The sequence below is a fragment of the Aquidulcibacter paucihalophilus genome (assembly GCF_002105465.1).
In the GTDB taxonomy this organism is placed as follows: Bacteria; Pseudomonadota; Alphaproteobacteria; order Caulobacterales; family Aquidulcibacteraceae; genus Aquidulcibacter; species Aquidulcibacter paucihalophilus.
Window position 1 is genome coordinate 1 of sequence record NZ_NCSQ01000148.1, and the last position, 57,671, is coordinate 57,671.

47 protein-coding genes and 1 tRNA gene (1 of these 48 running past the window's edge) are annotated in these 57,671 nt (G+C 56.4%); 8 read left to right on the forward strand and 40 right to left on the reverse strand.

The genetic code is table 11. The annotated features are described in order from the left end of the window. Positions 1–673: 673 nt before the first annotated feature. From ppdK to B7364_RS09840, 5 genes are all read right to left on the reverse strand, one after another. Complete coding sequence (ppdK, locus tag B7364_RS09820; protein WP_085339834.1) at positions 674–3,331, reverse strand: pyruvate, phosphate dikinase; 2,658 nt, start codon at positions 3,329–3,331, stop codon at positions 674–676. Between the two features lie 270 nt (positions 3,332–3,601). Then, positions 3,602–5,815, reverse strand: a complete 2,214-nt coding sequence (glyS, locus tag B7364_RS09825) for a glycine--tRNA ligase subunit beta (protein WP_085339835.1) — start codon at positions 5,813–5,815, stop codon at positions 3,602–3,604. A 3-nt stretch (positions 5,816–5,818) separates the two neighbouring features. Beyond that, positions 5,819–6,703, reverse strand: coding sequence for a glycine--tRNA ligase subunit alpha (locus tag B7364_RS09830; RefSeq protein ID WP_408606337.1), 885 nt, complete (start codon positions 6,701–6,703; stop codon positions 5,819–5,821). 139 nt (positions 6,704–6,842) lie between these two features. Further along, positions 6,843–8,780 (reverse strand): hypothetical protein, encoded by a 1,938-nt coding sequence (locus B7364_RS09835; protein ID WP_085339837.1) that lies wholly within the window; start codon positions 8,778–8,780, stop codon positions 6,843–6,845. A gap of 307 nt (positions 8,781–9,087) precedes the next feature. Then, the gene (locus B7364_RS09840; RefSeq protein ID WP_232780869.1) at positions 9,088–9,879 is read right to left on the reverse strand and encodes an SDR family NAD(P)-dependent oxidoreductase; all 792 of its coding nucleotides are present in this window, start codon (positions 9,877–9,879) and stop codon (positions 9,088–9,090) included. A 95-nt stretch (positions 9,880–9,974) separates the two neighbouring features. Between B7364_RS09840 and B7364_RS09845 the strand changes: the two genes are divergently transcribed. Genes B7364_RS09845 through B7364_RS09860 form a run of 4 tightly spaced genes read left to right on the forward strand, consistent with a single transcriptional unit; the run spans position 9,975 to position 13,388 of the window. Continuing rightward, on the forward strand, positions 9,975–11,279 hold the full coding sequence (locus B7364_RS09845) for a diguanylate cyclase domain-containing protein (protein WP_157893631.1): 1,305 nt from the start codon (positions 9,975–9,977) through the stop codon (positions 11,277–11,279). Further along, on the forward strand, positions 11,276–11,980 hold the full coding sequence (locus tag B7364_RS09850) for a DsbA family oxidoreductase (RefSeq protein ID WP_085339839.1): 705 nt from the start codon (positions 11,276–11,278) through the stop codon (positions 11,978–11,980). Before B7364_RS09845 ends, B7364_RS09850 begins: the two co-directional genes overlap by 4 nt. After that, entirely contained in the window at positions 11,980–12,465 is a 486-nt protein-coding gene (gene ruvX / locus B7364_RS09855) for a Holliday junction resolvase RuvX (protein WP_085339841.1), read from the forward strand. Before B7364_RS09850 ends, ruvX begins: the two co-directional genes overlap by 1 nt. After that, positions 12,462–13,388 (forward strand): AEC family transporter, encoded by a 927-nt coding sequence (locus B7364_RS09860; protein WP_085339843.1) that lies wholly within the window; start codon positions 12,462–12,464, stop codon positions 13,386–13,388. Before ruvX ends, B7364_RS09860 begins: the two co-directional genes overlap by 4 nt. 17 nt (positions 13,389–13,405) lie before the next feature. Here the strand turns inward: B7364_RS09860 and B7364_RS09865 are convergent, their stop codons facing one another. Continuing rightward, complete coding sequence (locus tag B7364_RS09865) at positions 13,406–14,005, reverse strand: fasciclin domain-containing protein (RefSeq protein WP_232780870.1); 600 nt, start codon at positions 14,003–14,005, stop codon at positions 13,406–13,408. Between the two features lie 187 nt (positions 14,006–14,192). Here B7364_RS09865 and xseA point away from each other — a divergent pair, with 187 nt between their 5' ends. After that, on the forward strand, positions 14,193–15,653 hold the full coding sequence (gene xseA / locus B7364_RS09870) for an exodeoxyribonuclease VII large subunit (protein WP_085339845.1): 1,461 nt from the start codon (positions 14,193–14,195) through the stop codon (positions 15,651–15,653). Here xseA and B7364_RS09875 read toward each other — a convergent pair. From B7364_RS09875 to mfd, 16 genes are all read right to left on the reverse strand, one after another. Next, positions 15,650–16,801, reverse strand: coding sequence for a lipid-A-disaccharide synthase (locus tag B7364_RS09875; RefSeq protein WP_085339846.1), 1,152 nt, complete (start codon positions 16,799–16,801; stop codon positions 15,650–15,652). The genes xseA and B7364_RS09875 overlap by 4 nt on opposite strands. Then, the gene (locus B7364_RS09880) at positions 16,798–17,649 is read right to left on the reverse strand and encodes an LpxI family protein (RefSeq protein WP_085339848.1); all 852 of its coding nucleotides are present in this window, start codon (positions 17,647–17,649) and stop codon (positions 16,798–16,800) included. Before B7364_RS09880 ends, B7364_RS09875 begins: the two co-directional genes overlap by 4 nt. Before the next feature lie 39 nt (positions 17,650–17,688). Continuing rightward, a complete protein-coding gene (gene lpxA / locus B7364_RS09885; protein ID WP_157893632.1) occupies positions 17,689–18,483 on the reverse strand; it encodes an acyl-ACP--UDP-N-acetylglucosamine O-acyltransferase in 795 nt (264 codons plus the stop codon). After that, positions 18,480–18,926, reverse strand: coding sequence for a 3-hydroxyacyl-ACP dehydratase FabZ (gene fabZ / locus B7364_RS09890; protein ID WP_085339851.1), 447 nt, complete (start codon positions 18,924–18,926; stop codon positions 18,480–18,482). The genes lpxA and fabZ overlap by 4 nt, the downstream gene beginning before the upstream one ends. Continuing rightward, positions 18,923–19,963: a UDP-3-O-(3-hydroxymyristoyl)glucosamine N-acyltransferase gene (gene lpxD / locus B7364_RS09895; protein ID WP_085339852.1), complete on the reverse strand. Its 1,041-nt coding sequence runs from the start codon at positions 19,961–19,963 to the stop codon at positions 18,923–18,925. Before lpxD ends, fabZ begins: the two co-directional genes overlap by 4 nt. A gap of 163 nt (positions 19,964–20,126) precedes the next feature. After that, positions 20,127–20,852, reverse strand: coding sequence for an OmpH family outer membrane protein (locus B7364_RS09900; RefSeq protein WP_085339854.1), 726 nt, complete (start codon positions 20,850–20,852; stop codon positions 20,127–20,129). 35 nt (positions 20,853–20,887) lie between these two features. Continuing rightward, the gene (gene bamA, locus B7364_RS09905) at positions 20,888–23,356 is read right to left on the reverse strand and encodes an outer membrane protein assembly factor BamA (RefSeq protein WP_198534178.1); all 2,469 of its coding nucleotides are present in this window, start codon (positions 23,354–23,356) and stop codon (positions 20,888–20,890) included. 54 nt (positions 23,357–23,410) lie between these two features. Beyond that, on the reverse strand, positions 23,411–24,610 hold the full coding sequence (locus B7364_RS09910; protein WP_085339855.1) for a M50 family metallopeptidase: 1,200 nt from the start codon (positions 24,608–24,610) through the stop codon (positions 23,411–23,413). A gap of 41 nt (positions 24,611–24,651) precedes the next feature. Continuing rightward, a complete protein-coding gene (gene dxr, locus B7364_RS09915; protein WP_085339856.1) occupies positions 24,652–25,860 on the reverse strand; it encodes a 1-deoxy-D-xylulose-5-phosphate reductoisomerase in 1,209 nt (402 codons plus the stop codon). Further along, on the reverse strand, positions 25,857–26,708 hold the full coding sequence (locus B7364_RS09920) for a phosphatidate cytidylyltransferase (RefSeq protein WP_157893633.1): 852 nt from the start codon (positions 26,706–26,708) through the stop codon (positions 25,857–25,859). The genes dxr and B7364_RS09920 overlap by 4 nt, the downstream gene beginning before the upstream one ends. A 2-nt stretch (positions 26,709–26,710) precedes the next feature. After that, positions 26,711–27,481, reverse strand: coding sequence for an isoprenyl transferase (locus tag B7364_RS09925; protein WP_085339859.1), 771 nt, complete (start codon positions 27,479–27,481; stop codon positions 26,711–26,713). Between the two features lies 1 nt (position 27,482). Next, the gene (gene frr, locus B7364_RS09930) at positions 27,483–28,040 is read right to left on the reverse strand and encodes a ribosome recycling factor (protein WP_085339860.1); all 558 of its coding nucleotides are present in this window, start codon (positions 28,038–28,040) and stop codon (positions 27,483–27,485) included. Positions 28,041–28,043: 3 nt separating this feature from the next. Continuing rightward, positions 28,044–28,781 carry a UMP kinase gene (gene pyrH / locus B7364_RS09935; RefSeq protein ID WP_085339861.1) on the reverse strand — a complete coding sequence of 246 codons (738 nt, stop codon included), beginning with the start codon at positions 28,779–28,781 and terminating at the stop codon, positions 28,044–28,046. A 190-nt stretch (positions 28,782–28,971) separates the two neighbouring features. Next, the gene (gene tsf, locus B7364_RS09940) at positions 28,972–29,895 is read right to left on the reverse strand and encodes a translation elongation factor Ts (protein ID WP_085339898.1); all 924 of its coding nucleotides are present in this window, start codon (positions 29,893–29,895) and stop codon (positions 28,972–28,974) included. Between the two features lie 72 nt (positions 29,896–29,967). Beyond that, positions 29,968–30,783, reverse strand: coding sequence for a 30S ribosomal protein S2 (rpsB, locus tag B7364_RS09945; RefSeq protein ID WP_085339863.1), 816 nt, complete (start codon positions 30,781–30,783; stop codon positions 29,968–29,970). Between the two features lie 234 nt (positions 30,784–31,017). Next, positions 31,018–34,485 (reverse strand): transcription-repair coupling factor, encoded by a 3,468-nt coding sequence (mfd, locus tag B7364_RS09950; RefSeq protein WP_106407607.1) that lies wholly within the window; start codon positions 34,483–34,485, stop codon positions 31,018–31,020. Between the two features lie 222 nt (positions 34,486–34,707). Between mfd and B7364_RS09955 the strand changes: the two genes are divergently transcribed. After that, positions 34,708–36,189, forward strand: a complete 1,482-nt coding sequence (locus B7364_RS09955) for a methyl-accepting chemotaxis protein (RefSeq protein WP_085339864.1) — start codon at positions 34,708–34,710, stop codon at positions 36,187–36,189. Between the two features lie 7 nt (positions 36,190–36,196). Here the strand turns inward: B7364_RS09955 and B7364_RS09960 are convergent, their stop codons facing one another. The 4 genes from B7364_RS09960 to B7364_RS09975 all read right to left on the reverse strand — a co-directional run bounded on the left by B7364_RS09960 (position 36,197) and on the right by B7364_RS09975 (position 38,305). Continuing rightward, positions 36,197–36,574 (reverse strand): VOC family protein, encoded by a 378-nt coding sequence (locus B7364_RS09960; protein ID WP_085339866.1) that lies wholly within the window; start codon positions 36,572–36,574, stop codon positions 36,197–36,199. Positions 36,575–36,703: 129 nt separating this feature from the next. Beyond that, positions 36,704–37,156 carry a hypothetical protein gene (locus tag B7364_RS09965; protein WP_085339868.1) on the reverse strand — a complete coding sequence of 151 codons (453 nt, stop codon included), beginning with the start codon at positions 37,154–37,156 and terminating at the stop codon, positions 36,704–36,706. 153 nt (positions 37,157–37,309) lie between these two features. Next, complete coding sequence (gene trhA / locus B7364_RS09970) at positions 37,310–37,966, reverse strand: PAQR family membrane homeostasis protein TrhA (protein ID WP_085339870.1); 657 nt, start codon at positions 37,964–37,966, stop codon at positions 37,310–37,312. A 57-nt stretch (positions 37,967–38,023) separates the two neighbouring features. After that, entirely contained in the window at positions 38,024–38,305 is a 282-nt protein-coding gene (locus tag B7364_RS09975) for a succinate dehydrogenase assembly factor 2 (RefSeq protein ID WP_085339872.1), read from the reverse strand. A 152-nt stretch (positions 38,306–38,457) separates the two neighbouring features. Here B7364_RS09975 and B7364_RS09980 point away from each other — a divergent pair, with 152 nt between their 5' ends. Then, positions 38,458–39,258, forward strand: coding sequence for an SDR family oxidoreductase (locus B7364_RS09980; RefSeq protein ID WP_085339874.1), 801 nt, complete (start codon positions 38,458–38,460; stop codon positions 39,256–39,258). A 76-nt stretch (positions 39,259–39,334) separates the two neighbouring features. Here the strand turns inward: B7364_RS09980 and B7364_RS09985 are convergent, their stop codons facing one another. The 14 genes from B7364_RS09985 to B7364_RS10050 form a co-directional block, all read right to left on the reverse strand. After that, a complete protein-coding gene (locus B7364_RS09985) occupies positions 39,335–39,922 on the reverse strand; it encodes a cell wall hydrolase (protein WP_085339877.1) in 588 nt (195 codons plus the stop codon). A 268-nt stretch (positions 39,923–40,190) separates the two neighbouring features. Further along, the gene (locus tag B7364_RS09990) at positions 40,191–40,988 is read right to left on the reverse strand and encodes a DUF1330 domain-containing protein (protein WP_085339879.1); all 798 of its coding nucleotides are present in this window, start codon (positions 40,986–40,988) and stop codon (positions 40,191–40,193) included. A 215-nt stretch (positions 40,989–41,203) separates the two neighbouring features. Then, positions 41,204–42,136, reverse strand: a complete 933-nt coding sequence (locus tag B7364_RS09995) for a carbonic anhydrase (protein ID WP_085339881.1) — start codon at positions 42,134–42,136, stop codon at positions 41,204–41,206. Positions 42,137–42,286: 150 nt separating this feature from the next. Then, a complete protein-coding gene (gene rpoC / locus B7364_RS10000) occupies positions 42,287–46,486 on the reverse strand; it encodes a DNA-directed RNA polymerase subunit beta' (protein WP_085339882.1) in 4,200 nt (1,399 codons plus the stop codon). 79 nt (positions 46,487–46,565) lie between these two features. After that, complete coding sequence (rpoB, locus tag B7364_RS10005) at positions 46,566–50,690, reverse strand: DNA-directed RNA polymerase subunit beta (protein WP_085339883.1); 4,125 nt, start codon at positions 50,688–50,690, stop codon at positions 46,566–46,568. A 215-nt stretch (positions 50,691–50,905) separates the two neighbouring features. Then, positions 50,906–51,406, reverse strand: coding sequence for a hypothetical protein (locus B7364_RS10010; RefSeq protein WP_198534180.1), 501 nt, complete (start codon positions 51,404–51,406; stop codon positions 50,906–50,908). Next, positions 51,301–51,678, reverse strand: coding sequence for a hypothetical protein (locus B7364_RS10015; RefSeq protein WP_085339885.1), 378 nt, complete (start codon positions 51,676–51,678; stop codon positions 51,301–51,303). The genes B7364_RS10010 and B7364_RS10015 overlap by 106 nt, the downstream gene beginning before the upstream one ends. 233 nt (positions 51,679–51,911) lie before the next feature. Then, the gene (gene rplL / locus B7364_RS10020; RefSeq protein ID WP_085339886.1) at positions 51,912–52,292 is read right to left on the reverse strand and encodes a 50S ribosomal protein L7/L12; all 381 of its coding nucleotides are present in this window, start codon (positions 52,290–52,292) and stop codon (positions 51,912–51,914) included. 54 nt (positions 52,293–52,346) lie between these two features. Further along, a complete protein-coding gene (gene rplJ, locus B7364_RS10025; RefSeq protein WP_085339900.1) occupies positions 52,347–52,862 on the reverse strand; it encodes a 50S ribosomal protein L10 in 516 nt (171 codons plus the stop codon). A gap of 315 nt (positions 52,863–53,177) precedes the next feature. Continuing rightward, entirely contained in the window at positions 53,178–53,882 is a 705-nt protein-coding gene (gene rplA / locus B7364_RS10030; protein WP_085339887.1) for a 50S ribosomal protein L1, read from the reverse strand. Positions 53,883–53,884: 2 nt separating this feature from the next. Further along, the gene (rplK, locus tag B7364_RS10035; RefSeq protein WP_085339888.1) at positions 53,885–54,313 is read right to left on the reverse strand and encodes a 50S ribosomal protein L11; all 429 of its coding nucleotides are present in this window, start codon (positions 54,311–54,313) and stop codon (positions 53,885–53,887) included. 141 nt (positions 54,314–54,454) lie between these two features. Then, positions 54,455–54,994, reverse strand: a complete 540-nt coding sequence (nusG, locus tag B7364_RS10040) for a transcription termination/antitermination protein NusG (RefSeq protein WP_085339889.1) — start codon at positions 54,992–54,994, stop codon at positions 54,455–54,457. A 1-nt stretch (position 54,995) separates the two neighbouring features. Next, entirely contained in the window at positions 54,996–55,244 is a 249-nt protein-coding gene (gene secE, locus B7364_RS10045) for a preprotein translocase subunit SecE (protein ID WP_085339890.1), read from the reverse strand. A 115-nt stretch (positions 55,245–55,359) separates the two neighbouring features. Beyond that, positions 55,360–55,435 (reverse strand) — tRNA-Trp (locus B7364_RS10050). Positions 55,436–55,811: 376 nt separating this feature from the next. Here B7364_RS10050 and B7364_RS10055 point away from each other — a divergent pair. Beyond that, positions 55,812–57,671, forward strand: partial view of a TonB-dependent receptor gene (locus B7364_RS10055; protein WP_085339891.1) — the 5' portion only. The gene runs 351 nt beyond the window's last position; the window shows 1,860 of its 2,211 coding nt (coding positions 1–1,860); the start codon lies at positions 55,812–55,814; the stop codon falls past the right edge of the window.

A 57,671-nucleotide genomic window follows, 5' to 3' on the forward strand; every position in this document is an offset into this window, starting at 1 on the left:
GCTAAAGCTTACAGGCGGCTTGGATACAGGGGGATAGGTTTTATCTATCCACTCAACTCCACTCTCACGGGATGAGGGGAGATTCCATCTAGACCCATTTTGGTGGAAACCTTGTTTCACCAAAATGGAGTATCGAGCATGGCCGCGACATCTGGGTCGTCAAGTGTCCGTTTTCGTCGAAAACGGATCGCCTTGCGACGCAGCAAAGCTGCGCACTTGACTACCCCGATGTCGCAANACCAGAAGGGTCACCAAAGCGCTTCTAGACAAAAAACTCTCCCCGCCCCCTCAATGTCATCTCTGGCAGCACAGCGGCAAAGAGCGGGGACCCGGTTACGCATGTGCGACACGAGATCCCGGATCGGCTAACGCCGTCCGGGATGACACCGTGAAAGAGGTTTTTATCTGGAAGGCTTTGGTGCAGGCTGTGCCTGCCCCAAAGGCCAGGCTCAATTGTTGGTGGGCGATTTGACGCGACAAATCGCCCGATCACGCTAGAGGTAGCGGTTGGGTGACCAGAAGGTTCACCAAAGCGCTTCTAGAGAAAAAACTCTTCCCGCCACCACAATGTCATCCCTGCCGGAACGAAGTGGCAAGCTTGCAGCCCGCGAGTTTGCGGAGCTAGGTCGACGATCCCGCTTTGTCGGCTAGGATGACGCCTACCTACTCTGCCTTAGCTCAACGCCGCCTGGGCTGCTGCGAGGCGCGCGATGGGCACGCGGTAGGGCGAGCAGGATACATAATCGAGGCCCGCTTTTTCGCAGAAGCTGATGGAAGCGGGATCACCGCCATGTTCGCCGCAAATTCCCAGTTTCAAATCAGACTTGGTTGCCCGACCGCGATCGCGCGCGATCTTGATCAAATCGCCAACACCGGATTGATCCAAGGTCACAAAGGGATCTTTCTCAAAGATGCCCTGTTCGACATAGGCCCCCATAAAGCGGCCGGAATCGTCGCGGCTGATGCCAAGTGTTGTCTGGGTTAAATCATTGGTACCAAAGGAGAAAAAGGCTGCCTGACGGGCAATCTCATCAGCTTTCAACGCAGCCCGTGGCAGTTCGATCATGGTGCCGACCGAGTACTCAATCTCCATCCCCTCATAGTCCATCACTTCGCGACCGACCACATCAACACGATCTTTCAGGATTTGCAATTCCTTTTCAGTCGCCACCAGCGGGATCATGATTTCCGGCACGGGGGCTTCGCCTTCGGTTTTGGCGACTTCAATGGCCGCTTCAAAAATAGCACGCGCCTGCATCTCATAGATTTCAGGATAGGTGATGCCGAGGCGGCATCCGCGATGGCCCAGCATTGGATTGACTTCGTGGAGATCCTTGGCCCGCTCTAACAACTTAGCCTTATCAAGACCGGTGGCATTGGCCACCGCCTCAACATCTTCCAAGCTGTGCGGCAGGAATTCATGCAAGGGCGGATCGAGCAAGCGGATCGTGCAGGGCAAGCCCTTCATGATGGTGAAAATCTCAACAAAGTCGCGACGCTGCATGGGCAAAATCTTGGCTAAAGCCAAGACGCGGCCAGCTTTGGTTTCCGACAAAATCATCTCGCGCACAGCGGCAATCCGGTCGGCGTCGAAGAACATATGCTCTGTCCGGCATAGGCCCACGCCTTCGGCCCCAAACTCACGTGCGGTGCGCACATCTAGCGGGGTTTCAGCGTTGGCGCGAACCTTCAGGCGGCGAACCTTATCGGCCCAGACCATGAGGGCGGCAAAATCGCCGGACAATTCAGGCTGTTCCATTTCAACCGCGCCAAACAGGACTTCGCCCTTAGAGCCGTCAACCGAAATAATATCGCCCTTTTTGATCTCGCGGCCACGCACTTTGAATACGCCGGCTTCTTCGTCAATACGAATATCGCCTGCACCGGACACGCAAGGACGGCCCATACCACGGGCGACCACGGCGGCATGGCTGGTCATGCCCCCGCGTGAGGTGACGATGGCGCGGCTGGCATGCATGCCATGAATATCTTCGGGGCTGGTTTCTTCACGAACCAAAATGACCGACTTACCCGCTTTGGCCATTTCTTCGGCTTCATCGGGGTCAAACACCACTTCGCCAACGGCAGCGCCCGGCGAAGCGGGCAAGCCCACCGCGATCAAGTCGCGCGCAGCGCCTGGCGCAATTGTGGGGTGAAGTAATTGATCTAGCGCTGCTGGATCGACCCGCATGACGGCTTCATTCTCAGTAATGAGGCCTTCGGCAACCATGTCGACGGCAATTTTCAGAGCCGCTTTGGCCGTGCGCTTTCCGTTACGGGTTTGCAGCATCCATAATTTGCCGCGCTCGACCGTGAACTCAAGGTCCTGCATGTCGCGATAATGGCCTTCCAACTGGCCATAGACTTGCACGAGTTGTTGGAACACTTCCGGCAAGGCTTCTTCCATGGAAAGACCGCCCTCGCCCATGGTTTCGCGCTGAACCTTGGTGATGGACTTGGGCGTACGGATGCCGGCAACCACATCTTCGCCTTGGGCATTGATCAGATATTCGCCGTAGAACAAGCGCTCACCGGTTGAGGGGTTGCGTGTGAAGGCCACGCCCGTAGCCGAGGTCTCGCCCATATTGCCAAACACCATGGCTTGAACATTGACGGCCGTACCCCAGCTTTCGGGAATATCGTGCATTTTGCGGTAGAAGTCGGCCCGATCATTCATCCACGAGCGGAAGACCGCCCCGACCGCGCCCCACAATTGGTCGTTCACATCCTGCGGGAACGGCTTGCCCATGACTGAGTCAACAGCCGCCTTATATTGGACAACGACTTTCTCCCAATCTTCGGCTTCAAGGTCGGTGTCGATCGTATAGTCGTGGACTTCCTTATAGCTTTCAAGAATATCCTCAAACATGTGGTGGTCCAATTCCAGCACCACATTGGAATACATTTGGATGAAGCGACGATAGCTATCAAAGGCAAAGCGGCGGTTACCAGATTGGGCGGCGAGACCTTCCACGGTTTGATCATTCAGGCCCAAGTTCAAGACCGTATCCATCATGCCGGGCATCGAGGCACGCGCACCAGAGCGGACCGAAACCAAAAGCGGGTTAGCCGCATCGCCAAAGCCTTTGCCAACCGTGCTCTCTATCTTGGCCATAGCGGCTTTGACTTCATCGGCCAAAGCATCGGGATATCTCTGGCCCAAAGCATAAAAGGCCGTGCAGACTTCAGTGGTGATGGTAAAGCCTGGAGGAACGGGAAGCCCGATCTTATTCATTTCAGCAAGGTTCGCACCCTTGCCGCCCAATAGATTCTTCATGCTGGCATCGCCATCGGCGAGTCCTGCTCCAAAGCTATAAACCAATTTACTCATGTAGCGTGTGCCTCATGTGATTCTTGCGCCTCAGGCGCGTGTTAGCGGCCCTTCTAAGGCAGTCGGGTGAGTTATCAACCCACATGAAAGCCCAGAACGGCTGAACTGTGTCGCAAGACACACACCCTTCTGGATATGTAGTTTTGCAACACGCAAAATCGTCCAGTATCCGGGCAAATACCCAGATCGATCCCAAATGGAAAGCAAGTCTTGGGCCACGGCTCCGTCTTTGATGTGGGGCCAAGAAGCCACATTTGAGGCGGGCTTGGCTTAGCCGCCTGCGAGCTTGGAAAAGTCGGCGACCCGCTCGCTCACCGCACGCAATTTTACCAATAGCGCCAAACGGTTCTTGCGAATGCCAGCATCGCCATCATTGACGAGAACGCCCTCAAAGAAGCGGTCAACTGGGCCGCGAAGCGCTGCCAATGCGCCCATGGTGGCGTCAAAGGCCTCGTCTGCCAAAGCTTGTTCCAACTGGCTTTCAGCCTCGAGCAGGGCTTGATAGAGCCCCTGCTCGGCAGGTTCGCGCAAAAGTGCCTCTGTCACCTTGCCATCTGCCGCCGCGCCATCCTTTTTCTCCTCGGCGCGCAGAATATTGGCCCCGCGCTTAAGGCCCGCGACCAGATTGGCCCCATCCTCGGTTTTCAGGACCTTCGCAAGCGCTGTTACGCGCGAGACGATTCGCACGATATCATCATCAGGGATGGCAAAGGCTGCTTCGAGCACATCTGGCGCAAAGCCTTCATCGCGGAGGGATACGCGGAGGCGCTCGAGGATGAAGTCACACACTTCCACCGCTGCAACGGAATATCCGTGCGGCGCGATAGCAGCATCTGAATTCAAGACATTGCCATAACCTCTGCGCGCATGATTCAGCAGTGCGGCTAATCCAAAGCGAAGCCCAGCCTCACGCACAATCCGGATCACCCCCAAAGCCGCGCGGCGCAGCGCATAGGGGTCGCCCGAGCCTGTTGGCTTCTCACCCATGGCGAAGAAGCCTGTCAGTGTATCCAGCTTATCGGCCAAAGCCACCGCCATGGCGACGGGTTCGCTCGGCACCTGATCGGACGGACCGACGGGCTTGTAGTGGTCGCGGATCGAGTCGGCGATGATCGTGTTTGCGACAAGCCCTGTGCTCCCCTGCGACGCGGGGGAGCTGTCGGCGAAGCCGACTGAGGGGGGCATGCCCCCTCCACCCTGCTGCGCAGGGTCCCCCTCCCCCGTTGCACGGGGGAGGACAGGTGCGTGCAGTTGGTAATAGCGACCCATAACTCCTTGAAGTTCTGGGAATTCGCCGACCATTTCGGTTGTCAAATCGGCCTTGGCTAAAAGCGCTGCGTGCTTGGCTGCCGCAACGTCTGCGCCCACCAGAGGCGCGATTTCGCCCGCCAACGCCACAATGCGGCGCACTTTGTCGCCGACACTGCCGAGCTTTTCGTGAAACACCAATGTATCCAGTTTCGGCACGCGGCTTTCGAGGCTGGCTTTGCGGTCCAAGTCCCAGAAATAGCGGGCATCATTGAGGCGGGCAGCCAGCACGCGGGCGTTGCCCAGCGCGATTTTCTTGCCGCTATCGGTTGCTTTCACATTGGACACCACGATGAAGTGCGGCGCGAGGCCGCCCGTCTTGGGATCGCGGACCACGAAATATTTCTGATTGACGCGCAAGGTCAGACGAATGACTTCTGGCGGCAGGTCCAAGAATGCGGGATCCATATCGCCCATGATCACATGGGGCTCATCTACCAGACCACAGACTTCCTCGAAAAGTCCTTCATCTTCAATGAGTTCAAGATTGCGGGCATGGCACAATGTTTGGGCGTCTGCCTTGATTTGGGCCTTGCGCTGATCGCGGTCGAGAATGACATGGGCGGCAGAGAGTTTCGCCTCATAATCCTCAAAATCCTTGACCTCGAATAGGCCCGTGCCGTGGAACCGATGGCCTTCACTGATGTTGCCGGCCGCAATTCCATCGACCTCAAAGGGTACGATTTCGCCATCAAACACCGCAACAATTCGATGTAAGGGTCGCACCCAACGCAATGTCCCCTCGCCCCAGCGCATGCTCTTGGGCCATGGGAAGTTGCGGATGATGTCGGGCACGATTTCAGCCAAGGCCTCAGGGGTTGCCCGGCCGGGTTTAACGAGATCGGCGACATAAAAATCACCCTTTTTCGGGTCGGAGACCACGCGGGCTTGGGCGATGTCAGTCAGGCCCGCACCGCGCAAAAAGCCCTCAATGGCTTGGGCGGGGGCATCGACTTTGGGGCCCTTGCGCTCTTCACGCACATCGGCTGTCCGCTCGGGCAGGCCTTCAATGACGGCGACGAGGCGGCGCGGCGCGCTAAAGGTCTCTAAGCCACCTGGCAAGAAGCCAGCCTTGGTCAAGCCATCCATCAAAAGCTTTTTGAGGTCTTCAGCCGCCCGCTTTTGCATACGCGCGGGGATTTCTTCAGAGAAAAGTTCCAGCAAGAATTGCGGCATAGCTTAGACCACCTCTGCTTGGCTTGGGGCTTGGGTCTCAGCCCACAGGACCGCGCAGCCCTTGGCCTGATCGCGCACACGGGCAATAAAGCTCTGCCGTTCGGTTGGCGATACCACCCCGCGCGCATCAAGCAAATTGAACAGGTGGGAACATTTCAGCGCCCAGTCAAACGCCGGCAAAGCCAAGCCCTTGTCGCGCAAATACGTGCACATACGCTCTGCATCCTCAAACCAGCGCTTGAGCATCGCGGGATCGGATTCTTCGAAATTGAACGCCGATTGCTGGCGCTCATTTTCTAAAAACACGTCACCATAGGTCACGCCAAGACCATTAAAATCAAGGTCATAGACGTTTTCGACGCCTTGCACATACATGGCCAAGCGCTCAAGCCCATAGGTCAGCTCGCCCGAGACAGGTTTGCAATCGAGGCCGCCGACTTGTTGGAAATAGGTGAATTGGGACACTTCCATCCCGTCACACCAAATCTCCCAGCCAAGCCCCCAAGCACCCACAGTTGGGTTTTCCCAATCATCCTCGACAAAGCGGATATCGTGCAGGCTGGGGTCGATGCCAATTTCATAGAGCGAGTTGAGATAAAGCTCCTGCAAATTGGGCGGGTTGGGCTTTAGGATCACTTGATATTGGTAATAATGGCCGAGGCGATTGGGGTTCTCGCCATAGCGGCCATCTTTCGGGCGACGCGACGGTTGCACATAGGCGGCCCGCCACAGCTTTGGACCTAGCGCGCGCAGCGTCGTTGCCGGATGCAGGGTCCCCGCACCCACTTCGGTATCATAGGGCTGCAGGATCACACAGCCCTGACGGGCCCAATAATCCGATAGGGTAAGAATGATATCTTGGAAGCTGGGCACTTTGCCAGCCGCCAGCGCCCGCGAGCAAGGCGTTTCGCGTGGGGCGGTTTGGGGAGCAATCGATTGGGTCATGACCTTGTGTGCATAAAGCGCAAGCGGCCCCGCTTGCAACAAGCGAGGCCGCATTTAGCGCAGAAGAAGGTGGGAACCTGTCTTATTCTTTCAAGCGCAGGCTGAAAGTTTCGCGCGCAATTTGCTCAAAAGTCGCGTTCAACTGGCTCGCATCAACCGCGAAGGCGCGGTCTGCGCTGCCTGCACAGGTGCGCAAGCGATTAACCGCATCTGTATCTGATACGTTGATCGCCACCGTATAGAGTTCAACCTTATAGGTGTCGCGAATTGCGGTACACCAAGATTGCATCCGATTGTCGAGCGTGGCGCGGTCGGGTGATCCAGTACACCCGGGCGCACCCGATTCATTACAACCCCAATAGCCCGGGAAGTTGACCGCCTGCTCGTTTGCCCCATCGGTCATGAGAACCATGACCTTGGTAACAGAGCTCGACCCAAACGGCTCAGGCTCGTTGTGCTGGAAGAAATTGGCCCATTCGGTACGCGGAGACAGGGCGCGCAGGCCCCAGCGCAAGCCAACATCTGCATGGGTCCCACCGGGCGCAGGCGACAAGCGGTCGATTGTGTCGATCAATTGGCTACGATTTGCCGATAAACCCAGCATCGGCATGGGGCAGTTTAAGTTTGGCCCCGTGATGCGGCGGAAACTATCCCAAGTTTGCTTTGGTACCCATGAGCACCAAGCCCCATTGGCATTGTTCCACGTGATTTCATTATAATCGGCCACGCAGCCATTGGCGGTGCCTGTATTCAGATTGAGTTGGCATCCGCCGCCGCTGATGCAAGCTTGCGAACCTGTGAAATTGAAAAACGCATTACGCGTACCATTATTGTCGTTTTGCGAGCAATTAATGGTTGTGATGCTGGGGCTGCCCGACGGGCACGAGTTGAACGTGCACGGGTAGGGATTGTTGACGCACGCTGCGTTCAACGTGGTTTTGCCAAAATTCAAGAATGCAAACGTCGCAGGCTTTTGCCCCGGCAGGGTCAGGTTGCCCTGAGGCTTTGGTGGTGGCGGTGGCGGGGGCGGTGGTGGCCCAGGAGGGGGTGGCGGTGGAGAGGGGCAGCCTGTCCACTTGTCGCACATTTTGTTTGCGGTTACGCCCTGCGTGCGCGTCGCATTGTTAACGCGCGGCGGCACGCGCAGCGCGTTCCAAGTCATGCCGGTCTTGGTCTCGTCATTGGCAGACAGGCTTTCACCGGCACCCGAGATACAGCCGCGCCACCCAACAGGTGCGAAGAGTGTATTCAGTTGGGCCGTTGTCTCCGTGATATTTGACGATCGACCGACAAGATTTGTCGGCAAGGAACGCGTACCGGCTTCAACTGGGCTGCGCACAGTCGCTGCAGCATTATTCCAAGTTTGATCGGGAACTTCGCTGCGAATATTGACCGTTGTCGTCCAAGGAATAATCGCCACCCGCAAGCGATCTGGAATAGTCACGGTGTTGAACAGCGTATTGACGAAGCCCTTTGCAGCGCTGCGCATCTGGGTAAAGCGCGTGGTGGGCCGACCATCCTTTTCGAACATGGATGCGGTCGTATCCATCACAACCGCGACTTCAAGCCGCCGGTCCGTGCCAGCCGTCGCCACGCCCACGGCGCTGAGCGTAACATTGGAACGCCCAACTAAGCCGCCCAAGATTAAGCTTTGCGTACCCGTCCCTGTCAGCCGGGCAGAACCATCCGAATCCCACGTCGCCGTGGCGGCAAGATTGCTCACGCCTCGCTCTTCACCAGGCGCAGAGGCCAAGAATGCCTTCGTGCCTGCTGCTTCCCCGGCTGCACGCGCAGCACTTGCGCCGAGCGAACTTTTGTCGGACTGCTCACGCTTGGCGGCCAACGCCCCCGCATCTGCCGCGGCAGCCAATGACGCCTTCGTATTAGCGACGCGGTTCAACTCAATGGAAGCCCCAAGCACGCCTAAAGACACCGACGAAACCAGTGCAAAAATGACAGCGACATTGCCGCGCTCGATGCGCGTGACTTTCGTCGCCAAAACTGTCTTCTTGAACTTCATCGGCCCGTATCCTTCGCAGTGCCCTCACACATGAGGCACTTACTCGACGGATAACATCGAAGTTCCTAACATTCGGTCAAAACAACCGGTAAACAGACAATAAAGCCAATAGAATCAATTTTATTTACTAGGTATTGATTAGGTATTGCACTGTCAAATGATAGGCCCAACAGAGCCAAAAACAATTAACCAAACTTGGTTTGATTTTATCATACGTTATTTAGCAGCCAAGATCGGCGCGACCTTTGCCACCTTGCCAATTTTATACCGAAGAGCACAGACTGACGTCCAATTTGCGGATCATGGCTTAGAGCGCCTGCCCATCGTCAATCTGAAGGATTGCCCCACTGGTGAACCGGCCCGCGTCTGAAACCAACCACGTCATCGCACCATCTAGGGCCTGATCATCCATGAGACGGCGACGGGGAAATCCCGCAACCATCTTTTGCCCACCGGGTTGAGCCAACCAATCGGCATTGATTTCGGTCTCAATATAGCCCGGGCAAATGGCATTCACATTAATGCCTCTACGCATCCATTCGGCAGCCATCGACTTGGCCATCATGACGACTGCCGCTTTTGAGACGCTATAGGGCACCAGACCGGGAAGCGGCTTGAGGCCTGCCATAGAGGCGATCAAGATGATCCGGCCGTCCCCACGCTCGGCACTGCCGCTGGCGATCATGCGCTTGGCCCCCTCGCGCGCTGTGATAAACACGCCCCGCACATTAACCGACATCACGGCGTCATACGCCTCCATCGAAATATCGGTTGCCAAGCCAATTTCATTGGTTCCGGCATTGGCGATCACAATAGTAGGCAAGCCTAAGCCGGCTTCAGCGGCATCAAAGGCGGCGATGACGCTGGCCTCATCCTGAACATCGAGCTTAACAGCCTGGGCTTGCCCGCCTGCGGCCTGAATTGACCCCACCAAGGCTTCCAAGCGGTCAACCCGTCGCGCGCCGCAGACAACTTTTGCGCCAAGCCCTGCCAACAGGCGGGCAAAATGGGCCCCAAGGCCAGAGGACGCCCCAGTAATCAGTGTGGTTTTGCCTTGGAGGCTGAAATCAGGCTGGATTAGAACAGGGTTGGCAGTCAAAGTGGGGGCCTTTCACATTCGTTTACTGACGACTCAGTTTCCCCACGCTAGGGTGCTGTACGAATTTCGCAATGGTCCTTGAAAGTAGGCATAGGATGGCAAAGCCCCATATTCTTGTTCTTGCAGGCGATGACGCGAGCGAAGCCTTATCGCAAGCGGGCTTTACCATTGCGGGCGAAGACCATCTGCGCCGCCAAACCGCAGCAATTGTTGTTGATACGCGGGGGGAAGCTGGGCCGAAAGCGGGAGATTTGGCCCGCTCGCTGAAAGCTGCGCTCGGGCCGCGTACAGGTCTGTTTATGGCGTGGAGCAATGGCGAAGAAAATTTCGACGTCAGCGCCTTTGATGGGGTGTTGGATGCGTTTGCAACGCCCAGCGTTTTGGCAGCTCGACTGGGGTCGAGCTTGCGTATTGCGGTTATGGCCGATGAGGCCAAAATGCGGTTTCGAACCTTGGCGCGCTTTGGCGGGCCAGCCCATCCACCCATCGTCAATAGTGCGAAAGTGCCGCGCATTCTGATCTTCGGCCAGCCAGGCCCCGATTTGTTGCGCTTTAGCACGGCCATGACCCAGCAAGGGGCCGAAACCATCGCCGCTTTCACCTCATTTACCGCCTTTGACTATCTGCATGAGAGCGACTTTGACGGGGTGGTGATCTTGGCACGCGACGATCGGCCCACGGCTTTGAGTTTTTGTGCGGCGATGCGGCGCAATGCGCGCATGTTCCATATGCCTTGCTTGATCCTCGGCTCGCCAGATTTCGACAATCCCCAAGAAGCCATTGAGCGGGGCGCGACCGACTTTGCCGTGGCGGGCGATGATGATGATATGACTGCCGATCGCCTGCTGAATTTTGTGGAAGTAAAGCGCAGCCGCGATGCGTTGAATCTAGCCTTTGCCGCCGCCCGCGCGCCCGCGGCGATGGAAGCAACCACTGGCCTTTATGCGCCGTCTTTCTTTTTGGCGCATTTAGAAAGCCTAGCCCACAGAGCACATGAAACCGACCGGCCCTTATCCATTGCTTTGGCCCGGCTTGACCCGAAAGCAAGTCTTGGTGTGGTGCATACACGTCAGGGGATAGAGCGTTTGATAGGCCAGTCTGGGGCCATGTTATCGCGTTTGGTGCGGGCGGAGGATGTGGCAGCCCGCCTCGATCAGACAACATTTGCCGTGGCGTTCCCTAGCTCGGATGATGAGGCTGCCGCGATTGCGGCGGAACGGATTGCCGCCGTGCTTGAATGTACCGCCTTTGACGTCCAAGCTGACCACACAAGCTATAGCAATGATCAGCCGATCCAGATCAAACTCGCCATTGCAAGCGCTAGCCTCTCGCCCCATGAAAGCGCCTCGAGCTTGTTGCAACGCGCGACAGGTTTGCTGGAACAAGGCCAAAACCAATGAATGATCCTATTACCCAGCCCCCCATCCTTGACCGGCCAATTGCGATTGATTTCATCTCCGACGTGATTTGCCCATGGTGTTATGTGGGATTTCGCGCATTGGTAACAGCCTGTGTAACGCGCCGTGAGATCCCCACCCACCTCTCCATGCGCCCGTTTGAATTAGACCAGACGACGCCCAAAGAGGGCGCTGACCGAAAGGCGCGCCTTCTTGCCAAATTTGGCGTCGATGAAGCCCGCCTGAGAGAAATCTCCCAAGCCGTGGTTGAGGCGGGGCTTCGTGTTGGTATTGAGTTTAACTTTGACGCGATCAAGACCACCCCCAACACACGCGATTGCCACCGCTTATTGCGCTGGGCGCGTTCAGCGGGTGTCGAGGTCGAATGCGCCGAGGCTTTGTTTCAAGCCTATCATGTTGAGGGCGAAGACCTGAGCCAAGCTGCGACTTTGGTCTCCATTGCCCGGGGCCTAGGCATGGATGGTGACCTTGTGGCGCGGCTGTTGGCCAGTGATGCAGACGTGGCCCCGGTTGAACAAGAACTCGATATTGCCCAGCGTATGGGCGTCACAGGCGTGCCGACTGTCCTGTTCAATCAAAGCTTTGCGGTTGTTGGGGCGCAAGGTGTAGAGACTTTTGTGGCAGCCCTAGACCGGGCACGTGCCGAACAACTTGCTGCGCCTGCTGCCTCCGGCATCGCCTAATGCCAATTCTGGACTATTCCGTCTTTTGTGAAAGTTTGCCCGCCCGTCAGGCCCTAATCGGCATAGACCCCGGTTCAACCACGATTGGGGTAGCCGCTTCAGATGTGACGCGTTTGATCGCTAGCCCTGCTGGCGGGGTGAAGCGAACCAAAATGGCCGCCGATGGGGAGGCGATATTTGCGATCTATGATGACCGCTCTGCCTGTGGCCTCGTCGTCGGCCATCCGATCAATATGGATGGGTCGCAAGGCCCCTCCTCGCAAGCTGCCCGCGCCTTTGCCCGCAATTTGTTGAGCATCCGCGATGTGCCGCTTTTGATGTGGGATGAGCGGCTCTCCACCGCGGCGGTTCAGCGCCAAATGATTGCCGCCGACATGACGCGGGCGAAGCGCGCCGCCGTCGTGGACGCTGCCGCAGCTGCCTATATGCTGCAGGGGCTTCTCGACCGCATGCAAGACGGGTTTGGCCTCGGCCCCCGATCATGAGCGTCGCCTTCACCGCCATTTTGCCCGTCTTTCTGGTGATTGCCATTGGCTTTATCGCCAAGCGCGCCAAGGTGGTGCCCGATGCATCTTGGGCGGCTGTCAATTCTTTTGGCTATTGGATGCTCTATCCGGCCTTCTTGTTTTCAACTGTGGCAAGTGCCGACTTCTCAGGCCCTGATACGGTGCATTTCCTTAGCTGTCTTGTCGTGGGTTTTGCTTTAGCTGGCTTGTGGGGGCTTAGCCTAAGGCTGTGGTTTCGCGATGATGGACCTGCTTTTACCTCAATCTTTCAAGCCAGTGTGCGCTGGAACGGCTTTATTGTTTTAGCCGCAGCCCCTGCCCTATACGGGCCTGAAGGCCTTGCGCTGATTGCTTTAGGCTTTGGCCCTGTGGTCGCCTTTGTGAATCTGATGAGTGTGTTTGTCATGGCGCGCTGGGGGCAGAATGACATAGTTCCAAGCTTGAAGGGTGCCCTGGGCGAGGTGATGCGCAATCCCTTAGTGCTTGCAAGCTTAACTGGGATTATTGCCAATCTGATTGGCTTAACCAAGCATATTGGCCCGCTGGAACCGGCTCTCGCGCTGTTGGGCCGGGCAGCCATGCCGGTTGCTTTGGTAAGCGTTGGGGCAGCCTTGAGTTTTGAAGGTTTGGGCAAAGTGCCGCTGCGTTTGGCGGTCGGGGTTGTCTCAAAGCTTGCCATAGCACCGCTTTTGATGTTGCTGGTCACCCAAATGCTGGGCCTTGCCCCCTTGCCAAGCGCGGTGGCGATTGGGGTGGCCTCCATGCCCAGTGCGCCAGCCGCTTATGTGCTGGCGCGAGAATTGGGGGGCGATGCGCCATTGATGGCCGGTTTGGTGACCGCAACGACTTTGATCGCCTTGGTCACCATCCCCTTTTGGCATGTGCTGACGATGCCGGCCTGAATGGGCCGGCAGCCGCCTTAGTGATGCTTGGCTGCTGGCGGCATCAAAACCGTGTCGATCACATGGATGACGCCATTGGATGCCCCAACATCAGCGGCCGTTACCGCAACCCCATTGACGGTCACGCGGCCATTGCGGCCATCAATCGTGGCTTTCCGCCCTTGCACGGTGGTGGCGGGGGTCACTTTATCAAGCAATTGGTTTGATGTAATTTTACCGGGCACGACATGATAGGTCAGGATGGAGATTAATTGGGCACGGTTCTCAGGCTTCAAGAGATTTTCCACGGTCCCAGCTGGCAATTTAGCAAAGGCTGCGTCGGTGGGGGCAAAGACGGTAAAGGGGCCGGCGGTTTTCAGCGTATCCACCAGGCCCGCCGCGGTCAGTGCTGCGGCAAGGGTCTTAAAGCTTCCAGCCCCCACGGCCACATCAATGATGTCGCCGCTGGCCGCTCGTGCAGGCTTTGCAGTGGTTGAGGCCGCATGATAGCCGATGGTTTGAAAGCCAGCTGCTTGGGCTGCGGCATCGGTTTTGGTTTTGGCGCATTGTGCCATTGCCGGTGCTGCAGACAAAGCGAGGGCGGCTGCCGCCGAAGCGAACATTTTGAAGTTTAACATATTTTTATCCTAAAGACCGAGCGGGATAGCTCTGAGACCGTCTACGCAGACGGGTTCAACTGGATGTATCATAACCCGGTTTCGTGATGTTTCTCTCTGATTTGTAATTCTTGCGCCTGTTTCAGACCCAAATTGGCCCATCACATAGTCCCTTCCCCCGGCCCCCGCATCGCATTAGACAGAAGTCATGAGCAAAGAGCCTTCAAACGCCCCGGAATTTTCTGTTTCTGAGCTATCCGGTGCGATCAAGCGCCGCTTGGAAGATGATTTTGGTAATGTGCGGGTGCGCGGCGAAATGGGCCGGGTCACTTTGGCAAGGTCTGGCCATGTCTATGTCGATCTGAAGGATGCCAATGCCGTCTTGTCCGCTGTCATGTGGAAAGGTGTGGCTGCTGCTCTAAAGTTCCGCCCTGAAGAAGGGATGGAAGTGATTGCGACGGGCAAAATCTCCACTTTTCCCGGCTCATCAAAATATCAGCTGATCATTGAGCGGCTTGAGCCTGCAGGCGTTGGCGCGTTGCTGGCACAATTGGAAGAGCGACGTAAGCGCCTTGCCGCTGAAGGCCTGTTTGACCCCGCGCGTAAACAGGCCCTGCCCTACTTGCCTCGCGTGATTGGCGTTGTGACAAGCCCGACGGGGGCTGTCATCCGCGACATTCTTCATCGCTTGTCCGAGCGCTTCCCCGTCCAGGTAATCCTGTGGCCGGTTTTGGTCCAGGGCGATAAGGCCGCAGACCAAGTAGCGCGCGCCATTGCGGGCTTTAATGCCTTGTCGCCAGACGGGCCGGTACCCCGCCCAGACCTTTTGATCATCGCGCGCGGTGGGGGATCGATCGAAGACCTGTGGGCCTTCAATGAAGAAGTGGTGGTCCGTGCTGCTGCGGCCAGCGCCATCCCGCTCATTTCAGCCATCGGGCATGAGACCGATACGACGCTGATCGATTTCGCATCAGATCGTCGCGCGCCGACCCCGACTGGGGCAGCAGAAATCGCCGTGCCCGTGCGGCTAGAGTTACAAGAGCGGATCGGCTTGATTGGTGCCCGCTTGTCACGCGCAATGGTTCGGGGCCTAGAGCGGTCCAAGATTGAATTGCGCGCCGCGACCGCCCGTCTTCCCCGCGCCGATACTTTATTTGCCAGTGCCCGCCAGCGCATGGATGTGATTGATTTGCGCTTTGGCCCATCGCTGCGCACCTTGGTTGCCGCCAAAGCCCACGGGCTTGCGGCCATTGGCGGGCGCTTGCGGCCACAAGTCCTGCACCAAGATGTGACGCGCAAGGCCCAATTTGTTGCAAGCTTGGGCCAGAGATTGGGCGCTGCCCTCACCCGTCGGACGGCACTTGAACGCGATGCGCTTGCCCGGTCCGAACAGCGCTTAGCCTTGGCAAGCCAGCGCTTAACTTCAGGCCTCACACGCAGCCTAGAGGCTAAGAGCCGCCATCTAGCGGGCCAAGCAAGCTTGCTAGAAGCCCTCTCCTACCGCTCTGCGCTCGAGCGCGGCTTTGCCGTGGTGCGCACCGACAAAGGTGTGGTGGTGCGCGCCAAGTCTGCGATTAAGGCGGATGCCAAGCTAACGCTGACATTCCTTGACGGCGATGTAAAAGTTCGCGCCAGCGATGGGCCGGTGCAAGGCAGCCTGTTCGACTAGGTGGCATCCAACAGGGTCAGCAAGGCATCGGCGGCACGCTCTGCTGCAGGCGGGTCATGGCGGCCCATTTTGGTAAGCGCCAGCGCTTGTGCGCTCACTTGGTCTTGGGCAGACTTGGGATCATACAGCAGCTTCGAAGCCGCCTCGGCCAAAGCCTTAGGCGTCAGGCCATTTTGCACAAATTCCGGGATGGCCATTCGATTCAACGCGATATTGAGCAGGCAGATGAAGCGGCTCTTCAACAAGAAGGTCAGAATGATAAAGCCGCTGATGGCGCCAAGGCGATAGCCAATAACCATGGGGGTTTCTTGCAGGGCGACTTCGGTCGTGACCGTGCCGGAACAAGCCAAAGCGACATCGCCTGCGGCAAAGGCATCCAGCTTTTCATCCTCGCCCACCACGTGGTGCGGGAAAGTCCAGCTCGCAGCCCGCTCCTTGATGGCTTCCGCCACCGATGGGGCAAGGACCGCCACAACATGAACATTAGGGTCTTTGCTGCTGAGGAGGGCAGCAGCCCCTTCCAGCGCAGGTGCCACGCGCTGGATCTCACCCCGGCGAGAGCCGGGGAGCAAAAGGACAATCTTCTTATCGGTAAGACTATGGCGCGCCCGAAACTGGGCGCCATCACCTTTTCCGGCCCGCGCAATGGCTGGATTGCCAATGACCGTGACGGGCAGGCCCGTACCTTCATAAAAAGGCACTTCAAAATCATGGATGCAGTATAGGGCGTCATAGACGTGCGCCACTGTCTTGGCGCGACCCGGGCGGGTGGCAAAGACTTGTGGGCCAATCATTTTGACTAAGCGCGCTTGAGGAACCCGTGCGCGAATGGCCTTGGCCGCGCGCAAGGTAAAGCCCCAAGAATCGATCAGGACGACGGCATCTGGCCCAAAGGCCTCTGCGGCTGCACCTGTTTCTTCTGCCCGTGCATTGACGGTTTTGAGCGCCGCGAGCCCTTCAGTCAGGCCCAGAACCGACAGGCCCTCAATCGAGACGGCACTTTGGATACCTTGGCTGGCCAATTTCTCGCCGCCAACCCCGGCAATCACCAGATCAGGGCGGCGGGCGCGCAGGGCCGCAACAAACTCGGCGGCCAATTCATCACCCGATGGCTCCCCCGCAACCACGAAGACACGATAGGGCTTCATGATGGACGATCCACGGCGACGCCCAAAATGAAGAGGCCTGCTTCTTCCGCCGCGGCAATCACATTGTTGCGGTCGATGATCAAAGCGCCGCCTGCCTCAACCACAATCCCAGCAAGGCCTGCTTTAGAGGCACCTTCCACCGTTTTGACTCCAATGGTTGGCAAGTCCACGCGGCGTTCCTGATCGGGCTTTGCACGCTTGGCCAACACCCCGCGACGGGCCACCTTGGTGCCGCGAATATGGGTTGAAAGTTCATGGACCCGCGCCAGCATACGGTCTGTGCCTTCTTGGGCCTCAACTGCCAGCACTAAGCCTTCAACAATCACCGCCCCTTGGCCAATATCCAGCCGACCAATTTCAGCTGCAATCGCCATGGCCTTGGTGGCATCTTCGCGTTGTTCTTCTGTCGGCTCTGCCCCGGCAATCAAGCCCTCTTCGGCCAGAAGGTTTGCCAGAACTTCATCCGTGCCGACAATGGCAAAGCCTTCGCGTTCAAACTCGGCCAAGACCGCGCGTAACAGCGCGTCATCGCCTTTGCGCATCTCAGCCATGATACGGGGCAGCGCCAGCGCGCCGCGCAAGTCTGGCTTCAAGGTGGAAAAATCAGGACGATTGACGAGGCCAGCAAACACCAAGGCATCCACCCCATCAGCCTTGAGGGCCTTCATGCGCTCGCCAAAATTGGCCAAAGCACAGTCGCTGCCGGGATAAAGGCTGAGGCGCGGGTCGCACATGCCCTTGATTCGGCTCACATGCACCGGCATGCCAGAATCGCGACAATGCTGGGCCAAAAGAACAGGTAAGTCCCCTGCCCCCGCAATGATGCCTAGTTTCGCAAATGCGCGCATGTGCTCCCTTTTGGTCCGACAACCTCCATGTAGGAAGCCTTAGCGTTCCGCGCTACAAATCCCGCGTTTCGACGTGCCGTTCAAGAAGTCCAACATGGCTTGAACCTGTTCATTGTCTTGGAAGCTTTCGCTGACATCGGAAATGCGGTCCTGCAAGGGCGTAACATCATCGCCAAACAGCATATCAAAGGCGGCAAGAATATCGCGGATTTGGGCGGTTGAGTTACCGCGCCGCTTGAAGCCCACAATGTTCAAGCCCTTCAAATGCGCCGGATTGCCATTGGCCATAGCAAACGGAATGACATCGCGCGTCACCAAAGCCAAAGCGCCGATAAAGGCAAAGGTCCCAATGCGCGTCCATTGGTGCACCGCCGCCAAACCACCAATATAGACGCCCTTGGCCAAATGGGCGTGGCCGCCCAGGGTCGCGCTGCGCGCCAGGATGCAATTATCTTCCACCACACAATCATGGGCGACATGGGAATTGTCCATGAAATAGCAGCCATCGCCAATTTTGGTCAGGCCCTGATCGCGGGTTGAGCCGCGGTGCATGGTCACATGTTCGCGGATGACACAGGACGCGCCAATGACAAGCTGGGTGTCGCTATCCTGATAGGGATGGATTTGCGGTGGGCCACCCAGAACGGCAAAGGGCCATACTTGCGTAGTGGCCCCGATGCTGACCCGGCCATAAGTCGTGACGTTAGACACCAAATGCGCATCTGGCCCGATGGTTGTTTGGCTGGAAATATAGCAAAAAGGGCCGATTTTGGCCCCATCATGGATCACAGCACCATCTTCAATGACGGCCGAGGGATGGATGGTTGCGCTCATGCCAAATCTACTTTCATGGCAGCCCATTCCGCCTCACAGGCCAATTGGCCATCTACTTCTGCTTTACCGGCAAATTTGTAGATATTGCGGCGGCCTAACAGCACCTCGACCTGAATGTTCAACACATCCCCCGGCCGCACTGGACGGCGGAATTTCGCATTATCGACCGACATAAACATAATGCCGGCTGTCTTGGCGTCGACCTTTAAGGTCTTGGACATCAGTACAGCGCTGGCTTGGGCCATGGCTTCAATCTGCAAGACACCGGGCATTAGCGGGCGGCTTGGAAAATGGCCCTGAAAGAAGGGTTCATTGGCCGTTACGCACTTAATCCCGCGAATGCTCTGTCCCTCGACATAGTCAAAGCACCGATCAATCAACAGAAACGGGAAGCGGTGCGGGATCAGGCGTTCAATTTCGTCGCAATCAATCATGTCGCTCATAGTGATTCCCCACCCTTCGGGCTTGCTTGTGGTTTTGGGTTGACCAGTCGTTTGAGGGCAACCGATTCTCGCAGCCATTGTCGCAGCGGTTTGGCGGGATAGCCACCCCAGGCCTCGCCCGCAGGAACCGATTCCAAGACACCACTTCCCGCAGCGATCACCACGCGCTCACCCACTTGAATGTGATCACCCAAGCCGACGCGCCCGCCCATCATGACATTGTCGCCAATTTCGCACGAGCCGGAAATCCCGCCGAACGCCGCGATCACGACCCCCAGCCCAAGTTGGCAATTATGCGCAATTTGCGTGAAATTGTCGATTTTACAGCCAATACCTAAAACCGTATCGCCAAAAGCGCCGCGATCTACAGCACATAATGAGCCAACAGATACGTCATCTTGCAAAATGGCCCGACCCAATTGCGGCACATCAACCGGACCATTGGCCGTAGGGGCGACGCCAAAGCCGACCTCACCAATCACACTGCCGGAAGAAATCGTGACCCGGTCGCCGATCAAAGCGCAATAAATGGTGACATTGGCCCCGATCCGGCAATTTCGCCCAATCGCAACTCCTGGCCCGATGACGCTATTGGGGCCAATTGTGGTGCCTTGGCCAATCTCAACATCCTCACCAATAACCACACCGCGGCCAATAATGACATTGGCTTCAAGCTTGACGGAGGCAGGGACAGCAGGGGCTGTCGGGTCAAAGTCGCGACGCGCGACAAGCGCTGCGGCCGCAGCGGCAAAAACGGCGCGCGGTTCTTTCACGATCAAGGGTGCCACGCCCGCTGGCAACAGGGCGGCATGTTCAGCCCGAACGAGACAGGCCCCTGCCTTGGTTTCTATCAGCGACTGCCCTTTGGCTGGTCCCTGACAAAAGGCAAGATCAGATGGTGTTGCTTGATCGAGGGGCGCGCAGCTTCTGAGGGCCAGATTCGGATCAAAGCCTCCCGGTAATTCCGCCCGCACCACTTGGGCCAATTCGGCCAAGGTTTTGGGCCCAAGGAGCCTGTAGAAGCGCGGATCAATCATCTTTTGGGCTCCGAGTCGGATAGTCTAGGCCTCTATAAGCGAATTATCGCAAGCCCACGCAAGCCCGACACGCAGGATAAAAAACGCGGCCCCCGGATAGGAGACCGCGCTTTAGGCGTCGTGGTGGCCGATTGCGGCACTTGCCCGCAATGCGGGCAGCCCCTTAGGGGCGACGGGGTGCTGCTGCTGGTGGACGCGCTGGCAGAGGTGCGCCCGCAGGTGCGGCCGCTGGGGCTGCTCCGGCAGCTGGAGCGGCAGCAGGCGCGCCTTGGGTTGGCAAGGTTGCACGGACCACATTGATCGTCTTGGTGGTGGCATTCAGGCGCGTGATCAAATCAGCGGTCATGTCGACGCCAGGAATGAAGGCCTCCACTTGGTTTGCCGAAATGGCGATCAAACCGTTGCGGGCAACCAAGGTTTGCTGAAGCACAGGGGCAATCGCCTTGTTGAAGGCGTCAATCGCATTGCGCTCGGTCAATTGCATGACTTGGCTCAAACGCTCTTGCTTTTGCTGGAACTCATTATTGAGGCGCTGAAAAGCTTCTTGGCGCTGACGACCGGCCACACTTTGCGACTCTTGAACCGAGCTTGCGAGGATGGCGCGCAATTCAGATTCAAGCTGGCGCTGATCTGGTTCTAATTCACGATTGATTTGGTCGCGAATGGCTTTGAGCTTGTTCGACATATCTTGGCCGGCCAAGCTGTCTTGGATCAAAGCGCCGAGGTCATAGACCACCACTGGGCTTAAAACGGCTGGCGCGCCGGCTGGGCGCGCGGGGGCAGCCGCAGCGGCTGGCGCTGGGGCTGGGACGGGCACTGGGGTTTGCGCGTAGGCGGAGGTTGCCGCCAACAAGGCTGCAACGCCAGCCATCAGATCGTGTGCTTTCATAGATGTTTCTCCTGGAAAATTGAGGGCAGATCGCCCTAGAAATTGGTCGCGGTCGAGAACCGGAAGGTTTCAGCCTTGTCGTAATCCTGTTTCAAGAAGGGATTTGAGAAGTCAAACCGAACAGGGCCAAATGGGGAAACCCAGTTGACAGACAAGCCTGCAGAGGCGCGCAAGGCCAAGCCATCACGGGTGTTTTGATAGGTGCCGTAATTGATGTCCCCCTTGGCCTTGTCAATTGGATCAAGGCCGCCCAGCGTGCCAACATCTAAGAAGAGCGCCGCTGAAATGCCGTAGGATTCAGGCAGAGGTGTCGGAACGGTCAATTCAAAAGAGGCGATGCCATAGGTTTTGCCGCCCAAAGCGTCGCCATAAACGGTTCGTACAGTCTGCGACAAACCATCGGGTTGGGTTGAATCAGCATCACGTACAGAGAAGACGGTACGTGGACCAATCCCGGCAATTTCAAAGCCACGGAAGCTTTGGCCGCCCTTGAAGAAGCGGTCGTTGACGCGAATTGTATCGCCATCCCATCCGGCAATATGGCCTGCATTCAATGTGGCACTGGCGCGCCAGCCCGGGAATAGTCCGCGATAAATGCCGCCTTGGAACTCCGTCCGATGGTATTTGACGCCAGTGCCGACGCCCGCAAAATCTTGGCTCAGCGAGATATCAAAGCCACGCGTTGGGCGGCGCGGATCATTGCGACGATCCCAGTTAAATGAATAGCCCGCCAGCGAGGTGGTGGTCTTGCCGAGCGAGCGACACAGCGCGCTGGCATTCAACAACGGCGTACCATCCGCATTGAAGCAGGATACAGACGGGATTTCGTTGGTGTCATTGCGATAGGTGTAACGGAAGCCCAAGCTACGATCTTCGGCCAGCGGGAACCCGCCGCGCAAGCCAAAACCGGTCGAATTGGTAGAGAAACCCGCCTCGCGCAAATAGTCTTGTTCGACCGAGAAGATGTCGATACCGGCGGCAATATTGCGCCCCATAAAGCGCGGTTCGGTGAAGCGAATATCGATGTTCCTCGTGCGCGAACTGGTTTCAACACGGAAGCGCAAGAACTGGCCCCGGCCGCGCAAGTTACGCTGTGAGATTGACACGGCGAAATTATAGGCTTCTTGCGAGGCATAGCCGACCGAAAAGGCCAGTTCGCCGGTTGCTTGTTCTTCAACCTTCACTTCCACGACGGTTCGGTCGGGCAGCGAGCCGGGCTTTTCCTCAATCTCAACTTCCTTAAAGAAGCCAAGCGCCTTCACGCGGTTCTTCGAGCGGTCGATCAAGACGCGGTTAAAGGCATCGCCTTCGGCCAAGCGCAATTCACGGCGAATGACTTGGTCCAATGTGGCTGTGTTACCAATCACATCGATGCGCTCCACATAGACACGTGGGCCTTCGTCAACGTCAAAAACAATATTGACCTTGCGGTTATCACGATCGGCGGTCTCGCGTGGGCGGACGTCCACGAAGGCATAACCGGAAGAACCTGCGGCAAAGGTGATTGATTCAATCGCCTTCTCCACCAGGTCACGCTCAAACATCGCACCGCTGCGGATGGGAATGAAGGCACGCAGCACATCCCCACTCAGTTTCGAGTTCTTGGTGTTTACCGTGATGTCGCCAAAGGTGTATTTCGGCCCCTCTTCCACCGCATAGGTAACGTAGAAGTCCTTATGATCGGGCGTCAATTCAGCCACCGCTGATTTCACACGGAAATCATAGTGACCTTCATTGAGATAAAATTTGCGCAATTGCTCGCGATCATAATCCAATTTGTCTGGATCATAATTGTCTTTGCTGGAGAAGAAACGCCACCACTCAGACTCTTGGGTCACAACCACGCTCTTTAGGCGCGAGTCGGAAAAAGCCTGATTGCCAATGAAATTGACTTTGCGAATGCCCGTTGTGCGGCCTTCATTGATCTCAAAGATCAAATCGACACGGTTGGACGGCAGGACCTTGATCTTCGGCACAATATTGGCCGCAAATTTGCCAGAGCGGCGATAGACTTCCTGCATACGGCGAATATCAGCTTGCACGCGGTTTTGCGTGAACCACGAACGCGGCTTGATCTGCACTTCTTTCTCAAGCTTGTCCTTGGTAACCGCACTATTGCCTTCAAACAGGACTTGGTTGACGGTTGGGTTTTCCGCCACTTTCACAACCAAGGTCTGGCCGCGCTGTTCAAATTCGACATTGGCAAAAAAGCCAGTCGCAAACAGCGTCTTCAAGGCAATGTCGATCCGCTCGGGGCTGAAAGGCTCGCCAGGCTGGATGGCGACATAGGCCAGAACGGTAGCGGTCTCGATGCGTTGATTGCCTTCTACCGCCACACTCGTGATGATCTGCGGGGCCGCAGCTTCGCCGCCATCACCAGCCTGTTGGGCAAAGGCCAAAGGGCCATAGCAAGCGTTCACTGCCAGTGCAGCAACCCCGCCAATCAGCAGACGTTTAATTGATGCCATAAAGGAGCCCGTTAAACCTTGTTGTACGCGTGCCATGCAGGTCACGCCCGAGTTTCAGAAGTGGTGGATAGACAATTTGGGACAGCAATCCTAGCCCGCAGCGACAAAGCCTTTCAGCACATTGAATAAACCAGTCCTCTCGAGATCTTGGAAAGTCGCAAAAACGAATAAACTCAAGATACAAACGAGACCAACTTGGAAGCTGATCGCCTGCACTTTCTCAGGGATTGGTTTACCACGAATAGCCTCAGCCGCGTAAAATACCAAGTGCCCGCCATCGAGAACCGGCAGAGGCAGAAGATTCATAAAGCCAACGGCAATCGAAAGAACAGCGGCAAGGCGCACCAAACCAATCCCAACTGATTCGGCGACTTGCACCGCACTGGCGTCTGGCCCTGCGCTTTCAACCGAGTTTTCCGTGACTTTGCCCGCGATCTGATAGATGCCCAAAGGTCCATTCAAATGGCCAGCAGACATCCCCCCCCGCAATAGCGCAGTGATAAAATTCACCTGCGTGCTGATGATAGCCCCTGTCTGCTCACCACCACGCACCACGGCTTCAAACGGATTATAGGTGCGATGTTCGATGGTTTCTTTGCTGAAACGGGTCTCAATGCCCAAAAGGCCTTGGGTTTCAGTGTCGCCAAAAGGTGTCTTTTTCTCAACGATTTTGGGGGTGACAGTGATCGGCACTTCAGCCCCACCGCGCTTCAATACAAGGCGCATTTCCTTGCCACCTGAAACCATGATGGCCGTCTGAAGCTCAACAAAGTCGTCAACCTTATTGCCATTAATCTCGACAACTTCATCGCCCGCCTTGATCCCAGCAGCAGCAGCGGCACCATCTGGCAGAACGTTTGAAATGACCGGCCGCTGAACGGTCTCGCCGAACATGGCAAAGAAGACGGCAAAGACCGCGATGGAAAATGCAAAGTTGAACGCAGGCCCCGCCGCAGTAACAGCTGCCCGGACGCCCACAGGTTGGGCGTGAAATAGGCCGCTGCTTTTGTCGGCTTTAGCTTGGGTAAAGTCGGGCTGGGAGGCGGCGTCCTTATCGCCTTCAAATTTGACATAGCCGCCCAGGGGCAGTGCGCCAATGCGCCACCGAACGCCCACTTTCGACGTCCAAGCAATCAATTCCGGGCCAAAGCCAATCGAAAAAGATTCAACCTTGACCTTAAACCAGCGCGCAACTTGGTAATGCCCATACTCATGAACAAAGACAACGATACTCAATACCACCACAAAGGAGGCCAAGCTGACTGCTATGCCGCTAATATTTTCCAACATCCTACCAAGAACTCCGGCCCAGAAGACGCTGCCGCACCGGCCTAGGCCGAGACGAACTTGCGCTTCGCAATGTTTTGAGTGGCAATGCTACGGCCCGCCTCATCAGCAGCATAGACATCATCCAAGTCTCCCAAAGCAGCATCCATGCCAAGGCGGCAGGCTTCTTCCATGGTTTCCGACACGATTGCGGCAATTTCTGGAAAGGAAACATTACGATCCAGAAAGGCTTGCACAGCCACTTCATTTGACGCGTTTAAGATCGTGGGTGCCGCGCCTTTCATCTGCAGCGCGCAGCGGGCAAGGTTGAGCGCAGGAAATCTTTCTAAATCAGGTAGTTCAAAGTCTAACTTTGCAATGGCTGCTAAGTCTAATCGCGGCGCGGAGGTCACCAAACGCGCCGGCCAAGCCAGTGCATGGGCAATAGGAATGCGCATATCCGCTGCACCTAATTGTGCTAAAACACTGCCATCTTCATACGCCACTAAGCTGTGGATAACCGATTGCGGGTGAACCAGCACATCGATCTTGTTTTCCGGCATCCCAAAAAGAAGCGCGGCCTCGATTAGTTCGAGGCCTTTGTTCATCAAAGTGGCACTGTCGACCGAAATTTTCTGTCCCATGGACCAATTGGGATGGGCGACGGCTTGCTCGGGCGTGGCTGCGGCAATGGCAGTTGCACTCCAAGTCCGAAACGGGCCACCCGAAGCGGTCAGAATCAGTTTTTCGACCCGGTCGGATTGGTCCAAGACTTGGAAAATCGCATTATGCTCGCTATCGACCGGTAGGATCCGCGCCCCGCCGTCCTGCACCGCCTTCAAAAAGACAGAGCCTGCGCAGACCAAGCATTCCTTATTGGCCAGGGCAATGGTGGCCCCCCGTTTGGCTGCTGCAAGAGCTGGAGCAAGGCCTGCGGCCCCTACAATAGCTGCCATCACCAGTTCGGCTGGGCGGGCTGCGGCTTCGACCAAGGCCTCAGGCCCAAGCCCGATTGCAACCCCTTTTCCTGCCAAGGCGGCTTCAAGCTGTGGCCCAAAACGCGCATCGCCCAACGCGACATAGCTGGCCCCTGTCGCAAGGGCCTGTTCCGCCAAGCCAGCCCAATCGCGATTGGCCGTTAAGGCGATCACACGATAGCTGTCTTCTTTGCCGGCAGCACGCGCCCGCGCATTGGCTTCCATCACCACGTCTAGCGTAGCTTGCCCGACGGAGCCTGTGGCCCCCAAAATAGTCAAAGATTTCGTCATGTTCATGTCAGCATAGCGCGCAAACCGGGAATAACCAGCAAAATGGCCACAAAGGCCAAAGCTGCGGCTAAATGCCCATCCAGCCGGTCCAACACACCGCCATGGCCAGGAATAACGCCCGACGCATCCTTGACGCCATAATAGCGTTTAGCCAGCGATTCTAAGAGGTCGCCGCCTTGCGAGACCACTGCCAAGAGCCAACCGACCAGCGCCCACGCCAACGGATCTGTGCCCGACAACCAGCCATAGAGCGCACCTGCCATAATGCCGGCAGCCGTCCCCCCCAAAGAACCAGACCAGGTTTTATTGGGGCTAATGATTGGGAAAAGCTTTGGGCCGCCTACGACGCGCCCAACCAGATAAGCCATCGAATCGGTGGACCACACAATCGCAAACAGGCCAAACATCAGACTGCGGCCCACGTCGTCTTGGCCGCGGAGGCCAGCCAACGCCCAGCCCGACAGGGCAAGGTAAATTGAGCCGGCCATCGCAAGATAGCCAAATTCGCGTGGAGAGCGCACCAAGGTCAAGAAGAAGCCCAGCGCAGCTAAAGCCTCATAGGCGCGCGGCAAAAGAACAAAGCAAAGGCCACAGATCGCTGCGATCAACGCCCGCGGCACCAGATCAACTGCTTTTGGGGCAATCATTCGGCCCCATTCAAATGCGAGGGCGGCCATGATGGTCGCCGCCAAAAGCGCCCAGCCAATTCCGCCGATCCAAGCCCCTGTAAGACTGAGAACCACCATTACAACAGCCGAAACAAAGCGAACCCGAAGGTCTGCCCCCAATTTGTTGGCCGCTAGGCCAATGGAGAAGGCAGATTGCTTAGGGTCATGGTCCGGCGTGGGGTCCAAGGTCACACGCCCCCGTAGCGACGGTTTCGTTTGGCAAAGACTTGAAGGGCTTCTTCCAATTGCGGTCGGCCAAAATCGGGCCAAAGCGTATCGAAGACGAGGAATTCCGCATAGGCTGATTGCCAAATCAGGAAATTAGACAAGCGCTGTTCACCGCTGGTGCGGATCACCAAGTCTGGATTGGGCCAGTCGCGGCTGGGCAAGAATTGGGCGATCGTGTCAGGTCCAATGGTCTCGGGATCCATCAGGCCTGCTGCAGCTTGACGGGCGATCTCTTGGGTCGCGCGCGCGATTTCCGCTTGGCCGCCATAATTAAAGGCAATGACCAAGGTCATGATTGTGTTGGCTTCGGTTTGCTTTTCCGCCTGATCCATCAGGGTCAGAATATCGGCAGGCACACCTTCACGCTCGCCCAGAACCCGGATGCGCACCCCCGCCCGGTCAAGACGCGTCAAGTCCGAGCGGATGAAGCCACGCAACAAGCCAAATAGGGCTTCGATCTCATCGGGTGGTCTGCGCCAATTTTCTGTCGAAAACGCATAGACGGTCAGGACCTCAATCCCGAGGTCACCGGCTGCTTCGACCGTATTGCGCAGGGCTTGGACACCCGCTGAATGGCCAAAGGCGCGGGGCATGCCCCGCGCGGTCGCCCAGCGGCCATTGCCATCCATGATGATGGCGATATGACGCGGACGCGCACCTGCCTCACCCCCTGTCCGGGGTGACAGCTGATGCGCGGCCTTTGCGGCCCAGTCAGCGAGCGCCCCGGCCATCCTAAACTTGCATAATCTCGTCTTCCTTCGTCTTCATGGTCTGGTCGACCTGCTTGACGAAGGAGTCCGTGGCTTCTTGGACTTGGGCGGACAGCTTCTTCAACTGATCTTCGCTAATGTCGCCGTCCTTCTCGGACTTCTTCAATTGCTCCATCGCGTCGCGACGCACGTTGCGAATGGCCACGCGGGCCGCTTCGGCATATTTGCCCGACAATTTCACCAGTTCGCGGCGGCGCTCTTCGTTCAGCGGTGGAATAGGAACCCGCAGAGTCATGCCATCGACGACCGGATTGAGGCCGATGCCGGCGTTACGAATGGCCTTATCGACCACATTCACCATGGACTTTTCCCACACGGTCACGGTCAACAAACGCGGCTCCGGCGAGGAAATCGCCCCGACTTGGTTCAAGGGCACCATGGCACCATAGGATTCCACCATTACGGGTTCCAACAAATTGACGTTGGCCCGGCCGGTTCGCAAGCCTTGAAAATCGCTTTTCAAAGCCGTTATCGCGCCTTCCATTCGGCGCTTGGTGTCTTGGAGATCAAAGGTCGGCATGGTTCAGTTGTCCGTTATGACGGTGCAGACTCCGGTGCCCGCAAGCACCTCGGCCAAGCGCCCGGGTTGACGAATGTTGAAAACGATAATGGGGATGTTGCTGTCACGCATCATGGAAACTGCAGAAGCATCCATCACTTTGAGGTTCTTGGCCAAGACATCTGTATAGGACAGCTTGTCATAGCGGGTAGCGGTAGGATCGGTTTTGGGGTCTGCCGTATAGACACCATCCACGCCAGTGCCCTTCAACAAGGCGTCACAACCCATTTCAGCAGCACGCAAAGCCGCCCCCGAATCTGTGGTGAAGAAGGGGCTGCCAACGCCAGCGGCAAAAATCACAATGCGGCCCTTTTCCATGTGGCGCATGGCGCGGCGGCGAATATAGGGCTCACACACGGTCTGCATAGGAATAGCTGATTGCACGCGGGTATGAACGCCAATGCTCTCCAAAGCCCCTTGCAGCGCCAATGCGTTCATGATGGTGGCTAACATGCCCATATAATCGGCTGTCGCCCGTTCCATCCCCTTGGCCGCGCCAGAGATGCCGCGGAAGATATTGCCACCCCCAATGACCAAACATAATTCAATGCCGGAATCGCGGGCCGCTTTGACGTCGTGCGCAAATCCGAGACAGGTTTCCTGATCAATCCCAAATTGACCATCGCCCATCAGCGCCTCACCCGAAATCTTCAATAAGATACGGCGGGGTTTCTGGTTTTTTGGCTCGGCTACTTCATTCATTTGGCTGCGTCTCCCAGCATTCGGTAAGCCCTACCATGACTCGCCCGAAAGCATGCAGGCAGGTCTTCTGACAGACCAAGGGCGGCACGCCAAGCATGCCGCCCTGTTTCTTGTCAGCAAAGTGTCATCTTTCACTTTGCTCATCACGCTCTATTCAGCAATCACGGCCAAAAGAGGAAGATTTTTGGGCTTAAGTGCCGCTCAAAGCGGCCACTTCTGCGGCGAAATCATCTTCTTTTTTCTCAACGCCATCACCCAGCTTGAACATCGCAAAGCCCGTGACTTCGGCGCTGATGCCAGCTGCTTTTGCTGTTTCAGCAACAAACGCTGCAACCGTCTGATCTGGGTTCATAACGAAGGGCTGCTGCAACAGCACCACTTCTTCATAGAACTTGCGGATGCGGCCTTCGATCATGCGGGCAATGACATCCTCAGGCTTGCCGCTCTCGCGGGCCTGTTCGGTCAACACCTGACGCTCACGCTCCACCACAGCAGGGTCAAGATCGTCGGTCTTCAGCGACAAAGGCGCGGTCGCCGCGATATGCATCGCAACCTTACGGCCGATGTCATTGGCAACTGCGGCGTCACCTGCGGTTTCAACACCAACCAATACGCCAATGCGGCCCAAGCCGTCGCCGATTGCAGTGTGGATGTAGGAAGCCACAACACCATGATTGACCGATACTTTTGCCATGCGGCGCAAGGTCATGTTTTCGCCAATGGTGGCGATCAGATTGGTCACAAAATCGTTCACAGTGCCTTCGCCGGTTGGCGCAGGTGCGGCACCCAAAGCTTCAATCGAGTCAAAACCATGGGCCAACTTGGTGATACCACTCACAGCAGCTTGGAATTGCTCGTTACGCGACACGAAGTCGGTTTCTGCATTCAGCTCGACCAACACACCGGTGTTGCCCGAAACATAAACGCCAACCAGGCCTTCAGCAGCCGCACGGTCAGCTTTCTTTGCAGCCTTCGACAGGCCCTTTGCACGCAACCAGTCAATCGATGCCTCGATGTCACCATTGTTTTCGGTCAGCGCTTTTTTGCAGTCCATCATGCCAACGCCGGTCTTCTCGCGAAGATCCTTGACGAGGGCAGCCGTAATCTCGGCCATAATCGCCTCCAGGGTAGAGTGTTTGTGGGGTCCGCCTTGGCCCGTGGTCAGCACAAACCAAGGCGGGAAATTTTAAGCTTCAAGAGGAGCTTCGACGTCGCCATCAACCGATTCTGCGACAGCTTCTTCGGTGACTTGAGCCAAAACAGGCTCAACTGGGTTTTCCATTGCACCCAAATCAACGCCAGCTGACGATTGACCTTCAGCCAAACCATCCAAAGCGGCATCGGCAATCAGGTCGCAGAACAATTGGATCGAACGCGCTGCGTCGTCATTACCTGGGATTGGGAAATCGACTTCGTCGGGATCGCAATTGCTGTCGATCATCGCGGCAACCGGGATACCCAATTTCTTGGCTTCCTTGATCGCAATCGCTTCCTTGTTGGTGTCGATCACGAACATCAAGTCAGGAATACCGCCCATGTCGCGAATCCCGCCGAGCGAACGCTCCAGCTTTTCATATTCGCGGGTCAGGTTCAGAATTTCCTTCTTGGTCAAACCTGCAGGTGCGTCGCCTTGTACAATGGCTTCAACTTCGCGCATGCGAGCAATCGACTTCGAAATCGTCTGCCAGTTGGTCAGCGTGCCACCCAGCCACCGGCTGTTGACATAATATTGGGCGCAGCGCTTGGCAGCAGCGGCTACAGGGTCGGATGCTTGGCGCTTGGTGCCGACGAACAAAACGCGGCCACCCTTTGCAGTCACGTCCCGGACGCGCAGCAAAGCCTGGTGCAACAAAGGCACGGTTTGGCTCAAGTCGAGGATGTGGATGTTGGCGCGTTCACCGAAGATGAAGCGCTTCATCTTGGGATTCCAACGGTGGGTCTGGTGACCAAAATGTGCGCCCGCTTCGAGCAATTGGCGCATAGTAAAATCTGGCACTGCCATGATATTTCAATCCTTTTTCCGGCTAGCCTCCGCGAGCAGGAGCGGCCTCGGAATGAGAACCGCGCCGGATGGACGAACGACCCCTACCCATCCCCGAAGGAACAAAAAAGGGTTCGCGCGCCGCGAGCCCGCGTGCGTGATGGCGGTTGTGTAGGCGCAATGCCCTCAAAACTCAAGGCTTGACGGCAGTTGGCGGTGTGTGTGGGATTTGTGCACAGAGGCAGAGCTTGCCCCTCACCCCATTTCTGCAGCCAAGAAAGCCGCAGCGCGGCGGGCACCTTTGAGGCGTTGTTCAGGAGTGGACCAATCGCCATTGACGACCATCTTGCCATCAGGCCGCAGGCGGAACAGGGCTGGCTGTTTCTGGACAGCCGCGACCAGCTTCATGGCGTCGGGTGCGGATTCTGGGCGGAAAGTCAGCACCGCGCCCTTGGGCCCTGCATCCAGCTTGGCGATATGGGCTTTGCGACACAGGGCCTTAACACCGGCAATCTCGATGAGTTGGCGGGCTTCCTCTGGCAAGGGGCCAAATCGGTCGGCCAATTCTGCAGCATAGCTGTCGCGGTCTGCATCGCTCTCAAGCTCACTCAAGCGGCGATAGAGCGACAGGCGCACATTGAGGTCTGGCACATAGTCTTCGGGGATCAAAACCGCGACCCCCAGATTGATGGCCGGCGACCACGACCGGGCTGAAACCACTTCGCCGCCATCTTGTAGGCTTGCAACCGCCTCTTCCAGCATTTGCTGATAAAGCTCGACGCCCACTTCGCGAATATTGCCCGATTGCTCTTCGCCCAGAAGGTTGCCACCCCCGCGCATATCAAGGTCGTGGCTGGCCAATTGGAAACCGGCCCCGAGTGAGTCGAGGGATTGCAGGATTTTGAGCCGCTTCTCGGCGCTTGGCGTGGTGGGCTTTTCAGCGGGGACCGTCAGATAGGCATAGGCGCGGGTCTTGGATCGGCCCACCCGGCCCCGCAATTGATACATTTGCGCGAGGCCAAACATATCGGCCCGCCAGGTAATCAGCGTATTGGCGCGGGGAATATCCAAGCCGCTCTCCACAATCGTGGTGGAGATCAGCACATCATAGACGCCTTCATAAAAGGCCGTCACGATCGGCTCCATCTGGGTTGGGCTCATCTGACCATGTGCCACAGCATAGGTCATTTCGGGCACCATTTCCTTCATGAAACGCTCAATATCGTCCAGATGCTCCACGCGCGGGGCGACGAAGAAGGCCTGTCCGCCGCGATATTTCTCCCGCAGCAAAGCCTCACGAATGGTGATCGGGTCCCATGGAGTCACATAGGTCCGCACGGCCAAGCGGTCGACTGGCGGGGTTGCGATGATCGACATTTCGCGGATGCCAGCCAGCGACAATTGCAACGTGCGCGGGATTGGCGTGGCCGAGAGCGTCAGCACATGGGTGTCGGTACGCAATTCCTTCAGCCGCTCTTTATGCTTCACGCCGAAATGCTGTTCTTCATCCACAATCACAAGGCCCAAATCGCGGATCGTGAGGTCTTTGGCAAAGACGGCATGGGTGCCGACCACAATGTCGATCTTTCCATCGGCGAGGTCACGCTTGGTCTCAGCCGTTTCCTTCGCCCCCACCATACGTGACAATTGCCGCACGCGGATCGGCCAGCCACGGAAGCGTTCGCTAAAGGTCTTAAAATGCTGGCGCGAGAGCAAAGTGGTTGGGCACACAACGGCGACCTGTCGTCCACTCATCGCCACCACAAAGGCTGTGCGAAGGGCGACTTCGGTTTTGCCAAAGCCCACATCGCCGCAAATCAGGCGGTCCATTGGATGGCCAGCAGCCAGATCGTTGAAAATGTCCTCCAAGGCCGACAATTGATCGTCGGTCTCATCCCAGGGGAAGCGGGCGCAAAACTCGTCATAATCGCCAGAACTGGCCAGAATGGGCTCAGACACTTTAGCCGCGCGTGCTGCCGCGATTTTGATAAGCACCTCAGCCATGTCCTTCAGACGCTGCTTGGCCTTGGCCTTGCGACCCTGCCAAGCCACCCCACCCAATTTGTCTAGCAGGGCGGTTGCATCCTCAGAGCCATAGCGGGAGACAAGTTCGATATTCTCGACCGGCAGAAAGAGCTTGTCGCCACCAGCATAGATGAGTTCGAGGCAATCATGAGGTGCACCCTGAACATCCAAGGTCCGCAGACCCTCATACCGCCCAATGCCGTGGTCGATATGAACCACCAAATCGCCAGCAGACAGGCTTCCTGCTTCCAGAATGATGCTGGCAGCCTTTCGCCGCTTGCGAGCACGGCCCAAACGCTCACCCAGAATGTCTTGCTCGGAAAGGATCGCATAATCTTCGGCGACAAAACCGCGCTCGAGCGGCAGGACCGCGAGACCAATCGCACCGTGAGGGATCAGAGCAATCGCATCGGCATTGGGCAGTGGGAATAAGGCTGCCATCCCATGCTCTTGCAACACATGGCCCAAACGCTCGGCGGAGCCATCGGTCCAAGCCGCCAGAATGGGTTTGATACCTTGGGCGGCCAAAGCCTCAACATGTTGGCGTGCCGCATCCCAAACATTGACGCCTTCGGTAGCGCGTTCGGCGGCGAAGTTGCGGCCTGCTTTGGCGCCACTTTCTATCAAGGCTTGGCCACCTTCGGCCTCTTGATAGGCGCTGAGACGGCGCACATCGCGGCTGGCCAAAAGGCCTTCCAGTTCAGGGATAGTGGCATAAAGCCGCTCTGGCGGGAGCGGATTATACGGGGCAGAACCCTTGGGCGGGGGGATACGCCGCGCCTCGTAATAATCCATCACTTGGGCGGCGCGCTCAGATGCTGCATCCATGGCATGGGGGTCAAGACTGATCAGGGCTTGGGGGCCCACATAGTCTAGCACTGTCTCCATATGCTCATGAAATAAGGGCAGCCAATGCTCCATGCCGTTGCGCCGCATGCGCTTGGTGACAGCCTCATAGAGCGGGTCGCCTTGGGCGGCGCCAAATAGTTCCAAATAGCCGAGACGGAAGCGGCTTGCTGCAGCATCATCCAAAATGGCTTCAGATACCGGGGCCAGCACGACGCCTTGTAATTGGTGGGTGGAGCGCTGGGTTTCAGGGTCAAAGCTGCGAATGCTTTCCAACGTATCGCCAAACAGGTCGAGGCGGACCGGCTCTGGCAGTTCTGGCGGGAAAAGGTCGATTACACCGCCGCGAATGGCAAAATCGCCCCGCTCGCGCACGGTTGCAGTGCGCACATAGCCATTGGCGGCAAAATAGGCCTGAATCGCGCTGACATCGAGGATTTGGCCGGGCTTGGCCGAAAAAGAGGCTGCACGCAGGCGGTCTCGTGGCGCGACCCGCTGCAGGAGTGCGCCACCTGTCGTCAACACCAAAAGGGGCGGATCGCCCTCCTTTCGCCGGATCAAATGGGTCAGTGTTGACAGGCGTGTCGCGCTGATTTCAGGCGCTGGCCCAACCCGGTCATAGGGCAGACAATCCCAAGCTGGCAGACGCACCACCGCGAGGCTTGGCGCATAAAAGCGCACAGCAGCCAAAAAGCTTGAAGCTTGCGCATCATCGCGCGCCACATGCAGTGTTACCCCGCCGCGCAGCATGGCTGCGCGCGCCAATAGTCCTGCGTCATAGCCTTCTACGGCACCTGACACGCGCAATGGTCCAACGGCGTTGGCGAGGGTTTCGACAAGAGAGATCGGCATGGGAGCTATGCTTTGCGGAGAATGGTCACGCGATATAGCGATCCCCTGCCCCCTTGGCGAGGGTCAGACTTCAGTCAGTCCGGGCCTATGTCGGCACCCGGGCCACCTTGGTCACGAACGGCTCACGAAAGGCTCACGAAATTGTGAGTTTTTAACCCGCCGTTTAGAGGCGTCTACTAGGTTTGACGCCAACAACTGTCATGTGAGTCAAAGGCGTATGGGATGGCGTGGTTTCAAAATCCAAGTGAAGATCAAGCAAAACTCATTGCGATCGATAAAGCCCAAGCAATCATTGAGTTCACGCTAGAAGGAACCATTCTAACCGCAAATGCCAATTTTCTGGCCGCTATGGGCTATCGGCTTGAGGAAATTAAAGGCCAACATCACTCCATGTTTGTAGAGCCGCACGAAAAGGCGAGCCAAGCTTATCAAGATTTCTGGCGCGACTTACGCTCTGGGACAACCCAGACCGCTGAATATAAGCGTTTGGGTAAAGGGGGTAAGCCTGTCTGGATCCGTGCGACCTATTGTCCGATTATGGACAAAGGTGGCAGGCCGATAAAAGTCGTGAAGTTTGCCTCAGATGTGACTGATGAAAAAATGCGTTCTGCCAATTTCGAAGGCCAGATTGAGGCCATTCATCGCTCACAGGCCGTCATCGAATTCACCCTTGCTGGCATCATTTTGACGGCCAATGACAATTTTCTCAAAGCGCTGGGCTATGAATTGAAAGATATCGTCGGCAAGCATCATGCGATCTTCATGCCCAAGGACGATGCTGCCTCGACGGCCTATCGCGATTTCTGGGCCGCTTTAGGCCGGGGTGAATTCCGCGCTGACCAATTTCGCCGCGTGAACAAACAAGGCGAAGATGTGTGGATTCAAGCCAGCTATAATGCCGTACGCGATATCAAGGGCGTCCCCTATAAGGTGGTGAAGTTTGCAACCGACATCACTGAGCAAATCACGCAGCAAAAACGACGCGCACAAGCCCAAGTTCAAATCGATCAAGATCTGGAGAAAATCAGCGCGACCGTGGTCTCAGCCGCCCACGTGGCCCAGGAAGCCGCAAGGACTTCTGATCAAACCTCAGTCAATGTGCAGGCCATGGCGGATGGTGCCATTCAGCTCACCCAATCTGTGCATGAAATTAGTACTCAAGTTCATGTGGCGCGCGATGTCTCCAGCCGGGCGGTCGAACAAGCCGAGCGCACCAGCGGTGTGGTTGCGGGGCTTTCAGCTGCTGCCCAACGCATCGGCGATGTGGTTCAATTAATCAATCAGATCGCCTCACAAACCAATTTGCTGGCCCTGAATGCGACGATTGAAGCCGCGCGCGCCGGCGAAGCGGGCCGTGGGTTTGCGGTTGTTGCCTCGGAAGTAAAGACCCTGGCCGAACAAACCTCGAAAGCGACCGAGGAAATCGCCACACAAGTTGGCTCAGTGCAAGGCTCCACCCGCGAGGCGGTCGCAGCCATCGCTGGGATCAGCCAAGTGATTGGGTCCATTAGCGAAGTCTCCACGGCGATTGCGGCTGCCATTGAAGAGCAAAGCGCCCTCACGGAGTCGATGTCGGCCAATATGGGCGTAGCCTCCGGCAGCGTTCAGGCGATCTCGGCGCGCATGTCCGAAATCGCCAATTCCGCCGAGCATATCCGCACCGCAACCGAGCAAGTTCGCCACACGTCGCGCCAGATTGCCTGACCAAGTCCTACATGCGGCTTGAGTAATAGACCGCGAGCTTATTGCCGTCCAAGTCACGGAAATAAGCAAAATCGCCAAAGGCCCCACGCGGGCCGGGCTTGCCTTCGCAAGAGCCACCCAAGGCCAAGGCCTTGGCATGTACGGCTGCGACTTGATCGGCGGACTCAACCTGAATCGCGATCATGGTGCCATTGCCAAAGGTTGCAGCTTCGCCATCATGGGGTTTGGTCACCATCAGCATCGCCCCTTCGGACAGGCGATAGATCAAGCCCTGAGAAGTCGGCATCAAAGGCTTACCGCCAATGTCTGCCAAAAGTGCCGTATAGAAGGCAGTTGCCTTATCAAAATCATTGGTGCCAACGCACAAATAGCCGATTTTCGCCATGGTGTTTTCTCCCTGTTAGGGGCAAAGCTTGTGCGGCGCTTGGCTAGAAGCGTCAAGCGGCCGGCCGAAACAAATCGGGCTGTGGACGTGGTGCGTCCACAGCCCCTTGGTACAAGGCTGATTGCGGCCTTATTTCAGAATAAGCTCTTGCAACTCCATCGAGCCTTTTTGCTCGCGCATTTTGCGACGCGCGGCAGAAGCGGCCTCAGATGACCGGTCTGTTTGGGCCATATATTCATTGAGCTTCTTGCCGATCGCATCTTTCTGCGCGTTGGTGGCGTAGTCCTTATACTCGATTAGCAAGACTAAGGTTGGTTCGCCTTCGCGGGGATTATTGATCGCCAAAACGCGGTAGCTCAGGACCACGCCTTCCTTCTTCAAAAACTCGTTCGATTTTTTCCAGCGATCCGACAAATAGTCCATATAGTTTTCAAATTCACCGGGCAGGACTTTAATATAGCTGAGTTCAAACACAGAGCCGGGCTTATAGCTCGACTCTTGTGCCATAGCTGGTGCGGCCGCGCCCATCGTCAAAGCCATTGCAAGAGCTGCCCCCGCAGCCAAACGCGTGATTATTTTCATCTCGTTTTCTCCAATCAACCTGTGCATCAGGGCTCATCATGAGCAGGTCTATCTAAGACCGCCGTCCAAAGCGCTCACAAGGGGAGATCAAAAATGTTCTTACCAATCGGAAATCTTTTGCAGCAAGCCGCGTCCAGGCGGCCTTTGGGCAAGCTAATTGGCCCCAACCAATACAACGCCCACTAAAATGGCTGCATAATGCAAGCCAGCTGCGGCCACGACATGGCCATGCCAAATCGCCCGCCGGAATTTAAGGCCTTTGGCTGCGTAGAATAGAGTTCCAACAGAATAAACCACACCGCCTGCCGCCAAGAGCCACATCGCCACAGGCGGCACTTCTTCAACCATGGGCTTAATCGCAATCACGACCATCCAGCCTAAAGCCAGATACAGAACAACCCAAATCGCCTTACCGAGGCCAGGCAGAAACATCTTACCCGCAATTCCCAAGGCCGCCAAAGCCCACACCGCGGTGGTCATGCCGATGGACCAAGCGCCGGTTAGAGCTTGGGTGGTGAAAGGGGTATAGCTTGCGGCAATCATCAAAAAGATGCCCGCATGGTCGAGGCGGCGCAAGAACGGCTGCCAGCTGGGTTTGGCAAAATTATAAGCCAGCGAGAAAGCCAGCATCGCAATCAGTCCCAAGGCATAGATAGAAACCGCTGCCACTTTGCCCAGCATGCCATGGCTAACGGCAAGGCCTAGTGCCAAGCCGCCACCAAATAAGGCCAAGGTTAGTCCCGCGATATGGACGATTAAGTCCGCCCGGCGGGCCCAGTCACTGGGATAATGATCAAGATCGCTTGCCATAAATCTGTCTATACATGAGATTATGGCATTCGTAAGGGCGTTTACGGGCTTTGCTTGTCAACTTGTTTGACGGATGGTTTCAACGGTGAAGCTCAAGGCTTGCAGCTTGTCCATCACGGGGCCTTGGAATTTTTCTGGCACCGGCACTTGGCCGACAATCCAATAATAAACGTCCCAATCGGCTTGATCGAGTAGCGCCTCAAACAGCGCCAAATCGGCTGCGCTGGCTTCGGCCAAATGCTGATCGGCAAAAGTTCCCATCAAGAAATCATGCTCGCGAAAGCCGCGTCGCCACGCGCGATAGCGCAATTGCTTGATCCACATGTCGCGGTCGTTCATGACATTTCTCCTGTCTGCACGCATATATAGCGCGGCAGCCACAAACCAGCACACTTGACCGCAGTGCATTTGTGCCGTTCGGTAGGGTTTCTGCAGGTCTCAAGGACAAGCGCTACGCTAAAGCGCCAGGGATCAGACAGAAGGGAGAGGTTATGAGTGAAGCGCGCGGCCGAAAAACCATTTTTATAACCGGGGCAGGGTCTGGTATCGGCCGGGCAACGGCGCATCATTTTTCCCAGCGCGGCTGGTATTGCGGGCTCTATGACGTCCATGCCGCTGGCATTGCCGAAACCGCGGCCCATATGCCGGTTGATTCTTATTGCACCGGCGTGTTTGACGTGCGCGACCGGCACGGCTGGAGCAATGCGGTCAGCCAGTTTGGCGACGCCACCGGCGGGCGGATGCATGTCTTGTTCAATAATGCCGGGATCGGCAAACACGGCTGGTATGAAGATGTCGCCCAAGATGACGCAGACCTCGTGGTCGATGTGAATTTAAAGGGCGTTATGAATGGCATTTATGCCGCTCTACCTTTGTTGGAGACCACACCTGGGGCGCGCGTGATTAATACAGCCTCCACCGCAGGCCTCGTCGGCTCCCCGCGCCTTGCGGTCTATTCGGCCACTAAATTTGCGGTGCGCGGCCTAAGCGAGGCTTTGGATGTTGAGTTCTCGCGCAAGAATATCCGCGTGATCGCGCTCTGCCCGTGGTTTGTTGACACACCCATCCTCGACATGGTCGAGACACCAGGATCGAATTCGAAAGAACGCCCTGCCATGAAGGGCATTGAGATTTATCCCGTGGAAATGGCAGCTGCGCGGACATGGGATGCCGTTCATGGCGATGATGTGATTGTGAAAGTGGGCAAAGCCGCCGACCGCGCGCATTTCTTTAGCCGCTTCCTGCCGAAATATCTCGCCAAACAATTGCGCAAATCCGTGCTGAATGGCTAGTAAAAACCAAAATGCCCTCGCCGGAAACAGCGAGGGCATTGGTTAGGTCTGAAGTTATCGGCAACTTCGGTTGGGTTTACCGCACAATCTGGCGGTAGAAGACATGGCCCCCAATACTGGTGACGCGGCGATAGACGCGCGTCCAGCTGGGGTCAACAAATGTCGCGTGAAAATGGGTCGCACCGGGTGCGACACCGGGCCTCCACCCATCGACGACACGTTCAGCAATCTCATTGGCGCGTTGCCATTGCAGACCGCTTGGGGCGCGCCTTGCGCTGCACGCCCATGAAAACTGGCACGTCCGTCCGGTACGTTGATATACAACGCCACAGAAACTCTTCGGATATGCCTTTGAAGCCACCCGCGTTGCAACCACTTCAGCTACTGCTTCTTGGCCGCGACGGGGCTCACCCTTCGCTTCATAGTACACTGCCTCAGCCAGACACCGTATCTGACGCGCACGGTCGAGCTCGGCCGTGTTGCGCTTCGATTGCGGTATACCCTGGGATTGGGTCGTGGTTATGTCGGCATCAACCTGGGCACCTTCCACCACAGGTTCTGCATGAGCGATCGTGCTGAGGCATACGATCAAACACACAGTCCCTAGGACGGTCGCAGCATCACGCGCGAGGGTCCTAGAGAGGCCGGTCTGTCCCGACTTCATGGGGGGCTTGTAGCCCGCCCCACCCTATTTCGCAAACGCAGCAACGCAGTCGCACCCTGTAACTTTCGCGAAATTGGGGAAAATTAGATAAATTAAGTTAAGGGTTTTAGATGGTTACGCCAGCGTTGCAATTCCGCATAGGGGGGATGTCTGACCGATTTTTGGGCGGATCTGACCCATATTTGTGGTTAATCCTGCGGCCAAACGGGAAGGTTTTCTCGGTCAAAAAATGCCGACACCCCCCTCTGTTAGCACGACATGATTCGCCCTATTTAGGGGCCTCACTGGTGGGTTTAGGGGTGGCGGCCGGTGGGGTTTGTGTTCGGGCGATCCCATTTGCTGCCGCCACCGCACTGATACCTGCAAGGCTACGCAAGCGCTTGGCCTCAGCTGCATCAGCGCTGGCCAGATAAGCGTCGCGGGCGGCAAGGCTCGGCCAAGCGGCCACCACGACACGGTCAAACACGGTATCGCCTTCCATCGGCGTGAACTGGCCGATACCAGCCGAATTGACCAATTGGCCGCCAGAGCGCTTGACCCCGTCGATCAGGCTGGCTGCAGCGCGCTCGGATGCCTGTAGCTCGTGAGGTCCTTTGCCAGTGGGTCCTGTCATGACCACTAAAAAGCCAGCCCCCGCCCCTTCAAAAGGCGTGGACCCAGCCCCTTCAATTGCCACCACGCTGAACACACCCGCATTATCGCGCTTGCGGATGGCAGCCCGATAAGCCTCGCCCCACCAGAAGGCGTCGGCCCCGGCGCGGGTCGGAAATTTGGCGACAATGAGTGAGCGGTCAGTCCAAGGCCCTTCAAGCCAGGTCACGCCGCGCCCGGGGGCACCTATGGCCAGATAATAGCCATCGAGGCTCGCATAAATCGGCGGCAGAGACGCAGCATAAGCCCCAATCTTGGCGCGGTCTGTAGTCTTGCCGACAACAACCAGATAGCCGGGATTGGCAGCCGCAGTTGTTTGCGCAGCGGCAAGGCGGGGCGCAAAGCTGGTCATGATGGCCAGGCCGAATGCCAAAAAACGCACCACGCGTGTAAACACCCCTGCCCGTTGCTTCATCTAAGCCAACCTCCCCTGCATGCCTTCATGGCCGTCGCACATAAGGGCGAATGGTATATTCTTTTGTAGGTTTGGAAAGCTCTGAACGCGGTTCGCCACCAAAGTTTTGTGGAAGACAACATCTACCGCAACATCCCATAGGGTTCCCGCTGGCAGCTCACGCTTCAGAGGGGATGAATTGGGGAGGCAAGGCCGCTTGCCGTGCCGCACTTAAGCTAATCGCGCAAAACGTAGCGGCGATTGACCGGCTGGATGGGTCTGGCATTCATCGGGAACAGAGCTTGGAAAGCTTCCACATCCTTTTGCGAGACCAAGATCGGCGTCGACAAAACAGTCCACAAAACCGTTTCAGAACAAGGAGGTGTGGTAAGAGAGCCTTGATAGCGATAAACCCCATCAATCGGCGCGATCATGCCGCGCTGCTCAATCACGCCTAAGCTGGCAGAGCCCTCTTCTTTCGGGGCCTTTTCCATGATGTTTGAGAATAAGGGATTTTCCCCGCCTGGCATCATCAAGACGCCAATGACCGCCAGTCGGCCTTCGGCATTTTTGTGCACAAAATGGACTTCCATAGGATAATTGCGTCCATCGATTGTGTGCTCAGATGGGGTATGGAAATGGAATTGAATAAGTTCAAAGCGCTCACCATCAATGGTGGCATAGCCGCCATCCTTGCCTTCCACTTGGATGGTGTGACCGTTGTTGACGACGCTCCAGGCACTGGGATTCCAATGTAGTGCAATATTGGAAACTTCCGCATCAACCCCGCCTGTTAAGTCAATTGGCGATTGTTCTTGGCCCGAGGCGCAAGCCTTATTGGCCTCGGCCATCTTGCCCCAATTTTCCGGCCCATTAGCGCCCTCATAATCCCAATGCGCGCCGTCTTTTCCGGGAAGTAAATGCGACAGTATCGACTTTTCTTCTTTGTCTGGGACGGCGTGTGCATCTGCGGTTTCATGGGCAGCGGGGGCGCTGTGGGCATCAGCGGCACCGTGCATTGCCTCAGCCGCAGCATGGGGTGCCTCACCGCCCATCAAGGCTTTGGCGGTGCCAATGCCGATCACGCCCACCAAGGCTACAATTCCAATACCTGCCAACACACGCTTCATGGCCGCATCCTTCGCTTCATGGGTGCCAAGCTTAACCATGAGGCGTTAAGCCTTTCTCACTTTTCTGTGAGGCGGTTGTGATCGGAAAGGGAAAGGTAATAGCGGGTGGGATCTGGGCGGCAAATGCGAAACATAAAAAAGGCCCCGAATTTCTCCGGGGCCTTTTGAGATGCGAGAAGAAGGAGCAGCTTATTCCGTGCCGAGGTCGACAACGTCCATACCGGCTACTTCGGCAGGCAAGGGCTCCATCGCGCTTTCTTGCTCGATCGCCGCATCGGCATCCTGATAGGCGGCAATCGCCTTCAAGCGGCGCAGCGCACCACCCGTACCGGCTGGGATCAAGCGGCCCACGATGACGTTTTCCTTGAGGCCTTCTAAAGTGTCGTGCTTGCCATTAACCGCCGCATCGGTAAGGACGCGGGTGGTTTCTTGGAAGGACGCGGCCGAAATAAACGAGCGTGTCTGCAGCGAGGCTTTGGTGATGCCCAGAAGCACAGGCTCTGCGGTAGCTTCGCGCAGACCCAATTCCTTCATGCGGGCGTTTTCATCGATCAGATCGACTTCATCAATGGCATCGCCCTTGATCATGTCGGTATCGCCTGGATCGGTGACTTCCACCTTCTGCAACATCTGGCGGACGATGGTTTCAATGTGCTTGTCATTGATACCCACGCCTTGGAGACGATAGACCTTCTGGATTTCCTCAACCAGATATTCGGCCAAAGCTTCCACGCCCAGAACCGCCAAGATATCTTGTGGGGCTGGGTTGCCATCAAGCAGATATTCGCCGCGCTTAATCCGGTCACCATCTTGAACCGACAAGTGCTTACCCTTGGCGATCAGATAGGTTGCGGGCTCAAGGGCCTCATCATCGGGAATGATGAGTACTTTGCGCTTGTTCTTATAGTCCTTACCGAATTCTACGCGGCCATCGATTTCCGCGATGATCGCATGATCCTTCGGACGACGGGCTTCGAACAATTCCGCCACGCGCGGCAGACCCCCGGTGATGTCGCGGGTTTTGGCCCCACCGGTCGCAACGCGCGACAGAGTGGCACCTGGCCCGATCAACTCACCGTCGGTAACCGACAAGATCGCATCAATTGGCAAGGTGTAGACTGCGTCTGCGCCATTGGCCAATTTCACGAAGCTGCCATCTTCATTCAGCAAAGCGACGGCTGGGCGAAGGTCGTTATTGGCCTTCGAACCGCGCCAATCGATCACGCGCTTGGACGAAATGCCGGTGGCGTCGTCCAACTCGTCGCGGGCTGAAACGCCGTCCACGAGGTCTTGCAGACGCACACGCCCGCCAACTTCGGTGACGATTGGGGTTGCAAATGGGTCCCAGTCGGCCAGACGCTGGCCGCGAACGACCTTGGTCTTGTCTTCGGCACGAATGCGCGCACCAAATGGCAATTTGAAGGACTGGCGTTCTTTGCCTTCGCCATCAAACACGGCGATCACCATGTTCCGGCTCAAGCAGACCAAATCGCCATCATCGCGCTTCACCGTTGCCCGGTTGATGAAGCGAACTTCCCCATCAAGACCGGCTTCCATGAAGCTGGTATCGGCCACCTGCGCGGCCCCACCAATGTGGAAGGTCCGCATGGTGAGCTGTGTCCCGGGTTCACCAATCGACTGGGCCGCGATAACGCCCACCGCTTCGCCATGATTGACGCGAGTACCGCGGGCGAGGTCACGGCCATAGCAGGTCGCACACACACCGTTGCGGGTTTCACACGTCAGCGGCGAACGGACCTTAATGGTCTGTACGCCTGCCTTTTCGATGGCGATGGCAATATCTTCATCCACATAGGTGTCTTGCGGATAGAGGACTTCGCCGGTTTGCGGGTCCACGGCGTCTTGCGCCAAGGTCCGGCCCAGAATGCGCTGTTCCAGCGACACGATGACTTCAGCCCCTTCGGTAACGGCCCGCAACTCGATACCCATCGAGGTGCCGCAATCTTCTTCGGTGATGATGCAATCCTGCGCCACGTCGACCAAACGGCGGGTGAGATAACCCGAGTTTGCGGTCTTCAATGCCGTATCGGCCAAGCCTTTACGCGCACCGTGAGTGGAGTTGAAGTATTCCTGAACCGTCAGACCTTCTTTGAAGTTCGAGATGATGGGCGTTTCGATGATCTCGCCCGATGGCTTGGCCATCAGACCGCGCATCCCGGCCAATTGCTTCATTTGGTTCTTCGAACCACGGGCACCGGAGTGCGCCATCATGTAAACGGAGTTCATCTCCAAGGTCTTGCCGTCGCGACCTGGGCGCAGCTTCGAGACTTCTTCCATCATCGCATCTGCCACGCGGTCGGTACATTTCGACCAAGCATCCACGACTTTGTTATATTTCTCACCCTTGGTGATCAGACCGTCAGAATATTGTTGCTCATATTCTTCCACGCTGGTCCGGGTTGCTTCGACCATAGCTTCCTTTTCAGGGGGCACCACCATATCGGCCATGCCGAAGGAGATACCGGCCTTACAAGCTTCCTTGAAGCCCAATTGCATCATGCGGTCTGCAAAGATCACCGTCGCCTTCTGGCCGCAGAAGCGGTAGACTTGGTCGATGATGTTGGAGACTTCCTTCTTGGTCATTAATTGATTGACGATCGTTGGCGGCACCTTGGGGTGGCGTGGCAACAAATCGGCAATCATGAAGCGGCCCGGAGTCGTGTTGATCGTCTTGGTTACAGGCTTGCCGTCCTCATCCACGCCGACATAGCGGGCTTTAATCTTCGAGTGTAGTGTCACCACGCCAGCATCCAAAGCCGCTTCGATTTCGCCCAAGTCACGGAAAGCCTTGCCTTCGCCGACTTCGCCATCGCGCTCAATCGACAAGAAGTATAGACCCAAAACGATGTCTTGGCTTGGCACGATGATGGGCTTGCCGCTCGCAGGGCTCAAGATGTTGTTGGTCGACATCATCAAGACGCGCGCTTCAAGCTGGGCTTCAATCGACAAGGGCACGTGAACAGCCATTTGGTCGCCGTCGAAGTCGGCGTTGAACGCGGTACAGACCAGCGGGTGCAGCTGGATGGCCTTGCCCTCGATCAGCTTTGGTTCAAAGGCTTGGATGCCCAAGCGGTGCAAGGTCGGCGCGCGGTTCAGCATCACAGGATGCTCGCGGATGACTTCATCGAGAATGTCCCAAACTTCAGGACGCTCTTTCTCCACGAGCTTCTTCGATTGCTTCACCGTGCTGGACAGGCCTTTGGCGTCCAAACGCTGATAGATGAAGGGCTTGAACAATTCCAAAGCCATCTTCTTGGGCAGACCGCACTCATGCAGTTTCAATTCTGGACCCACGGTGATCACCGAACGGCCAGAATAGTCGACGCGCTTACCAAGCAAGTTCTGACGGAAGCGACCTTGCTTGCCCTTCAACATGTCGGCCAAGGACTTCAGCGGACGCTTGTTGGCACCGGTGATGACGCGACCGCGACGGCCGTTATCGAACAAAGCGTCGACGGATTCTTGCAACATGCGCTTTTCGTTGCGCACGATGATGTCTGGCGCACGCAGCTCGATCAGGCGCTTCAAACGGTTGTTGCGGTTGATCACACGGCGATAGAGGTCGTTCAAGTCAGAGGTTGCAAACCGGCCACCATCGAGAGGCACCAAGGGGCGCAACTCGGGTGGGATGACGGGGATGTTCGTCATGATCATCCATTCTGGACGGTTGCCAGAATTCATGAAGGCTTCGATCAGCTTCAAACGCTTGGCGAGCTTCTTTGGCTTTAGCTCTGTCGTGCATTCAGAAATGTCGATGCGGATCTGCTTAGCAGTCTCTTCCAGATCGATGGCTTCCAACATGGTGCGAACGGCTTCTGCACCAATGCCCACCGTGAAGCTGTCTTCGCCATAGGTGTCTTGAGCCTCATAAAGCTCGTTCTCATCGATCAGCTGACGCTCAGTAAAGGGCGTGATGCCTGGCTCGATCACGATGTGACGTTCAAAATAGAGAACTTTTTCAACATCCTTCAGCGCCATATCTAACATCAAAGCAATGCGTGATGGCAAGGACTTCAGGAACCAGATGTGGGCAACAGGGGCTGCCAATTCGATATGGCCCATGCGCTCGCGGCGGACGCGCTGCAGGGTAACTTCCACGCCGCACTTTTCGCAGGTGACGCCCTTATATTTGATGCGCTTATACTTGCCGCACAAGCACTCATAATCTTTGATCGGTCCAAAGATGCGGGCGCAGAACAAGCCGTCGCGCTCGGGCTTAAAGGTCCGATAATTGATGGTTTCTGGCTTTTTCACTTCGCCATAGGACCACGCCTTGATTTGGTCGGGGCTGGCCAAAGCAATGCGGATATTGTCGAATTGTGGGGCAATGGCTTGGGGGCCAAAGATGTTCATCACGTCTTGATTCATAGAACCCAGTCTCCCGTTCTCGTGAAGAGAACCAAGCGGAGCGTGCAAACCACGCCCCGCAAACTCAATCAAATGTGGATTATTTCTTCGGTGGGAGTTGTCCGCCGGCACCATCGCCAACAGCAGCGCCCATCCCTTCAACCAACTCCACGTTCAGACCCAAGGAACGCATTTCCTTGATCAAAACATTGAACGATTCAGGGATACCGACTTCGAACGTATCATCACCGCGCACGATGCTCTCATACACTTTGGTCCGGCCAGCGACGTCGTCAGACTTTACCGTCAACATCTCTTGCAGGGTGTAAGCGGCGCCATAGGCTTCCAGCGCCCAGACTTCCATTTCCCCAAAGCGCTGACCGCCAAACTGCGCCTTACCGCCCAGCGGCTGCTGGGTGACGAGCGAGTATGGACCGATCGAACGGGCGTGGATCTTATCATCCACCAAGTGGTGCAGCTTGAGCATGTAGATATAGCCCACGGTGACTTTGCGCTTGAACGCCTCACCGGTACGGCCATCATACAACGTGCTCTGCCCGGTCTCATCATTGCCCGTGCGGCGCAACAATTCCCGGATGTCACTTTCGCGTGCACCGTCGAACACATGGGTCGCGATAGGAACGCCGAACGACAGGTTCCGACCCAAGATCTTCAGGTCTTCCTCGCTGGTTGGCAATTCCTCATTCGGCCCATAAATGCTGGTCAAGGTTTCGACAAAGCGCGCCTTGTCCCCTGCCCGCTCATAGGCTTCCAAGGCATCCTTGACTTGCCTGCCAAGGCCCGCACAGGCCCAACCCAAGTGGGTTTCAAGGATCTGACCCACGTTCATCCGCGATGGCACACCCAAGGGGTTCAGCACGATATCAACATGGGTGCCATCTTCGAGGAATGGCATGTCTTCGATGGGGGTGATGCGTGAGATAACCCCTTTGTTGCCGTGACGACCGGCCATTTTATCGCCGGGCTGCAGCTTGCGCTTCACGGCCACGAAGACTTTGACGACCTTCATCACGCCCGGAGGCAATTCATCACCACGACGCAGCTTTTCAACCTTGTCTTCAAAGCGGGCATCCAAGCTGCGCTTTGCATCTTGGAACAGCTTTTGAATGGCTTCGATTTCCCCCATCGCCGCTTCATCAGCAATCGCGATCTGCCACCATTGACCCTTAGAGAAATCTGCCAAGGTTTCTTCGGTGATTTCGCCTTTGCTAAAGCCCTTAGGACCAGACAGGCCTTCCTTGCCGACCAGCAATTCCTTCAAGCGGCCATAGATGTTGCGCTCAAGGATCGCCAACTCATCGTCACGGTCCTTGGCTAAACGCTCAATTTCCTCGCGCTCGATTTGCATCGCGCGTTGGTCCTTGTCGACACCGTGGCGGTTGAACACACGGACTTCCACAACCGTGCCTTGAACACCAGGTGGCACTTTCAAAGAGGTGTCGCGAACGTCAGACGCTTTTTCACCGAAGATCGCCCGCAAGAGCTTTTCTTCCGGTGTCATAGGGGTTTCGCCCTTTGGCGTGACCTTGCCGACCAGAATGTCGCCTGGGTTCACTTCCGCACCAATGGCCACAATACCTGCTTCATCCAAGTTCCGCAGGCTTTCTTCGCCGACGTTTGGAATGTCGCGGGTAATTTCTTCGGGGCCGAGCTTGGTATCGCGTGCCGAAATCTCAAACTCTTCCAAATGGATCGAGGTGAAGACGTCGTCGCGCACGATGCGCTCTGAAATCAGGATAGAGTCTTCGAAGTTGTAACCATTCCAGGGCATGAACGCGACGAGCACGTTACGGCCTAGAGCCAATTCACCCAGATCCGTCGATGGACCGTCGGCAATGATGTCGCCATCACGAACCAGATCGCCAACCCGAACCAGAGGACGCTGGTTAATGCAGGTGTTTTGGTTCGAGCGTTGGAACTTAATCAAGCGATAAATGTCAACGCCTGGCTTGGTTGGATCGGTTTCTTCAGTGGCCCGCACAACGATACGTGTACCGTCGATTTGCTCGACGATCCCGGGACGGCGGGCGACGATGGTGGCACCAGAGTCGCGCGCCACAACGCCTTCCATGCCGGTGCCGACCAGCGGTGCTTCGGCTTTCACCAAAGGCACGGCCTGACGTTGCATGTTCGAGCCCATTAGAGCGCGGTTTGCGTCGTCGTTTTCCAAGAATGGGATCAAGGCCGCAGCCACCGAAACCACCTGCTTTGGCGACACGTCGATGAATTCGATCAGATCACGATGCAGAATGGTGGCATCGCCGTTTTGACGGGCTTCGACCAACTCTTCGGTGATATAGCCAGTTTCATCCACGGGCGAGTTTGCCTGTGCAATCGCATATTTGGCTTCTTCAACCGCCGAGAGATAGATCACCTCTTCTTGCATCTTGCCGTTGATCACGCGCCGATACGGGCTTTCGATAAAGCCGTATTTATTGACGCGCGCAAAGGTCGCGAGCGAGTTGATCAGTCCGATATTCGGACCTTCAGGCGTCTCGATTGGGCAGATACGGCCATAATGGGTTGGGTGCACGTCGCGGACTTCAAAGCCCGCACGCTCGCGCGTCAAACCACCGGGACCTAAGGCCGACAAGCGGCGCTTGTGGGTGATTTCCGACAGCGGATTGGTTTGGTCCATGAATTGCGACAATTGCGATGAGCCAAAGAATTCACGCACGGCAGCGGCTGCTGGTTTAGCGTTGATCAAATCATGCGGCATGACGGTGTCGATATCGATCGAACCCATGCGTTCCTTGATCGCGCGCTCCATTCGCAGCAGGCCAACACGATATTGATTTTCCATCAATTCGCCGACCGAGCGGACGCGGCGGTTGCCAAGGTTATCGATGTCATCGATTTCACCGCGGCCATCACGCAGACCGACCAAGACCTTCAGAACTTCAATGATGTCTTCCTTGCGCAGAACGCGCATTTCGTCATCCACATCGAGGTCGAGGCGCATATTCATTTTCACGCGGCCCACAGCCGAGAGATCATAGCGCTCCTTGTCAAAGAACAAGGATTGGAACATGGCTTGCGCGGTTTCTTGCGTCGGTGGCTCACCGGGACGCATCACGCGATAGATGTCGGTCAAAGCGCTTTCGCGGCCGTCATTCTTGTCCAGAACGATCGTATTGCGCATCCAAGGGCCAACGGTGACATTGTCGATGTCCAAGACATCAATTTCAGTCACGCCAGCTTGGCGCATTTCCACGATTTGAACATGGCTCAACTCTTGGCCGGCCTCGGCATAGATCTCACCATTTTCAGCGCTTGCGATATCGAAAGCGGCAAACCGGCCAATCAATTGATCGTCGGGCACCAACAAGTTGGTGACACCTTCTTCGGCCAGTTTATTCGCGTTACGGGCCGACAATTTCTTGCCGCCTTCAGCCACAACCTTGCCGGTCGCCGCATCGATCAAGTCATAAGCTGGCTTTTGGCCGCGCCAACGTTCTGGCACGAACGGAATGTGCCAACCGCCTTCAGCAGCCGTGTAAGTGATGGTCTTGTAGAAGGTCGACAGGATTTGTTCTGCGTCCATGCCCAGCGCATAGAGGATGGTAGTCGCAGGCAGCTTGCGCTTGCGGTCGATCCGCACATAGACCACGTCCTTGGCATCAAACTCAAAATCAAGCCAAGAACCACGGTATGGGATCACGCGGGCAGCAAACAACAATTTGCCCGATGAGTGGGTTTTGCCCTTGTCATGATCAAAGAACACGCCTGGCGAACGGTGCATCTGGGACACGATCACCCGCTCGGTCCCGTTGACGACAAATGTACCTTTGTCGGTCATCAAAGGAATGTCGCCCATATAGACGTCTTGTTCCTTGATATCCTTTACCGACTTGGCACCGGTATCTTCATCGGATTCGAAGGTGATCAAACGCAATTTGACCTTTAGAGGAGCCGAATAGGTCAAGTCGCGCTGGATACATTCATCCACGTCAAACTTGGGAGGCTCAAACTCAAAAGAAACATATTCCAGAACGGCGCGCTCTTGGAAATCCTTGATCGGGAACACCGACTTAAAGACCGCTTCAATGCCCTCATCGCGGCGCAATTCTTGCGGCACATCTTTTTGAAGGAATTGGTCATAGGAACTTTTTTGAACCTCAATGAGGTTCGGCATAGTCACTGCCTCGGCAATTTTGCCGAAAGATTTACGAATACGTTTCTTACCCGTGAACGATTGAGCCATCGCTCTTCCCTTCTTGTGGGGCCGCGCGATCATCCAGCGGGGGCTGGGCGCGCAGGCTGCCGAATGATTGCCTGCTCGGGAAAAAGCCCCCTTCAAACGCAATAAACGGTCCCGCAGGCGTGTGGGACCGTAGCGTGGAAATATGAAGGTGCCTCGTGCGTATGTCTTACGTCGCCCTGCAAGTAAAGGGGGATCAGGCAGTCATCACAGCAGATTTATGCCGCAAGGAAACTTGGCCGTTTTTTTGTCCGCACCATCAAGCTTAAGAGAGCGTAAAATACAGTAAAGGCGAGGACCATTTCCGACAATTCTTCAAAGATTTCATGTTGCAACAAGATGCCGGCGCTGACCATCAAGCCATAGACAGCCGGCCAAGAGAAACAATCGCGCAAAAACCGCACAATGGTTAGATGCGCCAAAGACTTCCCATAATGATGGGCAATAGGTGGCAGGAGGATGAGGCACCAACCCAACCCCTGATACAGCGCGTCATAGAGACGCGGGGAAACCAAATTATGCAGGTTCGCCTCATGCTGGAGATTGACCTTGATCAGACCTTCGGGGGTAGCAAAGCCCAGCCAATGCTGGCCCCAACTGATTTCTTCACCGATCATGGCAACAAAGCCAAGATGCCCATCATCAGAATAACCCGCCACATAGGCGCGGCCTTCGCGCCATAAAGGCTGCTGGCGCGCCGGAAAAGGAAAAGGGCGCATGCAATCGCCAACGCATAAAACAGTACGGTGGCGGTCTCCACGATCCCGCCGTCAAACTGCTCTGAGCCAAAAATCCAAGACTCGGTTTGATGATGCAGCGTTGCCCAGACATCGGTCGGCACAAACACGCCCCAGGTCATGATTAGACCAACAAAGCCCAGCGCTGTTACCAGATCGAGTGGATGGGCTATTCGCCCTCTACGACCCAGCCACCGAAACAAGCTCAAGATCATAGATACCAAAACTGACAGCAAGAAGAGTGCGGTCATCATGGGGTTTGAAGCATGGATGGCAAACACGAGACGGCACGCTTTCTAATCCTGTGCGGCCTTCGGCTAGTCTTGGGCCATCGATCACATTGCGCAACGAGAATACACCCGCTTTCCTTTCCACTTTGTTCACGACCCCGTGAAGTCTAGAGGGCGGCGCACCGCACTTTAGGCACAAAAAACGGGCACCTCCATCACAGAGGTGCCCGCCTTTGATTTCAGCTTTCGCCGAAAGCTTACTTCAATTCGACCTTTGCACCAGCTGCTTCGAGCTGAGCTTTGATCTTGTTGGCTTCGTCCTTGGACACGCCTTCTTTGACTGGCTTTGGAGCTGCTTCGACCAGGTCCTTGGCTTCTTTCAGGCCCAGACCGGTGATGCCGCGAACTTCCTTGATCACTTCGATCTTCTTGTCGCCGAACGACGCGAGAACGACGGTGAATTCGGTTTGCTCTTCAGCAGCTTCTGCAGGAGCAGCAGCGCCACCGCCAACTGCAGCAACAGCCACAGGAGCAGCAGCAGTAACGCCCCACTTTTCTTCCAGAAGCTTTGCGAGGTCAGCAGCTTCCAAAACGGTCAATGCGGACAGGTCTTCGACCAACTTTTCGAGTTTAGACATTTTCGTGTTTCCTGACTTGGATAAGTTTGTAAGTGGTATCGCGGACGACGGACGTCACGCAGCATTCTTGTCGGCATGTGCCTGCAGAACGCGGGCCAATTGGGCGGCAGGTGCTTGAACCACAGCAGCGATTTTCTGGGCAGGTGCCTGGATAACGCCAATGAGTTTCGAACGCAGCTCGTCCAAGGATGGCAAGGTAGCCAGCGACTTGACGCCATTGGCGTCCAGCACTGTTGCGCCCATGAAGCCCCCAGTCAGAACGAGCTTATCGTTCGACTTGGCGAAGTCTGCCATCAATTTCGGCGCGACCGTTGGGTCTTCCGAAAATGCAACAGCTGTCGGGCCTTTCAGGAGCACATGGGCGCCATGGCCCGGATGTCCTTCAAGTGCCAGCCTCGCGAGGCGGTTTTTAACCACCTTCACGCCCGCACCAACGGCCGAAGCCTTGATGCGGAGGTCCGTCAATTCCGCGACGGTCATTCCGGTGTAGTGTGCAAACACAACAACGGTATTCTCGTTAAAGACGCTTTTCAGTGTCTCGACGACTTCGGCCTTTTCGGTCCGATCCATCGCGGTCTCCTCAGGTTTGATCGATGGGACCATCCCACCGATCGGTGACTGCCACCTCCCAAAGAAAGGGCGGCGACAGGCCTGCCCGGGGACGAAGGACCTCTGATCCGTTTGTTGCCAAACCTATCATCAGTTACACTCGCTCCCGTCTAACGTGGACCAGAAAGTCGCCTCTCTGATTAAGCCATCACTGGCATCCATGATCTCGGACAGGTTGCTCTAGCTTGATAACAACACAAACCAGAGCATTCGCGCGGGGTTACCCCCGTTTGAATGGATAGGACGGGCAGATCCTAAGGCCTGCCCGTCAATTCTTTAGGCTGGGACGTTGATCGCAGAAGCGGTGTCAACCTTGACGCCAGGACCCATGGTCGAGGACATCGAAACGCGGCGGACATAAGTGCCCTTGGCGCCGGTTGGCTTTGCTTTCACGAGGGCGTCGACCAAAGCGCGGGCGTTTTCAACCAAAGCTGCTTCGGTGAAGCTTGCCTTGCCGATGCCAGCATGAACGATACCGGCTTTTTCCACGCGGAACTCGACAGCGCCGCCTTTGGAATCTTCAACAGCCTTTTTGACATCCATGGTCACCGTGCCGACCTTTGGGTTTGGCATCAGGCCGCGTGGGCCCAAGACCTTACCCAAACGACCCACGAGGGCCATCATGTCTGGGGTTGCGATCACGCGGTCAAAGTCCATGCGGCCGCCTTGCACTTCTTCAAGCAAGTCTTCCGCACCGACGATTTCAGCGCCAGCTGCACGGGCTTCATCGGCTTTAGGACCGCGAGCAAACACAGCCACGCGAACCGAACGGCCAGAACCGTTTGGCAAATTACAGACACCACGGACCATTTGGTCAGCATATTTTGGTTCAACGCCCAAATTGACAGCGATATCCACGCCTTCGTCAAACTTGGCCTTGGCGTTAGCCTTCACGATGGCGATAGCTTCTTCCAAAGTGTAGAGCTTTTCAGCAACAACGCTTGTGCGGGCGGCTGCGAGCCGTTTTCCAACTTTAGCCATGATTATGCCACCACTTCCAAGCCCATGGAACGTGCAGAGCCAGCGATGATTTTCGTCGCGGCGTCGAGGTCCATAGCGTTCAAGTCCTTCATCTTCTTTTCTGCGATCTCACGGCACTGGGCCATGGTCACCGAACCGGCGCGGTCACGACCAGGCTTCAACGAGCCCTTTGAGAGACCGGCAGCCTTTTTGAGATAGTGCGACGCAGGTGGCGTCTTGATCTCAAAGGTGAAGCTCTTGTCTTGGTAATAGGTGATCACGGTTGGGCAAGGGGTACCCTTTTCCATTTCCTGCGTCTTGGCGTTAAAGCCCTTGCAGAATTCCATGATGTTCAAGCCGCGTTGACCCAACGCAGGCCCGATTGGTGGAGCAGGCTTTGCTTCGCCTGCCATCACCTCGAGCTTAATTTGCCCGAGAACTTTCTTCGCCATAGTCCCACTCCTAAAAGCCACCCTATTCAGGTGTGCTTGGGTTTTTCGATCAGACCAGCCTAGCTGGAAGATCGAGGGTTACGTGGTCCGGCCGCGCTGGCTTAATTTGCGCAAACCTCCCACATCTCATGAACCGGTGGATTAGCTGAGCTTTTCCACCTGCCCATATTCAAGTTCAACCGGCGTCGACCGGCCGAAGATTGAAACTGCAACTTTGAGGCGCTGACGCGTCTCATCAACTTCTTCAACATGGCCTTCGAAGGAAGCAAATGGGCCATCCATAACCCGCACCTTCTCGCCCAAATCGAACGAAACAATTTGCTTTGGACGCTCTACACCGTCTTCGACCACGCCCAGAATGCGCTGAACTTCACGTTCAGACACCGGCGTTGGACGCTTACCAGCATCCGCCCCCAAAAATCCGGTCACCTTTGGGGTGTCCTTTACCAAGTGATAGGTGGCGTCATCCAACTCCATCTTCACCAAAACATAGCCGGGGAAGAAGCGGCGCTCGCTCACGCGTTTGCGGCCACGGACAGTCTCTGTCACTTCTTCCGATGGCACCAGAACTTGCTCAACCTTGTCGGCCAAGCCCTTCTGGGCGGCGGTCTCTTTAATCTGCTCTGCAACTTTCTTCTCGAAGTTCGAGTAAGCGTGCACAATATACCATTTGGCGCTCAACCTATTGTCCCCCGCCAATGCCGAGTATGAAACCAACTGCGCGGCGCAACAGCAAGTCAACTAAGAAAAAGAAGATCGCGGCAACCACGACCATCAAAAACACGAAAACAGTCGAAACCAAGGTCTCATTGCGCGACGCCCAGGAAACCTTGCGGATTTCCGAACGCACGTCCTTAAAGTACTGGACGAGGCCAGACTTTTTGACCGCAGGCTTTGGAGCCGGAGTGGGCGTGGTTGGTGCTTGTGCCATGATGTTTTAGGTGGTGCGGGCAACCCGAAAGCGCCAGCCCCAATCGTTCCTGTTTTGCATTCCGTTGAGCAACCCCTTCAGCGAGGCCACCCTGTTCCTGTTACCGTCCCGCGCCTGGCAGGGGCTGAGGGACTCGAACCCACGACCCTCGGTTTTGGAGACCGATGCTCTACCAGCTGAGCTAAACCCCTAAAGCGCGCCGCGCCCGAAGGCATTAGACCTTGGGCGCGGACCGCCGCATATGCCCGAACACCCCTTCAGACGCAAGGGGGGCAGGTGAAACAAGTCGCATTGTTTGATGCTATCTGCGCAGTGAGAAGACGCCGTTTGACGGAGGCCTATCCCCTCAACGCAAAACTGTCGCCAAATTGTTGCAGCAACGCAACACACGACAATTAGAGTCGCTCATGCGGCGAATTTCACCATCTCCAAGGTAGATTGATCCGTATTCGCACGTTAGCCAACTCGTCCATCAGCAATTCGGCGCTTCAGATTCCTCCGCGACCACTCCGGTCTTACTGGGGCGAAACAACGGATTGTCGATTACACAATCAGGATGGACTTCACATGAGATTTACACGTCACCTCGCCTTGGCTTCGGTCAGTGCTGTTGCCTTTAGCACGCTGGCATTCGCACCCGGATTTGCCGCTGCGCAAACTGCAGGGGCAACGGAAGAACCAACCGGCATCGAAACCGTTATCGTGACGGCCCGCAAGCGCGAAGAGAGCAGCCAAGACGTGCCTGCGTCGCTGACGACAGTACGCGGTGATGCGCTCACAACGCTCACTTCGGGCGGCGCCGACATGAACGCGTTCTCTGGCCGCGTCCCATCGCTGGTTGTCGAAAGCTCCTTCGGCCGCACCTTCCCCCGCTTCTACCTGCGTGGACTTGGCAATTCGGACTTCGACCTGAACGCCTCACAGCCCGTGTCATTAATCTATGACGAAGTCGTATTTGAAAACCCAGTTCTCAAAGGCTTTCCTGTCTTTGACGTGGAACGCATTGAAGTTTTGCGTGGGCCACAAGGCACATTGTTTGGCCGAAATACGCCTGCCGGCATTGTCAAATTCGACAGCGTTAAGCCAAATGGCAAATCAAGCGGTTATTTGAAGGGCGGCTTCCGCTCGTTTGGCGGCCGGGATGCCGAAGGTGCTTTGGGTGGGGCGATCAGCGACACGGTTTCATTCCGCGTGTCTGCGCTGTTGACCGGCCAAGATGACTGGATCACCAACACAGGGCCCTTGGCTGAAAAGAATCTCGGTGGCTTTGATGATCGTGCGATCCGCGCCCAATTGCGCATCCAGCCCAGTGACCAACTCGACATCTTGCTGAATGCCCATGCACGCAAGCTCGACGGCACCTCACAAATCTTCCGCGCCAACGTCATTACCAGAGGCCAGCGCGGCCTCAACAGCAATTTTGTTGCCGATCGCGTCAGCTATGACCAAGGTGAAGGCAACAACCAAGAGCTGGAATCAAAAGGCCTAACTGCTCGCATCGCCCATGACTTTGGTAAAGTAACTCTCACCTCAGTGACCGGCTATGAGACCTTAAGCTTCTATGGCCGCGGTGACATCGACGGCGGCGTGGCAGGTGTTGGCCCAGGTTTCATCCCCTTCAGCTCGGATACGGCTGACGGCGTGGACGACCACAAGCAAGTCACACAAGAATTGCGTCTATCCAGCAATGGCGATGGCGCACTTAGCTGGCAGGTTGGGGCCTATGTGTTCCAGGAAGAACTCTCGATCTTCTCCCTTGGCTTCTTCTCCCCAACCGGTGTGTTCACCGATGCCCGCCAAACCCAGGATACCGATTCCTGGGCTTTGTTCGGCTCCTTGACCTATAAGCCAAGCGACCGTTTGGCCTTGACGGCTGGTCTACGCTATTCGGACGATAGCAAGGATTTGGTGGCGCGAGGCGGCATCGCCAACATCGCTCCGGTTCGCAGAAGCGTTTCAGATGAGGCCGTTTCTTGGGACTTGTCGGCAACCTATGAAGCCACCGAGTCGGTCAATGTGTATGCCCGCGCTGCCCGCGGCTATCGCGCCCCTTCCATCCAAGGCCGCATCTTGTTCGGGACAGCTGTCACGACGGCAAAGTCTGAATTTGTGACCTCGTTTGAAGCTGGCGTGAAAGCCTTCGCATTGGACCGGAAGCTCCGCGCAGACTTCAACGTCTTCGCCATGAATATTGAAGACCAGCAATTCACCGCTATCGGCGGCGCTGGTAACTTTAACCAATTGTTGAACGCCAAAGAAGGCAAGGCTTCAGGTTTCGAGGCCGAACTCCAATGGTTGCCAACCCAGAATCTATCCTTTGCCGGTTCGCTTTCTTACAACAAAACCGAGATCAATGACCCAACTCTGACTGTGGGCGCATGTGGTGCACCTTGCACCATTCAAAACCCAGTGGTCGGCGGCAATGCC

What these genes read in the sequence shown, in the direction of transcription:
- ppdK (WP_085339834.1), bottom strand. Translation starts at nt 3,331, where the DNA reads ATGAGTAAATTGGTTTATAGCTTTGGAGCAGGACTCGCCGATGGCGAT.
- glyS (WP_085339835.1), bottom strand. Translation starts at nt 5,815, where the DNA reads ATGCCGCAATTCTTGCTGGAACTTTTCTCTGAAGAAATCCCCGCGCGT.
- B7364_RS09835 (WP_085339837.1), bottom strand. Translation starts at nt 8,780, where the DNA reads ATGAAGTTCAAGAAGACAGTTTTGGCGACGAAAGTCACGCGCATCGAG.
- B7364_RS09845 (WP_157893631.1), top strand. Translation starts at nt 9,975, where the DNA reads ATGGCAAAGCCCCATATTCTTGTTCTTGCAGGCGATGACGCGAGCGAA.
- B7364_RS09850 (WP_085339839.1), top strand. Translation starts at nt 11,276, where the DNA reads ATGAATGATCCTATTACCCAGCCCCCCATCCTTGACCGGCCAATTGCG.
- ruvX (WP_085339841.1), top strand. Translation starts at nt 11,980, where the DNA reads ATGCCAATTCTGGACTATTCCGTCTTTTGTGAAAGTTTGCCCGCCCGT.
- B7364_RS09860 (WP_085339843.1), top strand. Translation starts at nt 12,462, where the DNA reads ATGAGCGTCGCCTTCACCGCCATTTTGCCCGTCTTTCTGGTGATTGCC.
- B7364_RS09865 (WP_232780870.1), bottom strand. Translation starts at nt 14,005, where the DNA reads ATGTTAAACTTCAAAATGTTCGCTTCGGCGGCAGCCGCCCTCGCTTTG.
- xseA (WP_085339845.1), top strand. Translation starts at nt 14,193, where the DNA reads ATGAGCAAAGAGCCTTCAAACGCCCCGGAATTTTCTGTTTCTGAGCTA.
- B7364_RS09875 (WP_085339846.1), bottom strand. Translation starts at nt 16,801, where the DNA reads ATGAAGCCCTATCGTGTCTTCGTGGTTGCGGGGGAGCCATCGGGTGAT.
- B7364_RS09880 (WP_085339848.1), bottom strand. Translation starts at nt 17,649, where the DNA reads ATGCGCGCATTTGCGAAACTAGGCATCATTGCGGGGGCAGGGGACTTA.
- lpxA (WP_157893632.1), bottom strand. Translation starts at nt 18,483, where the DNA reads ATGAGCGCAACCATCCATCCCTCGGCCGTCATTGAAGATGGTGCTGTG.
- fabZ (WP_085339851.1), bottom strand. Translation starts at nt 18,926, where the DNA reads ATGAGCGACATGATTGATTGCGACGAAATTGAACGCCTGATCCCGCAC.
- lpxD (WP_085339852.1), bottom strand. Translation starts at nt 19,963, where the DNA reads ATGATTGATCCGCGCTTCTACAGGCTCCTTGGGCCCAAAACCTTGGCC.
- B7364_RS09900 (WP_085339854.1), bottom strand. Translation starts at nt 20,852, where the DNA reads ATGAAAGCACACGATCTGATGGCTGGCGTTGCAGCCTTGTTGGCGGCA.
- bamA (WP_198534178.1), bottom strand. Translation starts at nt 23,356, where the DNA reads ATGGCACGCGTACAACAAGGTTTAACGGGCTCCTTTATGGCATCAATT.
- B7364_RS09910 (WP_085339855.1), bottom strand. Translation starts at nt 24,610, where the DNA reads ATGTTGGAAAATATTAGCGGCATAGCAGTCAGCTTGGCCTCCTTTGTG.
- dxr (WP_085339856.1), bottom strand. Translation starts at nt 25,860, where the DNA reads ATGAACATGACGAAATCTTTGACTATTTTGGGGGCCACAGGCTCCGTC.
- B7364_RS09925 (WP_085339859.1), bottom strand. Translation starts at nt 27,481, where the DNA reads ATGGCCGGGGCGCTCGCTGACTGGGCCGCAAAGGCCGCGCATCAGCTG.
- frr (WP_085339860.1), bottom strand. Translation starts at nt 28,040, where the DNA reads ATGCCGACCTTTGATCTCCAAGACACCAAGCGCCGAATGGAAGGCGCG.
- pyrH (WP_085339861.1), bottom strand. Translation starts at nt 28,781, where the DNA reads ATGAATGAAGTAGCCGAGCCAAAAAACCAGAAACCCCGCCGTATCTTA.
- tsf (WP_085339898.1), bottom strand. Translation starts at nt 29,895, where the DNA reads ATGGCCGAGATTACGGCTGCCCTCGTCAAGGATCTTCGCGAGAAGACC.
- rpsB (WP_085339863.1), bottom strand. Translation starts at nt 30,783, where the DNA reads ATGGCAGTGCCAGATTTTACTATGCGCCAATTGCTCGAAGCGGGCGCA.
- mfd (WP_106407607.1), bottom strand. Translation starts at nt 34,485, where the DNA reads ATGCCGATCTCTCTTGTCGAAACCCTCGCCAACGCCGTTGGACCATTG.
- B7364_RS09955 (WP_085339864.1), top strand. Translation starts at nt 34,708, where the DNA reads ATGGCGTGGTTTCAAAATCCAAGTGAAGATCAAGCAAAACTCATTGCG.
- B7364_RS09960 (WP_085339866.1), bottom strand. Translation starts at nt 36,574, where the DNA reads ATGGCGAAAATCGGCTATTTGTGCGTTGGCACCAATGATTTTGATAAG.
- B7364_RS09965 (WP_085339868.1), bottom strand. Translation starts at nt 37,156, where the DNA reads ATGAAAATAATCACGCGTTTGGCTGCGGGGGCAGCTCTTGCAATGGCT.
- trhA (WP_085339870.1), bottom strand. Translation starts at nt 37,966, where the DNA reads ATGGCAAGCGATCTTGATCATTATCCCAGTGACTGGGCCCGCCGGGCG.
- B7364_RS09975 (WP_085339872.1), bottom strand. Translation starts at nt 38,305, where the DNA reads ATGAACGACCGCGACATGTGGATCAAGCAATTGCGCTATCGCGCGTGG.
- B7364_RS09980 (WP_085339874.1), top strand. Translation starts at nt 38,458, where the DNA reads ATGAGTGAAGCGCGCGGCCGAAAAACCATTTTTATAACCGGGGCAGGG.
- B7364_RS09985 (WP_085339877.1), bottom strand. Translation starts at nt 39,922, where the DNA reads ATGAAGTCGGGACAGACCGGCCTCTCTAGGACCCTCGCGCGTGATGCT.
- B7364_RS09990 (WP_085339879.1), bottom strand. Translation starts at nt 40,988, where the DNA reads ATGAAGCAACGGGCAGGGGTGTTTACACGCGTGGTGCGTTTTTTGGCA.
- B7364_RS09995 (WP_085339881.1), bottom strand. Translation starts at nt 42,136, where the DNA reads ATGGTTAAGCTTGGCACCCATGAAGCGAAGGATGCGGCCATGAAGCGT.
- rpoC (WP_085339882.1), bottom strand. Translation starts at nt 46,486, where the DNA reads ATGAATCAAGACGTGATGAACATCTTTGGCCCCCAAGCCATTGCCCCA.
- rpoB (WP_085339883.1), bottom strand. Translation starts at nt 50,690, where the DNA reads ATGGCTCAATCGTTCACGGGTAAGAAACGTATTCGTAAATCTTTCGGC.
- B7364_RS10010 (WP_198534180.1), bottom strand. Translation starts at nt 51,406, where the DNA reads ATGCGCCCTTTTCCTTTTCCGGCGCGCCAGCAGCCTTTATGGCGCGAA.
- B7364_RS10015 (WP_085339885.1), bottom strand. Translation starts at nt 51,678, where the DNA reads ATGATGACCGCACTCTTCTTGCTGTCAGTTTTGGTATCTATGATCTTG.
- rplL (WP_085339886.1), bottom strand. Translation starts at nt 52,292, where the DNA reads ATGTCTAAACTCGAAAAGTTGGTCGAAGACCTGTCCGCATTGACCGTT.
- rplJ (WP_085339900.1), bottom strand. Translation starts at nt 52,862, where the DNA reads ATGGATCGGACCGAAAAGGCCGAAGTCGTCGAGACACTGAAAAGCGTC.
- rplA (WP_085339887.1), bottom strand. Translation starts at nt 53,882, where the DNA reads ATGGCTAAAGTTGGAAAACGGCTCGCAGCCGCCCGCACAAGCGTTGTT.
- rplK (WP_085339888.1), bottom strand. Translation starts at nt 54,313, where the DNA reads ATGGCGAAGAAAGTTCTCGGGCAAATTAAGCTCGAGGTGATGGCAGGC.
- secE (WP_085339890.1), bottom strand. Translation starts at nt 55,244, where the DNA reads ATGGCACAAGCACCAACCACGCCCACTCCGGCTCCAAAGCCTGCGGTC.